Origin of the sequence: Nesterenkonia rhizosphaerae (assembly GCF_039544555.1) — a bacterium.
Classification (GTDB): Bacteria; Actinomycetota; Actinomycetes; order Actinomycetales; family Micrococcaceae; genus Nesterenkonia; species Nesterenkonia rhizosphaerae.
The window spans coordinates 285,097-342,030 of sequence record NZ_BAABLW010000001.1 but is presented as its reverse complement, the minus strand read 5'-3'; the positions used below and the strand labels follow the sequence as shown (position 1 = coordinate 342,030).

At 64.2% G+C, this 56,934-nt stretch carries 53 protein-coding genes (1 of these 53 only partly in view); 41 read left to right on the top strand and 12 right to left on the bottom strand.

Features of this window, described 5'->3' with window-relative positions; all coding sequences use genetic code 11:
- Together ABEA23_RS01495 and ABEA23_RS01490 are read left to right on the top strand one after the other, a co-directional pair.
- Positions 1-128, top strand: the 3' end of a protein-coding gene (locus tag ABEA23_RS01495; protein WP_345476354.1) for a holo-ACP synthase. The gene continues 223 nt to the left of window position 1, outside the view; only the last 128 of its 351 coding nucleotides appear in the window; its start codon lies off the left edge, out of view; its stop codon occupies positions 126-128.
- Positions 129-131: 3 nt separating this feature from the next.
- On the top strand, positions 132-1,691 hold the full coding sequence (locus tag ABEA23_RS01490) for an NAD(P)H-hydrate dehydratase (RefSeq protein WP_345476353.1): 1,560 nt from the start codon (positions 132-134) through the stop codon (positions 1,689-1,691).
- Between the two features lie 20 nt (positions 1,692-1,711).
- Here ABEA23_RS01490 and ABEA23_RS01485 read toward each other — a convergent pair whose 3' ends face one another.
- Positions 1,712-2,398, bottom strand: coding sequence for a DUF4166 domain-containing protein (locus tag ABEA23_RS01485; RefSeq protein WP_345476352.1), 687 nt, complete (start codon positions 2,396-2,398; stop codon positions 1,712-1,714).
- On the bottom strand, positions 2,395-3,294 hold the full coding sequence (locus ABEA23_RS01480) for a hypothetical protein (RefSeq protein ID WP_345476351.1): 900 nt from the start codon (positions 3,292-3,294) through the stop codon (positions 2,395-2,397). The genes ABEA23_RS01485 and ABEA23_RS01480 overlap by 4 nt, the downstream gene beginning before the upstream one ends.
- Between ABEA23_RS01480 and alr the strand changes: the two genes are divergently transcribed.
- The 18 genes from alr (at position 3,295) to tsaD (ending at position 19,603) form a co-directional block, all read left to right on the top strand.
- Positions 3,295-4,440, top strand: coding sequence for an alanine racemase (gene alr / locus ABEA23_RS01475; RefSeq protein WP_345476350.1), 1,146 nt, complete (start codon positions 3,295-3,297; stop codon positions 4,438-4,440).
- A 44-nt stretch (positions 4,441-4,484) separates the two neighbouring features.
- On the top strand, positions 4,485-5,156 hold the full coding sequence (tsaE, locus tag ABEA23_RS01470; RefSeq protein ID WP_345476349.1) for a tRNA (adenosine(37)-N6)-threonylcarbamoyltransferase complex ATPase subunit type 1 TsaE: 672 nt from the start codon (positions 4,485-4,487) through the stop codon (positions 5,154-5,156).
- Positions 5,153-5,845, top strand: a complete 693-nt coding sequence (locus tag ABEA23_RS01465) for a GntR family transcriptional regulator (RefSeq protein WP_049897433.1) — start codon at positions 5,153-5,155, stop codon at positions 5,843-5,845. Before tsaE ends, ABEA23_RS01465 begins: the two co-directional genes overlap by 4 nt.
- A gap of 161 nt (positions 5,846-6,006) precedes the next feature.
- Complete coding sequence (gene phnG / locus ABEA23_RS01460) at positions 6,007-6,606, top strand: phosphonate C-P lyase system protein PhnG (RefSeq protein WP_345476348.1); 600 nt, start codon at positions 6,007-6,009, stop codon at positions 6,604-6,606.
- Entirely contained in the window at positions 6,603-7,262 is a 660-nt protein-coding gene (phnH, locus tag ABEA23_RS01455; RefSeq protein ID WP_345476347.1) for a phosphonate C-P lyase system protein PhnH, read from the top strand. The genes phnG and phnH overlap by 4 nt, the downstream gene beginning before the upstream one ends.
- Positions 7,262-8,401 carry a carbon-phosphorus lyase complex subunit gene (locus ABEA23_RS01450; RefSeq protein WP_345476346.1) on the top strand — a complete coding sequence of 380 codons (1,140 nt, stop codon included), beginning with the start codon at positions 7,262-7,264 and terminating at the stop codon, positions 8,399-8,401. The genes phnH and ABEA23_RS01450 overlap by 1 nt, the downstream gene beginning before the upstream one ends.
- Positions 8,394-9,263 (top strand): alpha-D-ribose 1-methylphosphonate 5-phosphate C-P-lyase PhnJ, encoded by an 870-nt coding sequence (locus ABEA23_RS01445; RefSeq protein WP_345476345.1) that lies wholly within the window; start codon positions 8,394-8,396, stop codon positions 9,261-9,263. Before ABEA23_RS01450 ends, ABEA23_RS01445 begins: the two co-directional genes overlap by 8 nt.
- Positions 9,260-10,090, top strand: a complete 831-nt coding sequence (gene phnK, locus ABEA23_RS01440; protein WP_081652590.1) for a phosphonate C-P lyase system protein PhnK — start codon at positions 9,260-9,262, stop codon at positions 10,088-10,090. Before ABEA23_RS01445 ends, phnK begins: the two co-directional genes overlap by 4 nt.
- A 5-nt stretch (positions 10,091-10,095) precedes the next feature.
- Positions 10,096-10,830, top strand: a complete 735-nt coding sequence (phnL, locus tag ABEA23_RS01435; protein WP_345476344.1) for a phosphonate C-P lyase system protein PhnL — start codon at positions 10,096-10,098, stop codon at positions 10,828-10,830.
- Entirely contained in the window at positions 10,830-11,561 is a 732-nt protein-coding gene (locus tag ABEA23_RS01430) for a DUF1045 domain-containing protein (RefSeq protein ID WP_345476343.1), read from the top strand. Before phnL ends, ABEA23_RS01430 begins: the two co-directional genes overlap by 1 nt.
- 14 nt (positions 11,562-11,575) lie before the next feature.
- Entirely contained in the window at positions 11,576-12,751 is a 1,176-nt protein-coding gene (locus ABEA23_RS01425; protein WP_345476342.1) for an alpha-D-ribose 1-methylphosphonate 5-triphosphate diphosphatase, read from the top strand.
- Complete coding sequence (gene phnN, locus ABEA23_RS01420; RefSeq protein ID WP_345476341.1) at positions 12,748-13,290, top strand: phosphonate metabolism protein/1,5-bisphosphokinase (PRPP-forming) PhnN; 543 nt, start codon at positions 12,748-12,750, stop codon at positions 13,288-13,290. The genes ABEA23_RS01425 and phnN overlap by 4 nt, the downstream gene beginning before the upstream one ends.
- A gap of 241 nt (positions 13,291-13,531) precedes the next feature.
- Positions 13,532-14,539, top strand: coding sequence for a phosphate/phosphite/phosphonate ABC transporter substrate-binding protein (locus ABEA23_RS01415; RefSeq protein ID WP_345476340.1), 1,008 nt, complete (start codon positions 13,532-13,534; stop codon positions 14,537-14,539).
- A 116-nt stretch (positions 14,540-14,655) separates the two neighbouring features.
- On the top strand, positions 14,656-15,504 hold the full coding sequence (gene phnC, locus ABEA23_RS01410; protein WP_345476339.1) for a phosphonate ABC transporter ATP-binding protein: 849 nt from the start codon (positions 14,656-14,658) through the stop codon (positions 15,502-15,504).
- Positions 15,505-15,519: 15 nt separating this feature from the next.
- Positions 15,520-17,241, top strand: a complete 1,722-nt coding sequence (phnE, locus tag ABEA23_RS01405) for a phosphonate ABC transporter, permease protein PhnE (RefSeq protein WP_345476338.1) — start codon at positions 15,520-15,522, stop codon at positions 17,239-17,241.
- A gap of 48 nt (positions 17,242-17,289) precedes the next feature.
- Positions 17,290-17,952, top strand: a complete 663-nt coding sequence (gene tsaB / locus ABEA23_RS01400; protein WP_345476337.1) for a tRNA (adenosine(37)-N6)-threonylcarbamoyltransferase complex dimerization subunit type 1 TsaB — start codon at positions 17,290-17,292, stop codon at positions 17,950-17,952.
- 2 nt (positions 17,953-17,954) lie between these two features.
- Complete coding sequence (gene rimI, locus ABEA23_RS01395) at positions 17,955-18,506, top strand: ribosomal protein S18-alanine N-acetyltransferase (protein WP_345476336.1); 552 nt, start codon at positions 17,955-17,957, stop codon at positions 18,504-18,506.
- Positions 18,503-19,603, top strand: coding sequence for a tRNA (adenosine(37)-N6)-threonylcarbamoyltransferase complex transferase subunit TsaD (gene tsaD, locus ABEA23_RS01390; RefSeq protein ID WP_345476335.1), 1,101 nt, complete (start codon positions 18,503-18,505; stop codon positions 19,601-19,603). The genes rimI and tsaD overlap by 4 nt, the downstream gene beginning before the upstream one ends.
- Positions 19,604-19,698: 95 nt before the next feature.
- Here the strand turns inward: tsaD and ABEA23_RS01385 are convergent, their stop codons facing one another.
- The gene (locus ABEA23_RS01385) at positions 19,699-20,586 is read right to left on the bottom strand and encodes a hypothetical protein (protein WP_345476334.1); all 888 of its coding nucleotides are present in this window, start codon (positions 20,584-20,586) and stop codon (positions 19,699-19,701) included.
- Between the two features lie 308 nt (positions 20,587-20,894).
- A complete protein-coding gene (locus tag ABEA23_RS01380) occupies positions 20,895-22,043 on the bottom strand; it encodes a glutamate--cysteine ligase (protein ID WP_345476333.1) in 1,149 nt (382 codons plus the stop codon).
- 166 nt (positions 22,044-22,209) lie between these two features.
- Between ABEA23_RS01380 and ABEA23_RS01375 the strand changes: the two genes are divergently transcribed.
- The 3 genes from ABEA23_RS01375 (at position 22,210) to ABEA23_RS01365 (ending at position 25,528) form a co-directional block, all read left to right on the top strand.
- A complete protein-coding gene (locus tag ABEA23_RS01375; protein WP_345476332.1) occupies positions 22,210-23,985 on the top strand; it encodes a glycoside hydrolase family 3 N-terminal domain-containing protein in 1,776 nt (591 codons plus the stop codon).
- A 112-nt stretch (positions 23,986-24,097) separates the two neighbouring features.
- A complete protein-coding gene (locus ABEA23_RS01370; RefSeq protein ID WP_345476331.1) occupies positions 24,098-24,736 on the top strand; it encodes a hypothetical protein in 639 nt (212 codons plus the stop codon).
- 84 nt (positions 24,737-24,820) lie between these two features.
- On the top strand, positions 24,821-25,528 hold the full coding sequence (locus ABEA23_RS01365) for a copper resistance CopC family protein (protein ID WP_345476330.1): 708 nt from the start codon (positions 24,821-24,823) through the stop codon (positions 25,526-25,528).
- 88 nt (positions 25,529-25,616) lie between these two features.
- On the opposite strand, the gene ykgO is transcribed toward ABEA23_RS01365, so the two are convergent.
- Positions 25,617-25,739 carry a type B 50S ribosomal protein L36 gene (ykgO, locus tag ABEA23_RS01360; RefSeq protein WP_310536279.1) on the bottom strand — a complete coding sequence of 41 codons (123 nt, stop codon included), beginning with the start codon at positions 25,737-25,739 and terminating at the stop codon, positions 25,617-25,619.
- Positions 25,740-25,808: 69 nt separating this feature from the next.
- On the opposite strand from ykgO, the gene ABEA23_RS01355 reads away from it, so the two are divergent.
- Both ABEA23_RS01355 and ABEA23_RS01350 read left to right on the top strand, forming a co-directional pair.
- Positions 25,809-26,867: a GTP-binding protein gene (locus ABEA23_RS01355; protein WP_345476329.1), complete on the top strand. Its 1,059-nt coding sequence runs from the start codon at positions 25,809-25,811 to the stop codon at positions 26,865-26,867.
- 190 nt (positions 26,868-27,057) lie between these two features.
- Entirely contained in the window at positions 27,058-28,644 is a 1,587-nt protein-coding gene (locus ABEA23_RS01350) for an MFS transporter (protein ID WP_345476328.1), read from the top strand.
- On the opposite strand, the gene ABEA23_RS01345 is transcribed toward ABEA23_RS01350, so the two are convergent.
- Positions 28,641-29,117 carry a hypothetical protein gene (locus tag ABEA23_RS01345; protein ID WP_345476327.1) on the bottom strand — a complete coding sequence of 159 codons (477 nt, stop codon included), beginning with the start codon at positions 29,115-29,117 and terminating at the stop codon, positions 28,641-28,643. The genes ABEA23_RS01350 and ABEA23_RS01345 overlap by 4 nt on opposite strands.
- Before the next feature lie 143 nt (positions 29,118-29,260).
- Positions 29,261-30,613 carry a class I SAM-dependent methyltransferase gene (locus tag ABEA23_RS01340; RefSeq protein WP_345476326.1) on the bottom strand — a complete coding sequence of 451 codons (1,353 nt, stop codon included), beginning with the start codon at positions 30,611-30,613 and terminating at the stop codon, positions 29,261-29,263.
- Between the two features lie 119 nt (positions 30,614-30,732).
- Between ABEA23_RS01340 and ABEA23_RS01335 the strand changes: the two genes are divergently transcribed.
- From ABEA23_RS01335 to ABEA23_RS01310, 6 genes are all read left to right on the top strand, one after another.
- Complete coding sequence (locus ABEA23_RS01335; RefSeq protein ID WP_345476325.1) at positions 30,733-31,791, top strand: siderophore ABC transporter substrate-binding protein; 1,059 nt, start codon at positions 30,733-30,735, stop codon at positions 31,789-31,791.
- A 181-nt stretch (positions 31,792-31,972) separates the two neighbouring features.
- Positions 31,973-33,007: an ABC transporter permease gene (locus ABEA23_RS01330; protein WP_081652557.1), complete on the top strand. Its 1,035-nt coding sequence runs from the start codon at positions 31,973-31,975 to the stop codon at positions 33,005-33,007.
- Positions 33,004-34,122: an iron chelate uptake ABC transporter family permease subunit gene (locus tag ABEA23_RS01325; protein ID WP_345476324.1), complete on the top strand. Its 1,119-nt coding sequence runs from the start codon at positions 33,004-33,006 to the stop codon at positions 34,120-34,122. Before ABEA23_RS01330 ends, ABEA23_RS01325 begins: the two co-directional genes overlap by 4 nt.
- The gene (locus ABEA23_RS01320) at positions 34,119-34,874 is read left to right on the top strand and encodes an iron ABC transporter ATP-binding protein (RefSeq protein WP_345476323.1); all 756 of its coding nucleotides are present in this window, start codon (positions 34,119-34,121) and stop codon (positions 34,872-34,874) included. The genes ABEA23_RS01325 and ABEA23_RS01320 overlap by 4 nt, the downstream gene beginning before the upstream one ends.
- A gap of 136 nt (positions 34,875-35,010) precedes the next feature.
- The gene (locus ABEA23_RS01315; RefSeq protein ID WP_425577075.1) at positions 35,011-36,444 is read left to right on the top strand and encodes an MFS transporter; all 1,434 of its coding nucleotides are present in this window, start codon (positions 35,011-35,013) and stop codon (positions 36,442-36,444) included.
- Between the two features lie 103 nt (positions 36,445-36,547).
- Positions 36,548-36,850: an MTH1187 family thiamine-binding protein gene (locus ABEA23_RS01310; RefSeq protein ID WP_345476322.1), complete on the top strand. Its 303-nt coding sequence runs from the start codon at positions 36,548-36,550 to the stop codon at positions 36,848-36,850.
- Here the strand turns inward: ABEA23_RS01310 and ABEA23_RS01305 are convergent.
- From ABEA23_RS01305 to ABEA23_RS01290, 4 genes are all read right to left on the bottom strand, one after another.
- Complete coding sequence (locus tag ABEA23_RS01305; protein ID WP_345476321.1) at positions 36,847-37,302, bottom strand: hypothetical protein; 456 nt, start codon at positions 37,300-37,302, stop codon at positions 36,847-36,849. The genes ABEA23_RS01310 and ABEA23_RS01305 overlap by 4 nt on opposite strands.
- The gene (locus tag ABEA23_RS01300; protein ID WP_345476320.1) at positions 37,302-38,594 is read right to left on the bottom strand and encodes an aspartate aminotransferase family protein; all 1,293 of its coding nucleotides are present in this window, start codon (positions 38,592-38,594) and stop codon (positions 37,302-37,304) included. The genes ABEA23_RS01305 and ABEA23_RS01300 overlap by 1 nt, the downstream gene beginning before the upstream one ends.
- Positions 38,591-39,625: a phosphotransferase enzyme family protein gene (locus ABEA23_RS01295; protein WP_345476319.1), complete on the bottom strand. Its 1,035-nt coding sequence runs from the start codon at positions 39,623-39,625 to the stop codon at positions 38,591-38,593. The genes ABEA23_RS01300 and ABEA23_RS01295 overlap by 4 nt, the downstream gene beginning before the upstream one ends.
- A 121-nt stretch (positions 39,626-39,746) precedes the next feature.
- A complete protein-coding gene (locus ABEA23_RS01290; RefSeq protein ID WP_345476318.1) occupies positions 39,747-40,730 on the bottom strand; it encodes an AraC-like ligand-binding domain-containing protein in 984 nt (327 codons plus the stop codon).
- 291 nt (positions 40,731-41,021) lie between these two features.
- Between ABEA23_RS01290 and ABEA23_RS01285 the strand changes: the two genes are divergently transcribed.
- From ABEA23_RS01285 to ABEA23_RS01275, 3 genes are all read left to right on the top strand, one after another.
- The gene (locus tag ABEA23_RS01285; protein ID WP_345476317.1) at positions 41,022-42,890 is read left to right on the top strand and encodes an amidohydrolase; all 1,869 of its coding nucleotides are present in this window, start codon (positions 41,022-41,024) and stop codon (positions 42,888-42,890) included.
- Positions 42,887-44,368 (top strand): APC family permease, encoded by a 1,482-nt coding sequence (locus tag ABEA23_RS01280; RefSeq protein WP_345476316.1) that lies wholly within the window; start codon positions 42,887-42,889, stop codon positions 44,366-44,368. Before ABEA23_RS01285 ends, ABEA23_RS01280 begins: the two co-directional genes overlap by 4 nt.
- Positions 44,369-44,438: 70 nt before the next feature.
- A complete protein-coding gene (locus ABEA23_RS01275; RefSeq protein WP_345476315.1) occupies positions 44,439-46,403 on the top strand; it encodes a primary-amine oxidase in 1,965 nt (654 codons plus the stop codon).
- A gap of 29 nt (positions 46,404-46,432) precedes the next feature.
- Here ABEA23_RS01275 and ABEA23_RS01270 read toward each other — a convergent pair whose 3' ends face one another.
- Complete coding sequence (locus ABEA23_RS01270) at positions 46,433-47,425, bottom strand: AraC-like ligand-binding domain-containing protein (RefSeq protein WP_345476314.1); 993 nt, start codon at positions 47,423-47,425, stop codon at positions 46,433-46,435.
- 241 nt (positions 47,426-47,666) lie between these two features.
- On the opposite strand from ABEA23_RS01270, the gene ABEA23_RS01265 reads away from it, so the two are divergent.
- From ABEA23_RS01265 to ABEA23_RS01235, 7 genes are read left to right on the top strand one after another with little or no spacing between them, the layout of a single operon-like run.
- Positions 47,667-49,181 (top strand): fumarylacetoacetate hydrolase family protein, encoded by a 1,515-nt coding sequence (locus tag ABEA23_RS01265; RefSeq protein ID WP_345476313.1) that lies wholly within the window; start codon positions 47,667-47,669, stop codon positions 49,179-49,181.
- 33 nt (positions 49,182-49,214) lie between these two features.
- On the top strand, positions 49,215-50,756 hold the full coding sequence (hpaE, locus tag ABEA23_RS01260) for a 5-carboxymethyl-2-hydroxymuconate semialdehyde dehydrogenase (protein WP_345476312.1): 1,542 nt from the start codon (positions 49,215-49,217) through the stop codon (positions 50,754-50,756).
- Between the two features lie 55 nt (positions 50,757-50,811).
- A complete protein-coding gene (hpaD, locus tag ABEA23_RS01255; RefSeq protein ID WP_345476311.1) occupies positions 50,812-51,924 on the top strand; it encodes a 3,4-dihydroxyphenylacetate 2,3-dioxygenase in 1,113 nt (370 codons plus the stop codon).
- 14 nt (positions 51,925-51,938) lie between these two features.
- Positions 51,939-52,724, top strand: a complete 786-nt coding sequence (gene hpaH, locus ABEA23_RS01250; protein ID WP_345476310.1) for a 2-oxo-hept-4-ene-1,7-dioate hydratase — start codon at positions 51,939-51,941, stop codon at positions 52,722-52,724.
- Complete coding sequence (locus ABEA23_RS01245; RefSeq protein ID WP_345476309.1) at positions 52,709-53,503, top strand: HpcH/HpaI aldolase family protein; 795 nt, start codon at positions 52,709-52,711, stop codon at positions 53,501-53,503. Before hpaH ends, ABEA23_RS01245 begins: the two co-directional genes overlap by 16 nt.
- 39 nt (positions 53,504-53,542) lie before the next feature.
- Positions 53,543-55,522 carry an FAD-binding monooxygenase gene (locus tag ABEA23_RS01240; RefSeq protein WP_345476308.1) on the top strand — a complete coding sequence of 660 codons (1,980 nt, stop codon included), beginning with the start codon at positions 53,543-53,545 and terminating at the stop codon, positions 55,520-55,522.
- Positions 55,519-56,907, top strand: coding sequence for an NAD-dependent succinate-semialdehyde dehydrogenase (locus ABEA23_RS01235; protein WP_345476307.1), 1,389 nt, complete (start codon positions 55,519-55,521; stop codon positions 56,905-56,907). The genes ABEA23_RS01240 and ABEA23_RS01235 overlap by 4 nt, the downstream gene beginning before the upstream one ends.
- Positions 56,908-56,934: the final 27 nt, after the last annotated feature.

Genomic DNA, 56,934 nt, shown 5'->3' with positions numbered 1-56,934 from the left:
GGGCCCCACACGTGAAAGTGCAGGGCACAGTAGCGGCAGTGGCCGAAGCCAAAGGCGTGAAGCACTGGCACCTTTCCCTCTCCCACGACGGCGACGTCGCCACCGCCATGGTGATTGCCGAAGGTTGAGCCGTGCTGACACAGCGAGACTCGCCGAACCAGGATGAGCCCGGGTATCCGCTCATTCCGGTCTGGACTGGAGAGCAGATCCGCGCCGCGGAGCAGCCTCTTCTGAATGCCGGCGAAGGGGAAGCCCTGATGCGGCGGGCCTCCTGGGGGCTGGCGGCACATATTCTGCAGATTCTCCAAGCTCAACGCGGCTCGGTGTACGGCGCCACCGTGGTAGGCCTCATCGGCTCCGGCAACAACGGCGGGGACGGGCTCTACGCGTTGGCTTTTCTGCGCCGCCGCGGCGTAGATGCTCGCGCTGTGCTGCTGCGACCCACTTGCCACACTCAGGCACTGGCCGCGTTCCGGCAGGCCGGTGGGCAGTTGCAAACCACCGACGACGGCGCCGACCTCATCCTGGATGCCGTGGTGGGCACCGGCTTCAGTGGCAGCTTCGATGCGCCATCGTTACCGCAGGGAAGCGTGGTCGTCGCCTGTGATCTGCCCTCCGGGGTGGACGCAGAGACCGGGGCCGTGCGCGGAACTGCGATCCGCGCCGATCACACGGTGACCTTTGGCGGCCTGAAGACCGGGCTGCTGGTGGGCCAGGGTCGGGCCCACGCGGGTGTGCTGCACACTGTAGACATCGGCCTCGGTGCGCACCTGCCCGAGCCCGCCGGCTATGTCATGAGCGAACTAGTTGACACCCCTGGCACCATGGGAGGTGCTGGGTCCGGTGGGGCGGAGAGGATTCTTGCCGGGGAGGCGGTGCCGGTGCTGCGCCGTCGGGCCCCGGACGCCGATGCCCATAAATACTCCCGCGGGGTGCTCCACCTGCTGGTGGGCTCTGCACGGTATCCCGGTGCCGCCCAGTTGAGCGTCGGCGCAGCATTGGCCACCGGCGTTGGAATGGCGCAGGTGCAGGCACCGGATGCGGTGGCGCAGGCGGTGGTCAGCAGTTGGCCGGAGACAGTGGCCTCGGACCAGGCCGAACGTGCTGCTGCGATGGTCATCGGACCCGGATTAGGAAATGACTCACAGCGTCTGGCAGAGGCGGAAGCGCTGCTCCAGCAGTCCCGGCGAAACGCAGTGCCCTGCGTGCTGGATGCCTCCGCACTGGCGCTAATCACCCGCGAGCTGCTGGCCGATCCCGGCTATGCCGGTTCCCTGGGGAAGCACACGGTACTGACCCCGCATACCGGGGAGGCCCAGAAACTGGCCGAGCGGCTAGGAGACCCTCAGCTGCAGGCTGCCTTAGCAGAGCAGAAAGTCCTTGCCGCGGCACCCCGGCTGGCGCAGCTGACCGGCGCCGTCGTCGTGCTCAAAGGCCCGGTCACGGTGATCGCCGCCCCCGGGGACGAGCCGCCGCTGCTGCATACCGAACCCGCCCCGGGTCTGGCCACCGCAGGCACCGGAGATGTGCTGGCGGGAATCATCGGCGCCCTGCTGGCCACCCAGGAGGAATCAGCGCGGTACTGTGCCGCGCTGGGTGTGGCCCTGCATGCCGCGGCCGCCCGGCGGCTCGACCCACGGGGACACGGCCGATTCGGTGCCTCCGCGCTGCTGCGCGTACTGGCCGAATAAGCCGCGAAAGCAGATCCGGATTACCTCCGCGCCGTCTCGCGTCGGGGTCGCAGTTGCTCGATGCGTGCAGTGAGTTCCTCCAGGGGACGGAACTCGCCCGTGAACCATCCGCGGTAGCCGAACAATGGTCCCAACTGCCGGTTAATGACCTGCACATCTATGCGGAAGCACTCGGCGGCGTCGTCGTAGCTATCGGTGATGACGGCATCAGCAGCCATTAGTGACGGGAAGGTGAATTTAACCGGTCCCTCCAGAAACCGCAGGGCGCCGGAGCGAATGGTCAGAGATCCGTCCGGGGCGGCGTGGAAATCCAAGGGAGTCACCAGATGCTGATGAGTGCCCAGGTAATCGACCACCTGGCGTGTTCCCGGCACCTGGACCATTTGCGCATCAAAACGCGCGGGTTTGGCGCCGGGGTACTCGAAGGTCCGCACAAAGGAGACGGTGGAGCGCCCTAAGGAGTCGGTGTACGGGATGTTCTCGATCCTGAAGGGCACATTGGTGCCGCGCTTCGGGGCCAGGATGTGCCGGGTGGAGCCCAACGCCAGAAACGGCTTGACCCAGCCGGAACGGTGCCAGATCTGCTCCATGACTCCAGTGCCGATGAAGGCCTGCCCGGATTCCTCGCTCACGGCGAATCGGCGCCGGATCTGCGGGTGCAGTCGCTGGAACTGCTCACCCATAGCGGCTTCGAAGATGGCGGTCACGGCTGCTCCTGCTCAGTGGGTCGGGATGGTTGGCGCAATCGCGGCAGACGCTGCAGCAGTTCGGGGTCTCGCACCGGTTGCCGGGGACGACGGCGCGTCCGCCGCGCTGAGGGTGTGCCCGCACCGGGCGGGATTATCAGCGCGGCCGCGGTCGCCGCAATACCCGCCAGCGGGTTGATGCGCCAGGCGAGGACGACGACGCCGCCGCGCAGCAGCGCCTCCCGGACCGCCCGCCGCCGGGTGCTTTCCGGGGAAAGCCCTTGTTCCGCCCACAGCCGCAGACGGTCGAAGGACCACGCGGTCGCCCACCCGAAGAGCGGCCGGAACACTGCGGCGTCCAGTAGCCGACCCGGTGTTCCGCCCCTGGGCTCGTAGTCATAACCGGTGAGGAAGATCACCGCACCGTCGGAGCGCAGCTGGTACTTCCAGTAGCCGGACCCGCTGCGTATGGGGCACCACCACTGCTGGGAACTGAATCGTAGGGCGCTGAGCGCACCGCCCTCGCTTCTCAGCCGCTGACCGGCGTTGATGCCCTGGCCGGAGACCGCCAGTCTGGGAAACCAACGGCTCAGTCGCGGGAGGACGGTAGTGGAGTAGGTGAACTCCGCCGCCTGGGCAGCAGCTTCATCGGCGGCAGCTGAGCGCCGGTGAAGGCAGGCCGCGGCGGCCGGGGAATGGCGCTTGGGCGTGATGCGGCTAAAGCGCAGATCCCAGCGTGCATGGTCCACCGGGTTCTGGGTCAATGCCCATACCCGGCCCATCGCATCTGGACCCGCTGGGTCCTCCGCCGGCACACGGATGAGCGTCTCCACGTAGATGCGGCGCCCCCGTTGGTTCATGACCTTAGCTTTCCACATCAGCCGGGCGGATCCGTGGCGCCCGATAAGCTTGGCCACATGGTTTCACCGGCAGGGGCAGAACGAACAGCACTTATTGACACCGCTGCCATCAGGCACAACGTGCGGACCATCGCTGAATTTGTGCGCCCGGCCAAGATGATGGTGGCCGTCAAAGCTGATGGTTACGGACACGGTGCCCTTACCGTAGCTCGTGCCGCCCTGGACGCCGGAGCCGACTGGTTGGGCACTGCCCATGTCACCGAGGCCCTAGCTCTGCGCGAAGCCGGCATCGAGGCACCCGTGTTGGCCTGGCTGCATACCCGTGGCACTGATTTCGCTCAGGCCATTGAGCACCACATCGATCTCGGCGTCTCCGGATGGGAACTGGAAGAGGTCGCCGCGGCTGCTGCGAGCCTGCAGACACCGGCGCGCATCCATCTGAAGATCGACACCGGACTGGGGCGCAACGGTTCCACCATGGCCGCCTGGCCGGATCTTCTCCAGCGCGTGCGGCAGCACCAGGAGCAGGGATTGATCAGCGTGGAAGGCATCTTCACGCATCTTGCAGTGGCCGATGAGCCAGACCGGCGGGAAACCGACGAGCAGCTGAGCGCCTACCGACAGGCCCTGGAAATTGCTGCTGAACATGGCATCGTTGCCGATCTCCGGCATGTGGCTAATACTCCGGCCGCGCTCTCCCGTCCCGATGCCCATTTCGATATGGTGCGAGTCGGCGTCGGGGTCTACGGGCAGAGCCCATTTGCTGATCGCAGCGCCGAATCGCTGGGCCTGAAGCCCGCTATGGAACTGCGCACCACAGTCGCCAATGTCAAAGTGGTCCCGGCGGGACAGGGCATCAGCTATGGGCTCACCCACCGCGTGGACCGCCCCAGTGCATTGGCGCTGATTCCGCTGGGCTATGCCGATGGTATTCCGCGCTCAGCGGTTCACGCTCCGGTGAGCATCAATGGAACCCTCTACCGCTCAGCCGGTCGGGTGGCCATGGACCAGTTCGTGGTCGACCTGGGTCCTGCGGATACCGATGTGCAGGTCGGCGATGAAGTCACGATCTTCGGTGGTGCCTCCGGCATCTCCGCCGCCGAATGGGGGACAGCCTCAGGGACGATCAATTACGAGATCATCACCCGCATCGGTGCCCGGGTCCCGCGCGAAGTGACCGACACCAGCGCTGCTGCGGCCTGAGACCAGATACCCTCCCGCCAGCGGGCGGAACTACCATAGGAAGCGTGTCAGATACCCAGCCTCCTGCCGCCGCCGATAACCCCCAGTGGACTCTGGAGATCCCGCTGGAGGATCTCGAGGACACTGAGCAGCTGGCGCGCAGTCTGGCCGCATATGTGCGGGCCGGGGATTTGTTGGTGCTCACCGGCGGGCTCGGGGCCGGAAAGACCACCTTCACCCAGTCTCTGGCTGCGGCACTGGAGGTAGAGGGGCTGGTCAGCTCGCCGACTTTTGTGCTCTCCAGGATCCACCGCAGCCGCAGCAGTGGTCCGGATCTGGTACATGTGGATGCCTACCGCACCGACGTTGATGGCCTCGAATCACTTGATCTGGCGGCCACTCTGGCTGACTCGGTGACGGTGGTGGAGTGGGGCCGCGGCGTCGTTGAAGTTCCCCTGATGGGAGCCCAGGGGTCCTGGCTTGACCTGGAGCTGACCCGCACTGACACTGAATCCGAAGCAGCACCCCCAGGTGACGACGACGCCCGCGCAGCTGTGCCTGAGAGTGCCCCGGTGTTCCAGACTGATTTCTCCGAGACAGAGGCCGACGCTCTCGGCAGCCAGCGCCTGGCTGTGCTGCGCGGCTACGGACGGCGTTGGGAACACGCCCCAGACGTCACCGCCGAATACCCCGGCGCCCGTTTGAGCGCGGCAAAGCCCGGGCCTTCTCAGCAGTGAAGCCGGAGCAGATCGCCCAGCAGCTGAGCCAGGAGCAGGCGCAGCTGCCCGATGGGGTGCAGCTGCCAGGGGAGCATCAGCTGGCAGCACGCTTCGGCGTCACCCGCGCTGCGGTGCGATCAGCGTTGAGCATCTTGGAGTCCAGACACCTGATTCGCCGGGTTCGCGGGGCCGGAACCTTCACCAACCGGCCGGTGGACCACTTGATCTCCGCGGCGTTGCCGCCCTCGCTGAGCGCCGGGATCACCGCCGCAGGCGGCACCGTGAAGAGCATCCTCAAAGATGTCACCGTGGTCACCGCAGGGCCCGAGCTGGCCGAGGCCCTCGAATGCGACCCGGGCGCGTCACTGACCCGGGTGCGGCGGCGCAGCTGGATCAATGACCGCATCGGTGCCTGTGCGCATATCTGGATCGCTCCAGAGGTGCTGGCCGAGGCTGAACTGGCGCTGCGGACCGTGGAGTCACTCTATGAGTCTCTGCGTATGGCAGGGCACCAGCCGGTACGCGCGCGCAGCCGGGTCTCCCACGTTTTCCCTCCTGACGAGGTGGAACAGATGCTGGAACTGCCCCAGCCCGAGCTGGTGCCGATGATCGAGACCCTCAGCCGTGATGCGCAGACCCAGCGTCCGCTGCTGTTCTCCCGGGGCTGGCACCGCCCAGATGTCATCCGGCTGACCGTTGAATGGTGAGCGGCCAGCCAGGCTCATGAGTTCGCCCTCTGGCGGGCCACGAGCGGAGAAACTGGACTTGTTGCCGATCCGCAACAGGTGACGGGAAGTTTACGAGTCCGTTCACCTCTGATTCACCCAAGAGTCCCGGGGCAGCTACATGCGCTGAGCACACTGGACTCATGCCCGCCGAAGCTGTTTCACCTGACACCGCGCCACCTGACACCGTGCTACCAGACACCGCTCCACCTGCCGCTGACGCGCCCTCGGCCCCGCCGACCTCCGCCAGTGTCGGTGAGCCCAGCATTGCTGAGCGTCAGCGCACCGCCCGAGTATTGGCCAATGCTTCTCTGGAGGAGCTCACCGAACTGTGGGAGAACTGGCCTGACCCTCCTGAGGTTCAGTATCTGCGCGGACCCGAAGCCGGGCTCGTGATGGTGCAGGGCCGGACCGGCGGAACCGGGGACCGATTCAATCTCGGCGAGGCGACTGTCACCCGCGCGACAGTTCTCATCCGCGACGCCGAACTGGGCACAGACCACACCGGCACAGCCTATGTACTGGGCAGCCATCCAGATCACGCCGGTGTGGCCGCAATTTTTGATGCCCTGCTGCTCTCGGCTCAGCGCCCCCGTGTCCTGAGCGACGTGATTGAGCCTTTGGAGCAGGCACAGGCGCAGCAAGAAGCACGACGCCGAGCCCAGGCGCGCAGCACGCTCGTGGACTTCTTCACCGTAGCGCGCGAAAACGCCGGACCTGACGATGAAGAGGATGCGGAATGAGAGCAGCCGAGAATTACCTGCCCGGATTCGCCGATCCAGTCCACGACGCCCAACAGACTTTTCGGGCGGTACTGGAGGCCATGTCCCGCCCAGGCACAACCTATGAGGTGGCACCGGCGGTCCAAGAAACCCTGCGCACCCCGGGACCGCTAGGCGCAGCAGCCGGGGCCGTGATCCTCACCCTCTGCGATGAGCAGACTCCGGTCTGGCTGGATGATCAGCTGCGAGAAACCGGCACTGTGGAGTCATGGCTTCGATTCCACGCCGGCGCTCGGATCGTTGAGGACCCCGCCGAGGCGATGTTCGTCGTCGTCGCTGACCCTGCCCACGCCCCGGACCTGAACGCTCTGGCCTGCGGCACCGACGAGGAACCGCATATCTCAGCCACCGTGGTGATCGACACCCCGGCACTCGACATGCCGGCACTCGATATGCCGCCAGCCGATCCCGCAGCTACTTTCAGGATCGCAGGTCCAGGCATCAAGGGGCAGGCCACGCTCACCATCGCAGGCCTCGGGGCAGGATTCCTCGACCAGTGGCAGGTCAACCACTCCCGGTTCCCGCGCGGCGTCGATCTTATTCTCACTGACCACACCAGCGTGCGCGCCCTGCCACGCACCACTGTGCTCACGGCACTGGAAGGGAGGGCCCACTGATGTATGTGGCAGTCAAAGGCGGTGAAAAGGCCATCGCCAACGCCCATGCCCTGCTGGCACAGCGCGGCAGCGGTAAGGATGCTCGGATCGGCTGGCGTCAGGTGCGTGACCAGATGGGCGTGCTGATCTCCCGGGTGATGGCCGAAGGGTCCCTCTATGACCCGGACCTGGCAGCCAAAGCGCTGCTGCAGGCCCAGGGCGATGTGCTGGAGGCGGTGACACTGCTGCGCTCCTACCGCACCACGCTGCCGCGCTTCGGTACGACGACGCCGCTGGACACCTCTGCGCTGCCAGCCGAGCGCAGAATCTCCGCCACGTTCAAGGATCTTCCCGGTGGCCAGCAGTTAGGGGCCACCTTCGATTACACCCACCGGCTGCTCGCCGATGATCTGCCGACACCACAACCACCGGCGGTCGAGGCTACCGAGGAGGAAGTGGCGATGCCTCGGATCACAGATCTGCTCGGCGTCGACGCTCTGATCGAGCCCGACCGTCCCGAGGGGTGGAGCGATCCCGAACCTGCGGATCTCACCCGGGAACCCACGGTGTATCCGATGTCGCGGGCTGAACGGCTCCAAGCACTGGCCCGCGGAGACGAAGGGTTCCTGCTCTCTTTGGGGTACTCCACCCAGCGCGGCTTCGGCCGGACGCATCCCTTCGCCGGAGAAGTGCGCGTGGGTGAGGTGGAAGTCAGCTTCGAGGCTTCTGAGCTGGGATTCGAGGTGCCCATCGGTCGTATGGAGATCACCGAATGCCAGATGATCAACCAGTTCGTCGGCAGCGCGGAACAGCCTCCGCAGTTCACCCGCGGCTACGGCCTGGTCTTCGGACGGGGTGAGCGCAAAGCGATGTCGATGTCGTTGGTGGACAGGGCGCTGCGCGCCGAGGAGTTCGGAGAACGGCAGGTATCACCTGCCCAGGACGAAGAGTTTGTGCTCAGCCACGCGGACAATGTCCAAGCCACCGGTTTCGTGGAACACCTGAAGCTGCCGCACTACGTGGACTTCCAGGGCGAACTGGTGCTGCTGCGACAGCTGCGCCGGGAGTTTGAAGAGCGCAGAGAGTTTGAAGAGCGGCAGGCATCCGAGCAGCGCCGTCAGGCTGAGCAGCAGGACAAGAAGGAGGCCGCACATGGCTGAGCCGCGCATCGTTTACAACGAGGGCTACCTGGACGAGCAGACCAAGCGCGTAGTGCGCCGCGCACTGCTCAAAGGCGTAGCCGTACCGGGTTTCCAGGTTCCTTTCGCGTCTCGGGAGGTCCCCATGCCGCGCGGTTGGGGCACCGGCGGGGTGCAGGTCACTGCAGCTGTCATTGGGCCCGAGGACACTTTGAAGGTCATTGATCAAGGTGCCGATGACACCACGAACGCGGTGTCCATCCGACAGTTCTTCGAGAAAGTCGTGAACGTCCACACCACCACGCACACCGAAGCGGCCACTATCATCCAGACCCGCCACCGCATCCCCGAGACACCGCTGGCCGAGGGCCAGATCATGGTCTACCAGGTGCCGATCCCCGAGCCCCTACGGTTCCTAGAACCCCGTGAAACTGAGACCCGGCGGCTGCATGCCCTTCAGGAGTACGGGCTGATGTACGTCAAGCTCTATGAGGACATCGCCCGCTACGGGCATTTCGTCACCACCTATGACTACCCGGTGATGGTCAATGGGCGGTATGTCACCGCGCCGTCGCCGATTCCCAGTTTTGATAACCCCAAGATGCATCAGAGCCCGGCACTGCAGCTCTTCGGCGCCGGACGGGAGAAGCGCATCTACGCGATCCCGCCCTATACCGACGTTGAAAGCCTGGGGTTTGAGGACTACCCCTTTGAACCGCAGCGCTTTGAACAGCCCTGCCAGATCTGCGGTGCCGAAGACGTCTACCTCGATGAAGTCGTGATGGATGACGCCGGAGCCGTGATGTACGTCTGCTCGGATACCGACTACTGCCATAAGAGCGCGGAGGCAGCAGCTGCTGCCGGACAGGAGATCCCGGTATGAGCCTGCACAGTATGAGCCTCCACAGTGATGCCGATGAGTCCGCGCTGCTGACCGTTGAGGGCGCCGGTCACCGGTATGGACAGCAGTTCGGCTGTCAGGACGTCAGCTTCGATCTGTGGCCCGGTGAGGTGCTGGCCATCGTGGGGGAGTCCGGATCCGGTAAATCCACACTGCTGGGCATGCTCTCGCAGCGGCTGACCACCGATGAGGGAACCATCCGGTACCGTCCGGCTGATTCGAGCGGCATCACCGCCACGGCCGGGGCTGTTGACCTAGCCTCGCTGAGCGAGCGCGACATCAGAAGGCTCTGGCGCACCGAATGGGGTTTCGTCCACCAGAACGCCGCTGACGGACTCCGCATGCACATCAGCGCCGGGGGCAATATCTGCGAGCCCCTCATGGCCAACGGTGCACGCCACTACGGCCAGCTCCGGGCCCAGGCCGAGCACTGGCTCGAACGGGTGGAGATCCCCTCCCACCGGATCGATGACACCCCGGCCACCTTCTCTGGAGGGATGCGCCAGCGGCTGCAGATCGCACGGAATCTGGTGTTCGCACCGCGGCTGGTCTTCATGGATGAGCCCACCAGCGGACTGGACGTCTCCGTGCAGGCCCGGCTGCTTGATCTGATCCGCTCCCTGGTTGCTGATCTGGGGCTCTCGGTCATCATCGTCACCCATGATCTCGCAGTGGCTCGGCTGATCTCACACCGCACTCTGGTGATGAAGGACGGCGTCGTCATCGAATCCGGGCTCACCGACCGGGTGCTCGATGACCCGCAGGCCGCCTATACCCAGCTCCTCGTCTCCTCGATCCTGCAAGGATGAACCCCATGGCGCACCAGATGGCCGCTGAGCCGGTCCTGTCCGTTCGTGACATCAGCAAGACCTTCACCCTGCACCTGCAGGGCGCACAGGTCATGCCCGTGCTGCACCGGCTCAGCTTCGACGTCCCGCGCGGGTCCTGCGTGGTCTTAGGCGGTGAGTCCGGGGCCGGCAAGAGCACCGTGATGAAGATGGTCTACGGCAGCTACGGCACTGACTCCGGGAAAATCCTGCTCTCCCACGCCGATGGTGTGCTGGACCTGGCGGCTGCCCAGCCCCGCCAGGTCCTGGCCGCCCGACGCGGCACTATGGGGTATGTGAGCCAGTTTCTGCGCGCAGTGCCGAGGGTGCCCGCTCTTGAGGTGGTCGCTGAGCCGCTGCGCGAGCGCGGGGTGTCCGCTTCCCAGGCGCAGCAGCAGGCTGTGGACATGCTGGCGCGGCTGAGTATCCCGCAGCGGCTTTGGAGCCTTCCCCCGGCCACCTTCTCCGGCGGCGAGCAGCAGCGGGTCAATATCGCGCGAGGATTCATTGCGCCCTATCCGCTGCTGCTTCTGGATGAACCCACTGCGTCGTTGGATGCCCGCAACCGCGAGGTAGTCATCGAGCTGATGCGCGAACGTCTTGCCCAGGGCGTGGGCATGCTGGCGATCTTCCATGATGCCCAGGTGCGCCACGCCGTCGCCGATGCCGTGGTGGATGTACAGGCCGCAGCCAGCGTAGCCGCCGGATCGGTCAGCGCCTGATGACCCGGTACGCGATCTACGCGGTCCCGGGTGCCCTGGGAGCCCACGACGACGCCGCGGCGGTGTCACTGCGAGCAGCAGCCGAGACCTGGTACGCCCGCCAGGACTTCAGCGAGCTCACCGTCAGCGCCCGGCGCTATGGCTTCCACGCCACGCTGAAGGCACCGTTCAGGCTGGCTGCCGGGCACACCGAAGCTGAGCTGCAGGATGCGTTGAGTCGCTTCGCCGCAGCCCGTACGGAACTGGTCATACCAGCACTGTCCCCGCGTCCGCTCGGCGCGTTCCGGGCGATGCTGCCAACCGGTGACCTCAGCGGTATCAACGCTCTGGCAGAAGAGACCGTGCGCGAGTTCGATCACTTCCGCGCACCGCTGAGCCGCGAGGACATTGCCCGACGCAGACCAGCGGAGCTCTCATTGCGCCAGCGCGAACTGTTCTGGCAATGGGGGTACCCCTACGTATACGACGAGTTCCGCTTCCACCTGACCCTGACGGATGCGCTGCCACCCCACCAGGCCCACGAGGTCGACGCCGCGCTGGCGGATCATTTCGCTGATGTCACCGGTCAGGACGTGGCCCTGCGGTCTGTAGTGATCGCCGTCGAACCGGACTCGGCTGAATCCACCCCCGTTGAATCCACCCCCGGTGAATCAGCCCCCGCTGAATCCACCCCCGCCGCGCCCTTCGAGATCCTCTCTGTCCATCCCTTCGCGCCCACCATCACCACCTGAGGAATGTGCCTGCTATGTCTTTGGTCTTAAACAACGCCCGGATCCTGCTTGCCGATCAGATCATCCATGGATCACTGCGCATGGAGGATGGCCTGATCGCTGAGATCTCCGAAGATCCCCAGCTGCCTGGTGACCGCCGTGAGGATCTGGCTGAGGAGCTGCTGATGCCGGGCCTGGTCGAGGTGCACACCGACCAGGTCGAGACCCACTATCAGCCTCGGCCCAAGCGGTTCTGGGATCCCATCCCAGCCGTCATTGCCCATGATGCCCAAATGGCCGCCTCCGGAATGACCACGGTGCTCGACGCCGTTCGCATCGGCACCGGCCCGCTGGACGGGAACAATATGGCACGCAGCGCCCAGACGCTGGTGGACGCCGTCGTTCATGCCGCAGATTCCGGTCTGCTGCGGGCAGATCACTTCATCCACCTGCGCTGTGAGGTCTCCACCCCCGACGTCGTCGAGGTGTTCGACGAGGTTGGCACCCACGAGAGGGTCCGGATGGTCTCTCTGATGGACCACACCCCGGGCCAGCGGCAGTACGCCGATGTGGAGGCCTTCCGCACCTATATGATCGGCAAGGGCCGGCTGAACAACGCGACATTCGACGATCATGTGCAGGAACTCCACCGACTCTCCGCCGAATTCGCCGACACTCATCGCCAGCAGATGGCCCACCGTGCGGTCACTCGCGGGATCACCATGGCAGCCCACGACGACGCCACCGAAGCTCATGTTGATGAGTCTGCAGCCTTAGGCGTGCGGATCTCAGAGTTCCCCACCACCGTGGAGGCTGCTCGGGCAGCGCGCGAAGCCGGCCAGCTCGTAGTGATGGGCGCTCCCAATATTGTCCGCGGCGGCTCCCACTCCGGGAATGTGGCGGCCACCGAGTTACTCAGCCACGGTCTGCTGGACATCATCTCCAGCGACTACGTGCCCGCCAGTCCGCTGCAGGCGGCCTTCCTCCTGGTGGCTCGGGGCGAGCTGAGCCTGCCGGAGGCCTCCCGGCTGATCAGCGCCAATCCGGCCCGTTCCATCGGGTTGGAGGACCGCGGCGTGATCGCACCGGGCATGCGGGCTGATCTGATCCGTGTGCATGCCTACGACGGCGCTCCTGGTGACCAGCACCCGCTCGGCTCTCCGGTGCCCATTGTGCGCGGTGTGTGGCGTGAGGGACTGCGGGTGGCATGAGCGGGGTCTTCGTAGGGGTAGTCGGTCCTTCCGGTGCCGGTAAGGACGCAGTGCTGCGGTATGCCCAGCGCCGGCTTGAACCCGAGGGGTTCCTCTTCCCACGTCGGGTGATCACCCGGATGGCCGGCGATGCTGAGGACAGCGAGTATGTCAGCGTGCCACGGTTCGCAGAACTCGAAGCTGCAGGTGCCTTCGCTCTGTCCTGGAAGGCGCACCACCTGCAGTACGGAATCCCGGCCGAAACTCTAGAACAGGTCAGCGCCGGGGCGGTGGTGGTCGGAAATCTCTCCCGAACCGTGCTGGGGCAGCTCAGCACGCGCTTCGCTCGGGCTCGGGTTGTGCGCATCACCGTGGCTGAGAATGTGCGCCGGGCACGGATCATTGCCCGCGGCCGGGAGGACTACGCCGCGCTGGCGGCGCGTTTGAACCGGCCCGATCCTGCGCCTAACTTTCCGGTGGATCTGGAGATCATCAATAGCGGCACGCTGAATGAAGCAGGAGAGCAGCTGGTGGGCTACCTCCGGGAGGCAGCGAACTAGAGCGTTCCAGTATTTAGTGCGCTCTATTTTTCGTGATGTCCGTCACGTTTTAGTGGGTATTTTATGGAACGTCTAGGGCTGTTTCTGCAGTGTTCACTTTCTGGTTGCCTGAGATTCCCTCATCCTCAACGTTGCGAGCCCAGAGTGTTCTAGGCGCCGTCGTGCCCTGTGCAGTCCTGCCCAGCCCGGCGCTGAATTACTCCCACATTACGCAATACCGACACTCTGGAAGAGGAAACGGATGTCACGCACCTCCCGACTTGGACTTGCTGCGGCAGTCACCTCCCTTGCACTGATGATCTCTGCCTGCGGCGGCGACGACAGCGCCACCGCTGATGCAGCTGAGGGAAACCAGAACGAAAACTCCACCGTTGAGCGCGGTGAGGATTGGCCCGAGACCCTGGAGTTCATCTCCATCCCGTCTGAGGAGCAGACCGAGCTGGTCCAGCAGTACGAAGTCCTGCTCGAGCTCTTCGAAGAGGACCTGGGCGTGACCATCAACTCCACCTCGGCGACCTCCTACGCGGCAGTGATCGAAGCGATGAACGCCGGCAACGCTGATATCGCCAACTTCGGCCCCTTCTCCTACGTGGTGGCAGCTGACACCGCCGGTGCCCAGCCGGTGGCCGTGGCCATCAACGCAGAAGGTGAGGATCCCTCCTACGTCTCCTACCTGGTCACCCAGGCCGATAACGACGAGATCAACAGCATCGAGGACCTCGAAGGAAAGACCGTCTGCTTCGTGGACCAGGTCTCTACCTCCGGTTTCCTCTACCCGACTGCAGGCCTGATGGAAGCTGGCCTGGAGGAAGGCGACTATGAGTCGGTCTTCGCCGGCGGCCACGACGCCTCCTTCATCTCCACGATGAACGGTGACTGCGACGCCGGCTTCGCCTACGACACCATGGTCGATGTCAACATGACCGGCCCCGAGGGCAACTACTCCCCGGATGACATGAAGGTCGTCTGGGAGTCTGAGGACATCCCGTCGGCACCGTTTGCCGCACATGAGTCCCTGCCCGAGGACATGGTCGAGGCCATGCGGGACATCCTGCTGACCAAGCTCAACACTGAGTGGCTGGCCGAGAACGGCTACTGCGAGAACCCCGAGCCCGGCAGCGAGCCTGAGAACGACTGCTCCGCAGTGGTGCCGACCGCTGACTTCGGCTACATCGAGGTCGACGACTCCGTCTTCGACGGTATCCGCGCAGTGTGTGAGATCACCGAGGCTGACGCCTGCACCGTGTGATTCACCCTTTCGGCACAGTCCGCACCTCACCCGGCCCGATGGGTCGGGACTTGAGGTGCGGACTGTGCCACTCCTATGAGTAAGACCGCGGAAGAAGAAGAAAGCGACAGTTGACCATGGCACAGACCACTTTCGACTACCAGGCCCCGGCGTCCGGCGGCGAGCAGAGCATCAGCCTGCGCCAGGTGACCAAACGCTTCGGCGACGTCACCGCTCTCAAAGACATCAACATCGACTTCGTGCCCCGCAAGATTAATGTGCTGCTGGGGCTTTCGGGCTCGGGAAAGTCCACTCTGCTGCGCCATATCAACGGGCTGCAGCTGCCCACCGAGGGTGAAGTCATCACCCTCGGCACCGAAGTGCATAGGGCCGGACAGAAGAAGCTGCGCCACCTGCGCCGCGACGTCGGCATGATCTTCCAGCACTTCCACCTGGTGGAGTCGATGTCTGTGCTGGAGAACGTCTGCACCGGAAAACTTGGCTCACTGCGCGGCCCGCGGCTCGGGCTCTTCAGCTACCCGAGGGCAGTGCGCGAACAGGCCATGGAACAGCTGGCCCGGGTTGGCCTGGCAGATAAGGCCTTCAACCGGGCAGATGCACTCTCCGGAGGCCAGATGCAGCGGGTGGCCATCGCCCGTGCGCTGATTCAGGAGCCTCAGGTGCTGCTGGCCGATGAGCCCGTAGCCGCTCTGGACCCGGTGTCCTCGGCCACCGTGATGGATCTCATCAGCCGGATCGCCAAGGAGGACAACCTCACCGTGGTCTGCTCGCTGCACCAGGTGGAGCTGGCACTAGAGTTCTCCGATCGGATCATCGGTCTGCGCGGCGGCGAAGTGGTGCTCGACCGCGACTCCCGCACCCTCAGCCTCGATGAGGCCCATACCATCTACAGTGCAGTGGCGAAGGTCGACGAGAACGAGCTGGAGCAGGAAGCTTCCGCTCTGGCCGCGGCCCCGCAGGCCTGAGAGGTTCGGCCCGTTATGACACTCACTGCACCCGCGCCTGCCCCACGCTCCACGGCAGGCCGTACCGAACTGCCCCCGCGCCCGGCCCCGAACCCGCACACCATCGTGGTGTGGGTGATTATGCTCGGGCTGCTTGCTGGAGGCATCTGGTCGATGATCGATCTCGGGGTCACCCCCGAGAAGGTCTTTGGACAGTTCGCCAATGCCGGAGACTTCCTCTCCCGTACCCTGCCGCTGGACTTCCCCGAGTTCGGGGAACTGATGTCGATGACAGTGGAGACTCTGGCCATCGTGCTGCTGGCCACGGCCTTCTCGGTCTTCGTCTCCCTACCGGTGGCTGTGCTGGCAGCAGCCAACACCACCACCGGCCCTTTCGCCCGCTTCAGCTCACGCGTGATCATCATGTTCTGCCGGGCTGTTCCGGACATTGTTTTTGCCGTCATCCTGTTCCGGCTCTTCGGTCTCGGCGCCTTGGTCGGCATCCTCGCCATGGGCCTGAGCTCCATCGGTATGGTGGGCAAACTCTATGCCGACGCGATTGAGGAGATCGACAAAGGGCCCTCGGAAGCGATTCAGGCAGCCGGTGGAGGGCGGTGGCAGTGGATCCTGTCTACTGTGATCCCGCAGATCATGCCGCAGATCATCGCCACTGGCCTGCACCGTTTCGACATCAATCTGCGAGCTTCGGTGATCCTGGGGTATGTGGGCGTCGGAGGCATCGGCTATTACCTCGCCGGTGCGCTGAACACTATGCAGTGGCAGCGCGGTATGGCGCTGGCACTGGTAGTACTGGTGCTGTGCATCGTGGTGGAGCTGATTGCCGGCGTCATCCGCATGGCGATTATGGGCCGCGGTAAGGGCGGCTTCATCGGGTTGCTGAACAGCATCTCCGACGGATGGGTCACTCGGCCGGTGGGCACCCACAGTCCACAGCGACTTGGCAGTGGCAGGGTCAGGGTCAGCCCACCCTGGGATGGGGCGCGCATCGCACGAACGCTGAGCATCGGTACTCTCTTGGTGCTCATCGCCTTGGCTGTGCTGGTCACGGATCTGACCCAGGCGAACTTCGGCCGCGCCGTCGAGAACTTCTTCCCGACTATGGGGCAGTTCTTCCCGCCCAGTGGGGGCGGCAACTACTGGGACTTCTTCTGGCCTTCAGTGGTGGAAACCGTGCAGATGGGCCTGGCCGCCACGCTGCTCGGCGTGGTGCTGGCCATCCCGGTGGGGTCGTTGGCTGCCCGGAACGTGGCGCCCAGCGCCGGAGTGGCCACCGGGTTCCGGGTGTTCATCGTGGTGGTGCGCGGTATTCCGGAGCTGATCCTGGCCATCATCCTGCTGGTGATCGTCGGCTTCGGTCCGGTGCCGGGTGTGCTCGCGCTTGGTTTCGGCGCGATCGGCCTGTTGTCGAAACTGGTGGCGGACTCCATTGAGGAGACTGATGTGCGGGTTCAGGATGCCGTCCGGGCTGGCGGCGCCAACCGCGCGCAGGTCTACTTTGCTGCCACTCTGCGACAGACTGCCCCGGCGATGATCGCCCACGTGATGTACCAGCTGGACGTCAATATTCGCGCCTCCACGCTGCTGGGAATCGTCGGTGCTGGCGGCGTGGGGTACTGGCTGTTGCAGGCGCACCGGTTGCAGCAGTTCGACGTGCTCGCGCTGCTGATCATCAACATTCTGGTTGTGGTGCTGATTGTGGAGGGTCTGGCGCTGTATATGCGCAAAGTCATCCGCTAAAGAGCCTGCGCTTCAAGGGAAGCACCCCTTCGTCGTTACGATGGAGGGGTGCTTCTCTCTATCGATTCCTCCGCCGGTGCCTCTGTGGCGCTGCTCGGCCCCGAGGGCGTCATTGCCAGCCAGCGGACCTCGGCCACCAACACCCACGCGGAGTGGCTCGCGCCGGCGGTGCAGGAGGTGCTGAGGCAGGCCGGGGTCACGGTGAAGGAGCTGACGGGCGTCGTCGTCGGTGTGGGTCCGGGGCCGTTTACCGGCCTGCGCGTGGGGCTGGCCCTGGCGCATAGCCTTGCTGAAGCATGGGGGCTGCCGCTGCACGGGGTCTGCAGCCTCGATGCCCTGGCGCACCGGTTGGTTCGCACCGCCGGGGATAACGCGCCGAAGGAGTTCCTGGTGGCCACCGATGCCCGCCGCCGCGAAATCTACTGGGCACGCTACCGGTCCGCGCAGGAGTCTGCGGTCATGCTGGACGGGCCCCATGTCAGCGCCGCTGACCAGGCGCCCGCCCTGCCGGTAGTCGGTGCCGGAGCCGGCCTCTATCCTGAACAGCTCCATCCCGTGGCCCTCGACGCCGACGTCGCCACTTGGCTCCCGGACGCTGCGGATTTGGCGATGGTGGCCGCAGCCGCGGGAGAAGGCACGCTGCGCGATCCCTATCCGCTGTACCTGCGCGAATCCGAGGCTCAGGTGCCGCAGCAGATGCGAGGCCGCTGAGCATGGCTGCTGTAGCGCCCACCCCGGGCTCCATCACATTGCGCCCGATGACCGCCGCCGACGTCGCCGCCGTCATCGAGCTCGAGCGCGAACTCTTCCCCCACGACGCCTGGCCGGAGAGTTTCTTCTACGATGAGCTCGCTCAGGCTGAACCTGCGCTGTCGGCCGAGCGGGCCACTCGTCGCTACTGGGTGGCGGAGGCCGCGAGCCCGGAGGGGAGCCGCGTCGTCGTCGGCTATGCCGGAATGATGTGCGTGCTGCCGCTGGCTGATGTGCAGACCATTGCGGTGGCTCCCGCCGCCCAAGGCCGGGGTTTGGGTACCCGGCTGCTGGCCGAGATAGAAGCCGAGGCAGTCCGCCGGGGTGCCGAAGACCTGCTGCTGGAGGTCCGCGAGGACAACCCCGGGGCCCAGCGGCTCTACCTGCGCGTGGGCTTTGAACAGATCCACAAGAGGCGGGCGTATTATCCCGACGGCGGGGACGCGCTGATCATGCGCAAACACCTCGCCGACCCCAAGCCCTCCACTGCCGCCAACCTGATGGGAGCCCCATGAGCACAACTGCTGCAGCACCCAAGGCTGAGCCGCTGGTGCTCGGCATCGAATCCTCCTGCGATGAAACCGGCGTAGGCATTGTGCGGGGCACCCGGCTGCTGGCCAATGAAGTGGCCTCCTCCATGGAGGAGCATGTCCGCTTCGGTGGCGTGATCCCGGAGATTGCTGCCCGGGCCCACCTGGAGGCGTTCACCCCCACGTTGCGCCGCGCACTGGATACCGCCGGGGTGAGTCTGGATGAGGTTGATGCGATTGCGGTGACCTCCGGTCCAGGACTGGCCGGTGCCCTGATGGTCGGACTGAGCGCAGCCAAGGGCCTGGCGATGGCAGCTGATAAGCCGCTCTACGGCATCAACCACCTGGTGGCTCATGTGGCGGTGGGGCTCTTGGACACTGCCGAGGGGCAGGTCCAGTCACTGCCGCCGAATACCGGTGCGCTATTAGTCTCCGGCGGCCATACTGAAATCCTCCGCGTAGGCTCGCTGACCGATGACGTGCAGCTGCTGGGCTCCACCATCGATGACGCAGCCGGGGAAGCTTATGACAAGACCGCCCGGCTGCTGGGCCTGGGCTATCCCGGGGGACCGGCCATTGACGCTGCCGCCGCCGATGGCGACCCTAAAGCCTTCCGGTTCCCCCGTGGGTTGACTATGCCGAAGTTCGAAGGCAGCGCTGAGAATCCAGGGAAGCACCGCCATAACTGGAGCTTCTCCGGGCTGAAGACTGCAGTCGCCCGTGCCGTGGAGCAGTTTGAGAAGGCCGGGCAGCCGGTGCCAGTGGCCGACATCGCTGCCAGCTTCCAGGAAGCGGTAGTTGATGTGCTGACCTCTAAGGCAGTGCGCGCTTGCCAAGAGCATGGCATCACCACGTTGCTGCTGGGCGGAGGCGTGGCTGCCAATCGCCGGCTGCGCCAGCTGCTGGGGGACCGTTGCGCCTCAGCGGGCATCGAGCTGATCATCCCACCGGTGAAACTGTGCACTGACAACGGTGCGATGGTGGCAGCCCTGGGTGCCCAGCTGGTGGCAGCCGGCGCGTCCCCATCCTCGCTGGGCATCCCGGCTGATTCCTCTCTGCCGGTGGAGCGCGTCAGCGTCTAATCCGCCGCAGGCAGCTGCGATCTCGCCGATCGCACCCCACATCCGCAAACGCGCGCTTGCCTAGGTGGGGTGCGAATGCGTGAAGTGGGGTGTCCTCACCGCAGTGAGCCCGTCCGGTCTGTCTGCGGCAAGCCTGCGCGAAGCAGGCGGTTCGCCAGCTGCTGAGGGGACTTCAGATCATCCCAGACCCAGCGCACCACGCGAAGCCCCAGCTCGGAGAGAGCCTCCTCGCGCAGTTTCTCCTGGAAGACGACCTCTCCGGGATCGAGGCCTGAGAGTACCCGGGACCGGGAATACTTCATCCGCCCATCGAATTCGCCGACAAGCCCGAAATCCGGCCAGTAAAAATCGGTTCGCGCCGTGTCCCCGCGCGGCAGTTGGAAGTTCGCTTGCAAAATCGGTGCTGGAAATCCCAGAGTGTGCATCACCGCCCTCGACCAGGACTCGCCGACTGACTCTGCCGCGCCGTCGGCGAAGGCTATGAGTTGATCCCACCGGTCCTTCATTCGTTGGGGGCCCAGGAAATCGAGCCAGGGTGCGAAGTCCTGGGCCGCCAGGGCACGGTGCCCCGGAACGCGTCCCCCGAGTACAGCATCAAGAACGACGACGGCGTCGGCCAGCTCCATCCTGGCGACCGTATCAATCACGCTGAAGGTCAGGGATTCTGCCTGAGTCAGCTGCCCTGGCGGTAGCAGATCCCTGAAGAACTGTGCCGGTGGGCTTAGTGGCAGCTGGAGTTCACGATTGCGATATGCCGCAGTCGCTTGAGCCCGGTGATAACCGGTGGGGATAGGAGCGACGACGCGTCGTTCCGCCAACGCCTGAAACCGCCGCCGGATGAGCTCAGAAGAGAACCGGGCCTGCTTGAGAAGGTGCTGAAGTTCGCGATGCTGGGTTGGCAGTTGCGGCAAGGATGCGCCGGATGCTCCCGCGCGCGAGGCGCGAAACGTGCGCAGATGCACAGCGTTGGGGACCTGAAGCATCGGCACACCGTGGACGGCTAAAGATGTTTCCCGGCAAAAGACGGGCCGGCGCTTGACCGCGGCAGTTGCGGCGGCCGCCAGCAGATGCTGCTGACTGGGATAGGCGCTGATGAATGCGGCCGTGTCGACGTAGACGCCGCGTCGGAGCCTTAGCTGTGGAAAACGGCAGCGCAGATAATCGCCCATCGCATGGCGTGGCGGTCAGGTCAGCCAGGCTCAGGCGGTGCGGGACGACACCCCACTTAGCGCAATCGCACCCTAGCTGCGCAAGTGCCTATTTGCGTAAGTGGGGTGCGCCTTCAGCGAGATTAGCCGTTGATGGACGTGCGGGTGCGCGCGGCGGAATCCAGCACCACCTGGCGCAGGTCGCCGTCGTGGGTCTCGGCAACCTTGCGCTGCCGCTGGTAACCGGCCTGCTTCATCATGGTCTCCACGTACCGCAGCTCCTCGGCACAGCCCAGCTCCTTGGCCACCGGCTCCAGCCGGTCCAGTTCCTTGGCCAGGTGGTCGGAGACCAGCTCCTCATCACCGTTTTCATTGAGGATGATGATCGCATCCAGCCCGTAGCGGGCTGCCCGCCACTTATTCTCCTTCACGTACCACGGCGGCATGGAGGTCACCGAGCCGCCATTGTCCAAATGCTGCACAGTGTCACGGACAAGGCACTGGGTCAGCGCAGCCAGTGCACCGATCTCCTCCAAGGTCGCCACGCCATCGCATACCCGCAGCTCGACAGTGCCAAGCCGCGGTACGGCCCGGACATCCCAACGAACCTCGGTCACATCACGGATCACTCCGGTGTGCTCCAGATCGGAGACGGCCTTCTCATACCCGGACCACTCTTCGAACTGGAAGCTGGTCCCGGCGGTGGGCAGCTGCTGGAACATCAGCGCACGGTTGGAGGCATACCCGGTGTCCTCACCCGACCAGTACGGGGAAGAAGCCGAAAGCGCCTGGAAATGCGCGTTGTAGTTGCACAGTGAGTTAACTACCGGCATCGCATATTTCACATCATCGAGCCCCACGTGAACGTGGACGCCGTAGATCACCATCTGCCGACCCCACCACTGAGTACGGGAGATCAGCTCGTTATAGCGCTCCTTATCGGTCACCGGCTGCTTGCTCGGCGGAGCGAAGGGGTGGCTGCCCTGGCAGTAGAGATCCACATCCAGCGGTTCGGCATGCTTCATCACCGTCTGCGCTGTCTTGCGCAGCTGCTCCACACCCTCGTCCACGCTATGGCACACATCAGTGACCAGTTCGATGGTGTTCAGCAGCAGCTCCTGCTTCACATAGGGGTGTTCGTCTTCTCCGGAGAGCTCGGGGATCTCCTTGCGCGCAGACTCGAGGATGCGTTCGGCCACGCTGCGCAGATCGCCGGTCTGACGGTCCACCAGGGCTAGTTCCCATTCCAGGCCGAGGGTGAAGCGTTCAGACTTCGCAAAGGGCAATTCCACTTGGCTCTCCTTCACACAGATATCGCTGCACCGATTGCAGTGCGGCTGTGTTCACTCTATCGACGGAGCTGGAGACTTCCTGGCTGAATTCTGGGCGCTTACTGCCATACGCCCCTGGTCAGGACGCGCTCCGTATCTGAGGCGGCGGTGACTTACTCTGGAACCCATGAATTCTTCCCCTCGCCGCGTGGTGATCCTGGCCTTGGCTGTGAGTCTTTTTGCCAGCTCCTGTGCAACCGACGACGCCGGCCCCGACGGTTCTGGCAACGGCGGCGCGGGTTCTGAGAGCAGTGCAGGGCAGCAGAGGTCCTCGGCGGAGGAAGACGCTCAGGCAGAACACGATGCGGCCGTGGACGAGGCGCGTCAGGCACGCGAAGCTGCACTTGCCGGCCCCGGTGAAGAACATTATGAGCAGGCCGCCGGGATTGTGGCGGAGATGAGTCTTCAGCAGCAGGCCGGTCAGGTCCTGATCGGGGAGTACCAGGGCAATGATGTGGAGTCTGCGGCCGCGCAGATCCAGCAGCTTCATCTGGGCGGGGTGATTCTTATGGGCCACAACATCCCCGGCGGAACCAGCTCTGTGGATACTGAGGCCCTTACTGGCCAGCTTCAGGTGCTTGCGGCCGCGGATCCGCAGCGTGAAGTTCCGCCGATTCTCTCGGTGGACCAAGAAGGAGGGCTGGTCACCCGGGTAGGTGCGCCGGTGACGGAGTGGCCGACGCCGATGGCCTACGGGGCCGCCTACGCCGCTGACCCAGAGCGGGGCCTGAGGCTGACCCGGGCCGGGCACCAGCACATGGGCCGGGATCTCCTTGACCTAGGGTTCACCGTGAGTTTTGCCCCCAATGCTGATGTGACTATTGGTGCGGCAGACCCCACCATCGGCTCCCGGTCCTTGGGCGGGGATCCTGAGGCGGTCGGCAACCTCGCCGTGGCGGGAATCCGCGGGCTGGCCGAGGGCGGCCTGGCGGGTTCGGTCAAGCACTTCCCGGGCCACGGCTCGGTGACTGATGACTCGCACTACACCCTGCCGGTCCAGCAGGCGGATCTGGAGCAGCTGCGCAGTCGAGACTGGGTGCCCTTCGCCCAGGCGGTGGAGGCTGGTGTGCCCATGGTGATGATGGGCCATATTGAGGTTCCGGCTCTTGACCCCGGCGTACCGTCCTCGCTTTCCGCTGCGGCCTATGAAGAGATCCGCTCCATGGGGCACGAGGGAGTAATTGTCACTGACGCGATGAATATGGCCGCCACCTATGGCGGAGGTGATCAGGCCGCCGTGAGCGCACTGGCAGCGGGGGCTGATCTCTTGCTGATGCCTACCTCGGTCCCTGGCGCCCACGCCGCCCTGGTCGAGGCGGTTGAATCCGGGGAGCTGCCCGCTGAGCGATTGAGCGAAGCGGCCGAGCGAGTCATCGCCCTGGTGCTCTGGCAGCAGGATCTGGCGGCAGGTGAACTGGCGGCCGGTCCGGATGTGCCGATGCCGGACATCCTGCATGAGGAAGACCGGGGGAACGACGACGGCGCGGCCGATCTTGAAGCGCTCAGGTCATCGGAAGCCGCGGATGTTCTGCTCGGTGAGGCCGTCACCGTGGTGGAGGGCCAGTGTGAGGCGCCGCTGGTCACCGACTCGATTCAGATCTACGGCGGCACCGAACAGGACCGCGCCCGGCTGGCGGCAGCGGCTGAACGGGCCGGAATCAGCACCGGGGCCGGACCGGTGGTCACCCTTCTGGGCGGTATGACCCCGGGAACCGGGGACGTCGTCGTGGCCCTGGATCGTCCCGAGGGCCTGGCCTCCTCCACTGCGGGGACCAAGATTGCACTCTATGGTCGTACCCCCGAGTCCTTTGACGCCCTGCTGCGGGTGCTCACTGGGGAAGCTGCCCCCGGCGGACTGCCAGTGAGTGTGGGGGAGTACGGGCAAGGACACTCCGGCTGCTGAGCGCCTCCAGGGCCGGAACGAGTGTTTTCTACACAGTGTAGAAATTCGCACGATTGAGCGTAGACTGCAGGCGTAACCGGCAGGTCCAGAGAATCGGTGCAGGAGAGTGAGCATGGGCGCATATGATCACTCCCCGGCGTCGAACACTCCTGCCGTACGCACCATCCGCGGAGTTCTCGCCGCCTCAGCAGCAGTCAGTGCTGCCGCATTAGCCCACTCGGTGGCTGGTCATCACCCGCCGCATGCGCTGGTGATCCTGCTGGCCCTGGCTGTGAGTATTCCGCTCAGCGTGGCGCTGTCTAATGTCGCACTCAGCCGCAGTCGATTGGCGGCGGCAGTGCTGGGAAGCCAGGCGGTGCTGCATGGGCTCTTCGAGCTGCTCTCCGCCTCAGCGGCCGTGCCACTGAGTGTTATCGACGGCGCCCACGCTCATCACCAGCAGATCGGGCTCGGGGTCGCTCCGGGCACTGCTCACACGCATCTTTCCGCGGCAGAACCCGGGATGGCGGCAGCGCACGTCGTTGCTGCTGCTGGGACATATCTGCTGCTTCGCCGCGGTGAAGTGATCCTGCACGCCCTCATCGGGTTGCTGAGCCTGCAGCCTGTGCGGCTGCTCCTAGAGATTCCAGCGGCGGTGCCTGTGGCGCCGCCGACTGCTTCAGCCGGGTGGCAGCTGTGGCAACCGCTGAGCCTCTGGCTCGGCCAAGGACCCCGCACCCTCCGTGGTCCGCCACTCCTGGTCATTTCATAACCACACTGCGACAGCCTTTCCTCGGGTGCCTGCAAGGTGCCCAGCTGCCGCTGATTGACGATGACCAGTGAATAAAGGACCTACATGATGAACACTCTTATGAGCGTGCCCGCCGTACTTGCAGAATCCAACTCGGCACGGGCTGTGCGTATCAGCGCTGCAGCCGGTATCGCCGCTTTGGCCCTCAGTGCTGCCTGGGCCGCGCCCGCCTGGGCGCACGACAGCCTGATCAGCTCTAATCCCGAGGCTTCAGAGGTGCTTGATGCCAGCCCTGAAGAGGTAGTGCTGGAGTTCTCCGGGGCCGGGCTGACCACCGGTGAAGGGATCACCAATGACATCTGGGTGCTGGATGACGACGGCGAGAACTGGGCCACCGAGGACCCCGCCGTGGTGGAGGGCAGTGTCATGAGTACCGAGCTTCGCGAAGAGCTGCCCAACGGCGAGTATGAGATTCGCTATCGGGCGGTGTACTCGGATGGCCATGACGAGGAGCTCACCTTCACCTTCGAGGTGGATGCACCCGAGGAGGAACCGGCCCCCAAATCCCCAGCCGAGGCATCAGGGGCGGCAGCGACCCCCGACGCCGATGAAGTCACCGGCCCACAGGCGGGACCGGCTGAGTCGGGGGAGCCGTCGCCGGCGGAGCCAGTAGAGGATAACCCGGCGGCCGAAGAAGGGGGTTTCCCTGTGTGGACTGCTGCAGCGATCGGAGGCGGCGTACTGTTGGTGATCATCATCGCGCTCGTGCTGGTGCGCCGTAAGCTGGCCACCGGGGATCGCGAGAACTCCTAGAAGGTAGAACGCAGAAGGCGCGACCGGACCTCAGCGGACCCGGTCGCGCCTTCTGCGTCATCGGGAGTGCAGGGGCTCCGGTGCCTGATCAGCCCTGACGCCCCTTGAACCGAGGGTTCTGTTTATTGATGACATAGGTCTTTCCGCGGCGCCGGACCACCTGGGAACCGGGCTTGTTCTTCAGAGAACGCAGGGATTTGCGAACCTTCATTGCAGCCTCCTAATGATAATGAGTAGCATTAGCAGTCAAAGCTAGCATACGACTATGAAGAGAGTGCATATGACTGATCGCCCGGAGCTTGTTGATGTCATGGTGGTAGTGGGTGCTTGTGGTCCCGAGCGGCACAGCTATGCCCAGACTGTTGCCCTGCGGGCTGGGCGCCAAATGCTCGATGCACATCGTGTAGCGGCCGACCCGGACGCGACTCTGCGCGCAGTGGAGGCAGCTGCTTTGCAGGCCGGGGATCCGGGGCTCGTCCTGGAGATGCCCTTACATGCAGCCATGATGGATGTCATCGGCGAATTCGCAGACCCTACAGGCGATACTCAGCTCAGCGAGATCATCTGCGTGGTCGACGCCGTGCATCTGCTCGATGACCTTCACGGTGAGGACTATGTGGTCACCGCCCAACAGAACCGCTGGGATGGCCGCACTGGCATTGAGCGCAGTACGTTTATGGCTCGCGCCCAGTTGATTGTGGCCCAGATTGAATATGCCTCACGAGTTGTGTTGGTGAACTGGGGAAGTGTTTCTCGGGAAAGGCTGCAGGTTCTTGCTGCGCTGATCGGTCACCTTGCCCCGACCGCTGCCATAGTCCTTCACGAAGGCCCGGAGCTCACGTCCGCGACTGTGGAGGGCCCCTATGCCCAGGAGCAGACCCGACCCGGCTGGGTGGCGCTGCTCAACGGAGATTTCCTCCCCTCGCTTGACCATCCGGCTGTGTCTGCCCTGCGATATGAGCAGCCGCGAGCCTTTCATCCGGCGCGGTTGAAACGCCTGTTGGATGAGCGGGTGGAGAAGGGAGTCTTCGGTCGGCTGGTGCGCTCCAATGGCTTCTGCCGACTTTCAACACGTCCCCATGTCACCGCACATTGGGAGCAAGTGGGGGAGTTCATCTCCCTGATGCCGCTGAGCTTCGACCACCAGATCAGCGACCCAGACGAGGTGCTCGCCTTCGGGCAGGATCTCGTCTTCATCGGCCTCGATCTTGATCATGAGGCGTTTCTTCGGGCCCTGGATGACGCGGTGCTCAGTGATCACGAGCTTGCGGCCGGCCCTTCATTGTGGTCGACGTTTACCGACCCATTTCCCGGCTGGACGTTGAGTCATGACCAGTAGTGAAAGGGTTCCTGATGGGCTGCCGGAATGCGCGTAACCATACGTTTGTAAGGTTTCGTGCTACGCTCGTCTCCAGCGGGTGATCTCCCCGTCAGGACGGCACCCGGCGATTCGCCCCAGCCGGCACAACCCATATCCGGCCTGAGCTGCATCCGGCCGTCCCATGCAGCTCAGCGCCACATGGAACATCATGTCTTCGCAGTCGCCTGTGAACCCTCAACCTGCCCTGCCCTCCGAGCGTGCAGGATTCAAAGCATGGCTCGGACTGGCTGTGCTGGTCCTCCCTGTCATCCTCATCTCCGTGGATATGACCGTGCTCGGATTTGCCGTTCCGCATCTCTCCGCAGCGCTGAACCCCACCAGTGAGCAGCTGTTGTGGATTGTGGATATCTACGGTTTTCTCATTGCGGGATTCCTTATCACCATGGGAGCCATCGGCGACCGTGTGGGTCGTCGTCGCCTCCTGCTGATCGGCTCTGCGGCCTTTGGGGTCGCATCTGTCCTGGCCGCCTTCAGCGCCACCGCTGAGATGCTCATTGCCGCGCGTGCGCTGCTGGGTGTTGCCGGTGCCACCCTGATGCCGTCCACCCTTTCGCTGATCCGCAGCCTGTTCCCCAACCCCCAGCAGCGGGTGGTGGCCATTGCGGTCTGGGCTTCTGCCTTCTCCGCCGGTGCCGCCTTCGGTCCGGTGCTTGGCGGAGTGCTGCTGGAGCACTTCTTCTGGGGTTCGGTGTTTCTGATCAACCTCCCGGTCATTGCTGTGATTCTGGTGGCGCTTCCGCTGCTGGTCGCCGAATCCCGCGATCCTCATCCTGGTCGGATCGATGTGCTCTCGGTGGCGCTCTCCCTACTGGGCATGCTCAGTGCGGTCTATGGAATCAAACGGCTTGTGGGCGGGGATCTCTCGCTGTTTGCTGGGGCAGCTCTGGTGGTGGGTGCTGCTGCGCTGGTGGTTTTTGTACGACGTCAGCGTCGGCTGACCGACCCGTTGCTGGATGTCAGCCTGTTCTCCATCCGGCGTTTCCGTGCCGGCGTGGTCACCAACTTCATGCTGGTATTCACCATGGTGGGATCCCTGTTCTTCCTCACCCAGCTGCTGCAGACTGCCTACGAGATGCGCCCGCTCCACGCCAGCCTGGTGCTGGTCCCCGGGTTGGTGATCTCAGTGCTGGCCAGTTTCATGGTCATTCCCATCGCCCGGCGCTTCCCGCTGCGCACGGTCATTGCCAGCGGGCTGTTGATCGCTGCGCTGGGTATTGCTGTGCTCACCCAGTTGCCAGTCACAGAAGGGATGCTCATGGTGCTGATTTCCTTCGCTCTGCTTGGCCTGGGCACTGGACTCACCGAGACCCTGACCAATGACGCGATCCTCACCGCCGCGCCGGCCAATCGTGCCGGAGCTGCATCGGCCATTTCCGAAACCGCCTATGAATTCGGCGGTGCACTGGGCGTGGCTCTGCTGGGCAGTGTGCTGAGTTTCTCCTACCGAAGCCAGCTCGCCGACGCAGCGCTGCCTGAAGAAATCCCGGCTGGAACCCTCGACGGCGCGGCGGAGACCATCAGTGCAGCAGCAGGCGCCGCGGCCAGTCTCGGCGCTGCCGATGGCGCTGCACTCTGGTCAGCAGCGCGTGAGTCCTTCGTGAGTGCTGTCCAGCTGACCAGCGGTATTGGTACAGCCATCATTAGCGCCACCATCCTGCTGGTGTGGATCCTATTGCGCAAGGATCAGCTCGGACACAGCCCAGATCAGCGACACACCGCAGGGCGGCCGGGTTAGGGGCGGGCGGTCCGTTCGGCTTGGTGGCTCGACCACCAGCAGGCAGCGCACAGCACTGCACACCACAGTACGGCTAGCCCTTGGGTGACCAGCGCTTCAGTGCTGGTGCCGACCGCGTAGGCGATGGCCCCTGTCGCTGCCGCCAGCAGGCCATGGGTCAGTGGTGCGCCTGCGGCAGTGAGCGGTCCCCACAGTCGCAGCGCTTCAACCGCGGCGGTGCTCACGGCCCAGACGAGCAATGTAGCGGGCAGTAAAATCACGCCGACGAAAATGGCGCCGAACCCCCACCACGCGGAAGGGTCTGGTCGGCCCACCAGCAGTGCCGTTAGCCATAGGCCGCCGGTGAACAGTGCCGTCGAGATGAATGGAGTCGCCACGGACGCGCCAAGCCCGATAAGCGCGCGACGCCAGATTCTGCGGGTGAGCGCGGAACTGCGGTCAGCGGGTGCAGCAGCTGGGATGTCTTGGACCATATGTCACCGCCTTGATGGAACCCGCGCGCAGTCCGGGTAAATGAACCCGTGGTTGCTACGTGTGAGTATCATCACATTACCGCTGGTTGCTACCAGTGACCAGCATTCGAGGCGGCGCGCTGTGATCCAGACGCCCATATGACTCAGTCCAGTGGTTCAACCACTGCGCACAGTCGCTGCTGGGCGAGTCTGGTGATCACCAGCACGGCATGCCGCTTAGGCCCCTTGTTCTTTTTGGGCAGCAGCTGTTTGCGCAGGGCCTCGGGGACGACGTCGACCCCGCGCTTTTTGATCTCCAGACTGCTGATCTGGCTCTCCTGGGCCCAGCGCTTCAAAGTCTTGACCTGGAAGTCCATCACCTCGAGCACCCGGTACCTGCGGGCTAGGGGCGTCATAGGAGCACCAGTCGGAACGGTGAAATACGCGATGTGCTCATCCAGCATGGTGCCGCCCAGGGATTCGCACAGCTCAGCCACCAGACCGGCGCGGATGACGGCAGGATCGGGCTCATAGAGAGTCCCGCTCAGGCCGAGCGGCCCTGCCGGATCTACCTGTGCCCCGGCGCCGAAGTCTGTGCTGCTGCTCAGTTCCGACACGGTGACCCTGAGCGGATCCGTGGTGCCCTCATGGCCTGATGAGTCAGTTTCCCCAGGGGCCGGCTCTTCACTGTGCAGCACTGTGGCGGTACGGCGAATCAGGTTCTGGTGCTCATCCCTGCGCGCCAGGGCGTTGAACCACAGCACCACCTCCACCAGATCGCCATCAATGCTGACCCATTCGGCTTCGCAGCCCGGTGGGATCATGCTGTGTGGGATTCCTGGCCCGAGCTTCACTCCCATCGGTACGCCGGACTCGGCAAGGGCAGTGACAAAGCTCAAGGGGGGAGAGAACTGCTCTGGATCCCAGATCCTGGAGCGTTCATCACGCCGGGCGGGATCCAGCCACAGCCCCCATTCGGGATGCGGCTCGGCTGTACCGTCGGAGCTGAGGGCAGGGCCATCACCGCCGAACCCCTGTTCTGCGGCAAAGTCTTCCGCTGTGCCATGGACAACCTGGGCCTCGGGGAAGGGTCGCAGGTTGATAGTGGCCGCAGCGGCAGTGGTTTCATCCGCTTCCACCGCCACCACCTGAAGTCCCGCCGAGGCCATAGCCATGGCATCCCCACCCAGTCCGCAGCCCAGGTCGGCCACCTTAGTGATCCCGGCGCGGCGGAAGCGCTGGGCGTGCCGAGCTGCCACGGGCAGCCGGGTGGATTGCTGCAGGCCCTCCGCGGTGAAGAGCATGCGCGCGGCAAAATCCCCGAACTTTCGCTGTGCAGCACGCCGCAGTCGAGACTGGGTCAGGACTGCCGCTACGGTCTCTGGGGCCCAGCCATCCTTGCGCAGCGCGTTGTTCAGCTGAGCTGAGGTGGCGTCGTCGTACTCCGGTAGGGAACTCAGCAGTTCCCAGGCTGGCGGGGTCAGCAGTGGTTTGAGCGGGTTGGGGGTCTCAGGCACCCTGTCACGCTACCGCGAGATAGGCGTCGTAACAGTTGCGATGATATTAGGTCAGGATGTAGCTTCTATTCAGCTTAGGACAGGCTAAGTCGAATAGCGACCAGGAAGGTTACTCCTCAATGACATTGTTGGATACTGCATCTGCCACGCAGAAGCCACGCCTCTACCAGCTGCTCTCCGTTGCTGCTATCGGCGCGCTGGCGCTGAGCGCCTGCGCGGACAACGGCGACGCCGCCGAGGGGCCCGCTGCCGAGGCCGGTACCTCTGAGACCGAGGGTGAGGAGACCACCGGTGTCATCACGATCGAAGACGACCATGGAACCCATGAGATCGACCCGGCCTCCATCGAGACCATCGGGGCCTTCGACAACCGCTCCTTCCGTGTGCTTGAAGAGTTCGGTGTGGAACTCACTGTGGCCGCACGCGGTCTGATGCAGCCGCACTCGCACGGATACGCAGACAATGAGGACATCCTGGATACCGGCAATCATCGCGAGCCCAACCTCGAGCTCATTGTCGCCGCTGAGCCTGACCTGGTGATCAACGGCCAGCGCTACGCCCAGTACTACGACCAAATCGCGGAGCTGCTGCCCGAGGACTCAGTCATCCTGGAATTCGACGAGGCCCACAATGATCCCACCACCTTCTTCGACGGACTCAAGGACAGCACCGCAAAGCTCGGCCAGATCTTCAGCGCAGAAGAGAACGCCCAGCGGCTCATTGACGAGCTCGACGAGGCAATGGCCCGCGTGGAAGCCGCATACGACGGCGAATCCACTGTCATGGGTCTGCTGACTTCCGGCGGTGACATCAACTACGCCGGTCCTACCGAGGGTCGCAGCGTGGCTCCGGTCTTCCAGGAGTTCGGCCTGGTACCGGCACTGGAGGTCAATGATCAGTCCAGCGATCACGAAGGTGATGACATCTCGGTGGAAGCCATCGCCGACTCCAACCCGGACTGGATCATCGTGCTGGACCGCGATGGCATGAACCCCGAGGATCCCGAGTACACCCCGGCCCAGGAGCTCATCGCCGACTCGCCGGCGCTGCAGCAGGTGACCGCAGTGCAGGAGGATCGGATCGTCTACATGCCGCAGAACATGTACATCACCGAGGACATTCAGGCCTACACCGAGTTCCTCAACACCTTCGCAGACGCCCTCGAGGCAGCCCAGTAATTCAGCCGAAGCAAGGTGCTTCTTTCAGGGCGCCCGTCCCTCATCCCCCTGACTGACGGGCGCCTGCATGGGAGCATCAGCACCGGCGGAGTCCATTCGACGCCGCTTGGCAACCTTCCGTAGGATTACCTCACTGACTTTTGATCACTGACACTTTTCGCTAATACGCCCGAAAGACTCTATGACCAGCACTCTGCGGCAGGACATTGCCTACACCAGCCGCGATGTCCTCGTGGAGGACGGCCGCCGCCTCCGACGACGGCGCCTGTGGACTCCCGCTTTCATCATCGCCATTGTGATCACTCTCGGGCTGCTCGGGACCTCACTGCTGATCGGGCAGTTCGACGTCTTCGGCGAAGGTAATTTCTGGATGTTCGGCATCACCCGCGTCCCGCGCACCGTCGCACTGGTGCTGGCTGGTGCCTCCATGGCCATGTGCGGGGTCATCATGCAGCTGCTGACCCAGAACCGCTTCGTCGAACCTTCCACTACCGGTACCACCGAGTGGGCCGGTCTCGGCCTGATCCTGGTGATGTGGCTGGTGCCGACAGCCACATTGTTCGAACGCATGATCGGCGCGGTCATCATGTCCTTCATCGGGACCATGGTCTTCTTCCTCTTCCTACGCCGGGTGTCGCTGAAATCCAGCCTGATCGTGCCGATTATCGGCATTATGCTCGGGGCTGTCGTCAGCTCCTTCACCACCTACCTGGCGCTGATGACCGACCATCTGCAGACCTTGGGCATCTGGTTCCAGGGTTCCTTCACCGGTGTTATCCAGGGCCGTTATGAGCTGATGTGGATCGTGTTGGCGGTGACTGTCGCCGTCTTCATCGCCGCAGACCAGTTCACGGTGGCCGGACTGGGTAAGGATATGGCCACCAATGTGGGCCTGAACTACGCCTTCGTGCTGTTCATCGGCACCGCGATGGTGGCCGTGGCCACCGGCGTGACCGCCACAGTGGTGGGCACACTGCCGTTCCTGGGCCTGGTGGTACCCAATATGGTCGCCCTGTTCCGCGGCGATGACCTGCGCAGCAATCTGCCCTGGGTATGCGTGGTGGGCATCGCTACCGTGACGGTCTGCGACCTGATCGGACGCACCATCATCGCTCCCTTCGAAATCCCGGTCTCCATGGTGTTGGGACTGGTAGGCGGCATCGTCTTTGTCGGACTGCTACTGCGCCAGCGCAAAAAGGGAGGCCTGGTCACATGAGCGTCCGCACCGATACTCCTCTGCCGCCTGAGGCAGCCGAGGGCCGTGCTGCCCGAGAGCTGAGCAGTCCCACCAGGGAAGTCACTGACCAGACCCAGCCGCCGTCGCCGGCTGGCCGGCGCTCCGGGGCCCTTACTGATCGCAAGCACCTGCGCAATTATGTGCTGATCATGACCCTGCTGGGTGTGCTGGCGATCGGCTTCACCCTGGCCATCATGACCTACAACAACCCAGCCGAATTCGGCACCCGCGGTTGGTGGCTCATCGTGGGCATGCGACGAGACTCGCTGCTGACCATCGCCGTGGTGGCACTGTGCCATGCGATGGCCACCATCGCCTTCCAGACAGCAGTCAATAATCGGATCATCACGCCGGGGATCATGGGCTTCGGCTCGCTCTATACCGCTATCCAAACCGGTTTCGTCTATGTCTTCGGCATGGCTGGGGTGACCATGCTGGTGGGAGTCTCGCAGTTCTTCCTGCAGATGGCGGTGATGATGCTGCTGGCCACCATGCTCTATACGTGGTTGCTCAGCGGAAGGTTCTCCAATATTCACATCATGCTGCTGGTGGGTGTGGTGATCGGAGGCACCCTGGGTTCACTGTCGACTTTCATGCAGCGCACCCTGACGCCCAGTGAGTTCGATGTGCTCACTGCCCGCCTCTTCGGCAATATTTCCAATGCCCGGACTGAATACTTGCCCTATGCCATCCCGATCGCGCTAGCGGTGACGGCCCTGCTGTGGTTCCGGGCCTCCACCCTCAACGTGCTCGCCCTGGGCAAGACCGCGGCGCTGAATCTGGGACTGAACTATAAGCGCGAGTTGATTGTTATTTTGGCGCTGGTATCCATGCTGATCTCCATGGCTACCGCCCTGGTGGGGCCCATGATGTTCCTAGGCTTCCTCACCGCGATCCTGGCCTATCAGTTCGCTGATACCTACTCCCACCGCCTGCTCTTCCCTATGGGTTTCCTCTTCGGCTACACGATTCTGGCGGGCAGTTATTTTGTGCTGCGCCACCTCTGGGACGCCGGGGGAGCGGTCACGGTGATCGTGGAACTCATCGGCGGCGTCGTCTTCCTCATCTTTATCCTCCGAAAGGGCCGACTGTGATCACACTGACCGACGTCAAGAAGGACTACTCGGACAAGGTCAAGATCGGCCCGGTCAGCGTCGAGATCACCAAGGGCGGCGTCACCGCCTTGGTCGGACCCAACGGCGCGGGGAAATCCACCATCCTGACCATGGTGGGGCGTCTGCTGGACATCGATTCCGGAACCATTGAAGTGGCTGGGCACGATGTCGTGAACACCCCGTCGAAGGTGATCGCCAAGATCCTCTCGGTGCTGCGGCAGGAAAACCACTTTGTCACCCGGCTGACCGTGCGGCAGCTAGTGGGCTTCGGTCGGTTCCCGCACTCCAAAGGGCGGTTGACCTTAGGGGATGAGAAGTACATCTCCGAGGCCATCGATTTTCTGGATCTGACTGACTTGGAGAATCGGTATTTGGACCAGCTCTCCGGTGGGCAGCGGCAGCGGGCCTACGTGGCGATGGTGTTGGCGCAGAACACCGACTATGTGCTGCTGGACGAGCCACTGAACAATCTGGACATGCAGCATGCGGTGGCGATGATGAAGCAGCTGCGTCGGGCCGCGGATGAGTTGGGTCGCACGGTGGTGATCGTGCTGCATGACATCAACTTCGCCGCCCACTACTCGGACAAGATCCTGGCAATGAAGGACGGTCAGGTGGTGGAGCACGGCACCCCTGAGCAGATCATGCAGGATGAGGTGCTCACGCGGATTTTCAACACTGATGTGCAGGTCATCCAGGGCCCCAACGGTCCGCTGGCGGTCTATTACTGAGTCTGTTATCCACTATGTGAGATCACCGCAATTTTTGTGAAGCGCCGAGGGCCGCAGGCATAGCATCTTGGAGTCCGCGCGGCAAGGTCCGCGCAAGAATTGCCCAGTCATCTTCTAATTGGAGAAGTGAGACGCTATGTCCACCACCGTCGATCCGGTCCTCGGCCCGAACCCTAACCAGGGCGACGCCATCGCCGATGAGAACCTGAAGACTCCGCGCCGTCGGATCATCATGGCCTCGCTCATCGGGACCACCATTGAGTTCTACGACTTCTACATCTACGCCACCGCAGCGGTCTCGGTCTTCCCGATCCTGTTCTTCATCAGCGACTCCGAGGGTGCAGCGCTGCTAGCCTCCATGGCCACCTTCGGTGCAGCCTTCGTAGCCCGCCCACTGGGCGCGGTGATCTTCGGCCACTTCGGTGACATCATTGGACGCAAGGCCACGCTGGTCGGTGCGCTGCTGACCATGGGCGTCGCCACATTCCTGATCGGCCTGCTGCCCACCGTGTATCAGATCGGCCTGTGGGCACCGGCCATGCTGACACTCTTCCGCTTCTGCCAGGGGCTGGGCCTAGGCGGTGAATGGTCCGGTGCTGCGCTGCTGGCCTCCGAGACTGCTCGTCCAGGCAAGCGCGCGCAGGCTGCCATGTGGCCGCAGCTGGGTGCTCCTTTCGGCTTCATCCTGGCCAACGGTCTGTTCCTGATCCTGGCCTGGGTCTACAGCTATGACTCCACTTCTATCCGTGCCCTGGCCGCTGAGGATATCGACGCCGCCTTGGCTGATCCCTTCCTGGTCTGGGGTTGGCGCATTCCGTTCCTGCTGTCCGTGGTGATGGTCGCCGTCGGGCTCTATGTTCGTCTGCGCATCGAGGAGACCCCGGTCTTCGCCAAAGCGCTGGAGAAGAAGGAGCAGGCCAAGGTCCCGGTGGGCGAGGTCTTCAAGAAGAACTGGCGCGAGATTATTCTGGGCACCTTCATCATGCTCGCCACCTACGGTCTCTTTTATCTGATGACCACCTGGATTCTCTCTTATGCCATCGGTAGCGCAGAGACCGGCGGCCTGGGCTATAACTACATGAGCTTCTTGGTGCTGCAGATTATTGCCATCGTGTTCTTCGCGATCTTCGTGCCTATTGCGGGCCGACTGGCTGATGCCTTCGGGCGCCGTCGGATGCTGATGACGACTACCGCAGGCATCATCGTCTTCGGTCTGACCTTCGGGGTGTGGCTCAGCGCTGAAAGCATCGGTTCTGGTGAAGACATGAACGTGGTGCAGATGCTGGTCTTCCTGTGTGTGGGCATGGCACTGATGGGTTTGACCTTCGGCCCGATGTCGGCCTACCTGCCCGAGCTCTTTCCTACCAATACCCGCTATACCGGTTCGGGTGTGGCGTATAACTTCTCCTCCATCCTGGGGGCGGCGCTGACCCCGTTTGTGGCGGTCTGGTTAGTGCAGGAGTACGGGGTGTGGGCCGTGGGTGCATACCTGGCAGTGCTGGGTGTGCTGACCTTCATCAGCCTCATCCTCTCCCCGGAGACATCCAAGAAGTCCCTCTACTCGGAGTAGTACCCGCGGAGTCCATCCGACGACGAAACCCCTTGCAGCCTGCTTGTTCCGCGCATGCCGCAAGGGGTTTCGTGTATCCGATCCCCGGCGTAGCCTGGGGTCTATGCTTGCTGCTTTCTCCGTTGCCCCCACCACCGCCCAGAGCGAGGATGGATCCGTCAGTAAAGCCGTGGCGGAGGCCGTTCGCATTGTCCGTGATTCCGGGCTTCCCTATGAAACCAACTCCATGTTCACCACGGTTGAGGGTGAATGGGACGAGGTGTTCGCTGTGATCAAACAGGCCACCGATGCGGTGACTGCTGTGGCTCCCAGAGTCAGTCTGGTGGTCAAGGCCGATATTCGCCCCGGCTATACCAACCAGCTGGAGGAGAAAGTGCAGCGTGTGGAGGAACAGCTGCGCGCCTAGATGTGCTGCTGGCTGAGGCGGTCTTTGTACCGCCGATGCAGGTCGATTCCCGCCGCTAACGTGCTCAACAGCACCACTGCGGCAGCTGCCATGGTGGCGGCGCCGAAGAGCACCTGGTGTGCCGCGCTGAAGGACCATGCGGATTCGTGGTGATGGGTGAGGACTATGCCGCTGCGGCCCGCACTGAGGTCTTCTACATCAGCGCCACGGTGCGCCCCGGCAGAGAGCATCGCCAGGTGCAGCAGAAGCATCGAGAGGTTCATCGATCCCACGGTGATCCAGGTGCGCAGACGTGCGGATCTCCACAGGTGCCCGGCACAGGGCATGCAGACCAAAGCCATGAGTGCCATGACCAGGCTCAGCAGAACCGGGCCGTGTCCCATCATCGCCAGGTGCAGCAACCCTGACCCTGCGCTCAGAACAGCAGCGCTGCGCCGAAGAGTCACTGTCATCAGGGGGCCTGCAGGACGTTTCCAACCGCCTGCTCCACAGCCTCCAACAGCACGGGGAGCTCCTGCTGGCTCAGAGCCAGTGGTGGACGGATTTTCAGCACTGAGCCGCTAGGACCGATGCGGCTCAACAGTACCCCGGCTTCTTTGACGGACTCCACGAGAGCCTTCGCGGAGGCGCCGTCGGGCTGACGGTGGTCTTCGTCAGCGAACACGGAGAGCCCGAAGAACAGGCCCGAGCCTTTCGCTGCCCCCAGCCGGGGGTGAGCCTGCACCAGCTGCTGCATCCGCTGCGCGACCAGGTCGCCGAGCTGCGCGCAGCGCTGGGTCAGCTGCTCCTCATCGATGACCCGAAGCACCTCATGCGCGACGGCGGCCGAGACCGGGTTGCCTCCGAAGGTGTTGAAGTACTCGTTCCGGGAGCCGAACTCCTCCAGAAGGTCCCCGGTGGTCACGACGCCGGCCACGGGGTGCCCGTTGCCCAGCGGCTTGCCCAGGGTGACCAAGTCAGGGATCAGCCCGTGCTTCTGGTATCCCCAGAAGTGGCTTCCCAGCCGCCCCAGCCCGGACTGGACCTCATCGGCGATGACGAGGCCCCCCGCGCTCCGCACAGTCTCGGCCACGCCGGTCACGAATCCCTCCGGGACCCGGGGGAGCCCCTCTGTGGAGAACAGAGTCTCCATGATGACGGCGGAGACTCCGTGCCCTGCGGCCACAAGCTCCTCAGCAGCACGCTGCACCTGTTCAAGGGCCTCCTGCAGAATCTCCTGCTCGTCGCGGTCCCTGTTCTCGGCGGCGTCCAGGTCCGGCACCGGAAATGCTCGTACGTGCGCGGCCAGGGGTTCGTGAGTCCTCAGCCCGGTGGTGATCCCGGCCAGCAGGGTGGTGTTGCCGTGGTAGCTGTGGTCGGTGACGAGGATCCCTCGGGCGCCGGTGTGCTGGGCGGCCATGCGGAAGGCGAGGTCGTTGGCCTCTGAGCCGCTGTTGGTGAGCAGCACTCGGTTCAGGGAGGGTTCGAATCTGCTCAGGAGCTCCTCGGAGTAGTCGACGACGTGCTCATTGAGGTAGCGGGTATGGATGTTGAGGGTGGAAGCCTGGGAGCGCAGGGCTTCGACGATCCGCGGGTGGCAGTGCCCCACATGGGGCACATTGTTGTAGGCGTCCAGGTAGCGTCTGCCGCTGATGTCGGTGAGCCACACCCCGTGCGCTGAGACCAGGTGCAGGGGCTCGTTGTAGAACAGCGGCTCGTGCCTGCCCATGGTGGCGAAGCGGCGGCTCAGAAGACTCTCGGTCATGCGATCTCCTTCATCGGGACGGCGGTGCCGCTGGGCGCGGACTCTCCGCGAGTGTAGGCGTCGGCCAGTGTCAGCACCCAGGGGGCGATGTGGGCACAGATGAATACTGAGGCCTCGTCCCCGGGACGCTCCGCGGCCCAGCCGAGGTAGCTCAGGCCGCGGGCGAGCATGAGCGCGTCCCAGGCCTCATGCTCAGCGTCGCTGAGCGGGCGGACCTGCTCGTAGGCGTTAAGGAGTGCATCCCGCAGCGCTGGGTACCGGGCCTGCCGGGTGTGGTGGAAGAGAGCGGTGGTGAGGTCGAAGAGATACCACCCGGTGCCGAAGTCGTCGAAGTCGATGAGCATCAAGCCGTTCGGGGTACGCAGGATGTTCTCTGGCGTGGTGTCGGCGTGGATCATGCCGAAGGTCCGCGGGTCGGCCTCCAGCGAGCTCAGGTTCCTGTGCACCTTGTGAAGGGCTGCGGTGATCAGCTTCTGCTCCGCGGTGCTCAGACTAGGGAGCATCCGGGGGTCTCCCCACTGCGGTGCGGGTCCGGCGAGGCCGTCGGCGTCCCAGGCCCCGCGGGAGAAATCAGACAGGGTGCCCAGGCTCTCCGCGGTGCGGTGCAGCCGTGCCAGCAGGGCGCCGACTGCGGCGAAGTCCTCCTGGGATGCCTGGTCTGTGCCCGTGAAGGCTTCTGCGGCGTCGCTAAATGGCTCGGCGTCCTTCAGCCAGCTCATCACAGAGACTCGACGCGTGTGCCCGCCGCGGCTGACCACGGCGCAGAGTGCGCCGTCGGCGGCAGGAAGGACCTGGGGCACCGGGTGCCCGTTCTCCGCCAGCGCCTTCAGATACGTCAGTTCGGTGTGGACCTCCGCATCGGTGCGGTATCCGGGGCGGTGCAGCTTCATGGCGTAGGAGTCACCGGCGGGGGTGTCTGCGCGAAACACGTGGTTCTCGCGGTGCTTCACAAACCGAACCTCAGAGTTCTCTGGAAGCCCGTAGGCGGTCAGTGCGGTGCGGGCCAGCAGGCTCGCGTCCTGAAGTCTCATTCTCGTCTCACTGTCCGTGCGTGGTGGGTGCTCTGTCTTATCTCTTGAGTCTTTCGAGCACCGCTGGTGCGCGTCTTGGGTGTCGGTGCACGGGTGTTTGCAGTCTGTGAGGCGTGCGGCGCTACCCGGCGGCGAGCTGATGGCCCAGATGGCGACGCCGGCACTGCCCCGGCGACTCCCCGTAGTGGGCTTTGAAGAGGCGGGAGAAGTGCGCGGCGTCCAACAGGCCCCATTGGGCGGCGATCCAGGAGACGGGGCGGTGTTGAAGTAGCGGGTCGGTGAGGTCTCGACGTATGCGCTCCAGCCGGCGGGAGCGGATCCAGGCGGAGACGGTGTCTCCATCCTCGGCGAAGAGCGTGTAGAGGTAGCGAAGCGAGATGAAGTGGGTGGCGGCGATGCTCGCTGGCGTCATCTGGCTGTCGTGGAGGTTCTCCAGAATGTGTTCGCGGATCTCTTGACTGAGGCTGCTTGTGCTTGAGCCTCTCACCTGCGGGCTCTCTTGGACGGCTTGGGAGAGCATCGTCTCTGTGAGGTCCAGAGCGGCGTGGACCAGCCGTGCCGCATAGGCGCCGCAGAGCTGGTCGATGTTGCGGCCCAGCTCCACCAGGAAAGGATTGACCATGCGGGCGAGTCCGTGGCCGGCGCAGAACGTGAATGCGGTCACCAGACTGACCTGCTGAGGAGTGAGGCCGATCCGGCTCTGCGGGATCACCATGACCAGCGTCTGGCTGGGCTCGGGGAAGGTGAGGGTGTAGGGGCGGTGGGTGTCGTAGACGGCGAGGTCTCCGGCGTGCAACCGTGCACTGCGGCCGTCCTGGGTGAGCAGCGCGTGTCCTGAGAGCTGCAGGCTCAGCTTGTAGAGCTTGGGGTCGGTCTCCCTGATGCTGCCCTCCTGCCGGGTGACGGTGTGGGCGGTGGCGGAGAGGTGGAGCAGCCGGACGCCGTCGACGTCGGCGTGCTGCATGTGTCCCCGGAAGGGGATGCCCTCGTGGGCTGCTATCTGTAAAGGCGCCACGATCTGGGCCATCTGGGTTCGCCACTGGGCGAGAGGGACTCCGGTCTGCGGCAAGTCGACGATGACGTCGCTGCGGTCTTCGCTGTGCATAGTTGTGCCTCCTGCGAGTGTGACCTCCACGATATTGAGCAACCGCTCAAAAATGGTTACAGGTTTGTTTCCTCCATGTAAAGACGTCTTGTGGGGATCCCTTCGGACTTTTGTATGCGCCCTTATTCTTTGCGCCAAAAATTTGTCTGGTTCCCAGTTCAAGAATTTCCTCCACAGACAATCCCTGTGCACCCGAGGGCAAGACTTCACGGCAGCGCGTTCGGAAGACTGCAGAACACTGACCGCACTCTTAGGCCACAGGGCCTCACGCACCGACAGGATGAAGCAGCTATGGGTGAGAAGGACACAGGCGGAATTCCGCGGCGAAGGTTCCTCCAGGGGGCTGGAGCAGGGCTGGCGCTGGGTGCCATCGGCGGTTTCGCGGGATCCGCAGCGGTGGCTCGGCGCAGCTCGCACGCAGACCTAGTGCTTTACAACGGTGCCGTGCTCACACTCTCCGGGGAGTTCCGGCCCTACCAGGCTATTGCTGTGAAGGACGGCGTGGTGCGCACCGTGGGCGAGTCATCGGATGTGCGCAGGCTCATCGGTACCCACACCGATGTGGTGAACCTGCGTGGGCGCACCGTGATCCCCGGGATCAATGACAGCCATTTCCATCCCATGAGCTACGGCACCAGTCAACCGCCGCTCACCCTCGCCGTGGGTAGGGACGATGTCGAGTCCATCGCCGATATTCGGGAGGTCATCGCTCAGGCTGTCAAGGATAAGGAGCCCGGCGAATGGATCCGTGGCTTCGGCTGGGATCAGGGCTACCTGGCTGAGGGGAGATACCCCACCAAGGAGGACTTGGACGACATCGCACCCGAGAACCCCGTCCTGCTGCAGGAATGGTCTGCCCATGCGGTCTGGGTGAACTCGAAGGCGCTGGAGATCGCCGGAATCGACGGCGACACGGAGCCTCCTCCGGGTGGTGAGATCGTCAAAGATGGTGCAGGGGAGCCTACCGGGATCCTCCTGGAGGGTGCGGCCTATCTGATCAATGAGCACGTGCCGCCCTTCACTGACGCGGAGCGCCGCCAGGGGATGATCCTCGCTGCCGACGCCATGCATGCCCACGGGATCACCTCGGTGACCGATGCCAGCGGCAGTCCTGAGTCTGTGAAGCTCTACCAGGAGCTGCTCGCTTCAGGGGACATGCGCCAGCGCATGACCGTCATGATGGGCTCCTCTACTGCGGACCCTCTGAGGGAGGCCCTGGAAGCTGTCCGTGCCATCGAGACGGACCGACAGTGGCTGAACCCCAGTCAGGTGAAGATCTTCGCCGACGGCGTCCCCACACAGGCCAAGACCGCGTGGGTCTCCGAGGAGTACGAGGGCGGGGGCCATGGTGGACTCACCCTGGCCGGAGACACCGAGGAGGAGCAGCTGCAGCTGCTTCACGAGCTGGTGATGATCTCACATGAGAACGGATTCCAGATCGGCACGCACGCCTGCGGAGACCGCACCATAGACGCCGCCGTTGAGGCATACGCGCAGGCGGTGAGTCAGCACGGGGCCAAAGACCTGCGGCACTACATCATCCACGCAGACCTGGCGAGCCGACAGGCCCTCGCCGAGCTCGGCCGGCTCGGGATGGGCGTCAACTTCAACCCCGGCATCAAACGGTCCCTCTCCCACCAGCTCCTTGAGGTCCTCGGCAGGGACAGGACCGACCACCAGTTCCCCTACCGCAGCGCTCTGGAGAACGGGGTCACGGCAGCCAGCTCCTCCGATGCCCCGATCACCCCACCGGACTTCCTTGAGGGAATCACGGCAATGATGACCCGCCGCAGCCTCGCCACCGGGGAGGTCTTCGGGGAGGACCAGATCATCGACTTCGAAGAGGCGTTGAGGTCCTACACCGTGGCGGGCGCCTGGCAGGACGCCGCCGAGGACTTCAAGGGCGACCTCGGCGAGGGCAAGGCGGCCGATCTGGTGGTGCTCGACGGCGACCTGGTGAACACGCCCGCCGAAGAGATCGTGGACATGAAGGTCGGCATGACAGTCGTCGGCGGAGAGGTCGTCTTCGATGCCTCCTCGGCATCCATCCCTCAGGCCTTCGCCTCCGCAGCGTCGCTGCGGGCAGCAGGCCACAGCAAGTACATGACCCATGGCTGCTGTGATCACAGCACCGCACAAGGACACGGAGCGCATTCATGAGCAACATGACAGTTCACACCAGCACCTCAGATTCGGGGGAGACCACCCTGGCCAGACGCACCCTGGGGGTGCCGGCGCTCGTCTTCCTCATCATCGCGGCCTCGGCTCCGCTGACCGTGCTGGCCGGCGGCGCCACCACCAGCTTCGCCGTCACCGGTGAGATCGGGGTGCCCGTCGGCTACCTGATCCTCGGCATCGTCCTGGTCTTCTTCGCCGTGGGCTACGGACGGATGAGTACTGTCATCCAGAACGCCGGCGCCTTCTACGCCTACGTCACCGCCGGACTGGGAACCACCGCCGGGGTGGGCACCTCCATGCTGGCCCTGGTCACCTACAACGCCATGCAGATCGGCCTGTACGGGGTCTTCGGCTTCACCGCCTCCTCGATCCTGCAGGAGATCACCGGTGCCGAAGTGACATGGTGGGTGTGCGGCCTCGCCGCCTGGGCACTCGTCGCAGTCCTGGGCATCAACAAGATTGACCTCTCCGCCAAGGTGCTGGCCGCCATCGTCATTCTGGAGTTCGTGGTGGTGATAGGGGTCAGCCTGATGTCCTTCAGCGTCGCCCCCGAAGGAGTCACCGCAGAGCCGTTCCTTCCCGAGCACTGGTTGACCGGAAGCCTGGGGGCGCTGCTGGCCTTCGGCATCGCGGCCTTCATGGGATTCGAATCAGGCGCCATCTACTCCGAAGAGGCCAAGGACCCCGAGCGCTCCGTGGCACGCGCCACATACATCGCAGTGGGCATCATCGCACTGTTCTACGCCTTCTCCTCCTGGGCGTTCGCCGTCGGCGTCGGAATCTCCGACATCGTCCCGCAGTCACAGGAGTGGGGCCCCGACCTGATGTTCGTGTTCCTCGACCAGCACGTGCCCACCCTGCTGGCCAACCTGGGTGCAGTGCTGTTCCTCACCAGCATCCTGGCGGCCATGATCGCCTTCCACAACGCCTCAGCCCGCTACTTCTTCTCTATGGGACGCGTCAGGGTGCTGCCCAAGTACCTCGGCATCACCGGGGCTCGCAACGGAGCCCCCACGGCCGGATCACTCACCCAGAGCGGGCTTGGCCTGGTCTTCATCATCATCTTCGCGCTCGCTGGAGCCGACTCCGAGTTCGGTCCCCTCTACCCGGTGATGACCATGTTCCCCTGGCTGACCAACGCGGCCGGATTCGGCATGGTCCTGCTGCTCTCAGTGACCTCGGTGGCGATCATGCGCTACTTCAACTCCCAGCCGCAGCGCCCCTCGCTCTTCGTCCGGACGGTCGCCCCGCTCATCGCCGCGATCGGACTGTGCGTGGTAGCGGTCCTCATCATGTTCAACTTCGACGTGATGATCGACGCCGACGGCTTCTCCCCGCTGGTCATCCTGATTCCGGGCATCATCGTGGCCTCCGGCCTGCTCGGACTGGCCTGGGGCGCCTACCTGAAGAGCAGTAGGCCAGACATCTACCGGGAGATCTCCCGTGCTGACATCGGATGAGTGCATCGAGGCCGCGGCCCGTCCCACTAACCTTTGCGCGAGAAGCGCTGAGCATCGAGGAGAACCACCTGTGACTGAGAACACCGCTGAGCACCGGCATCCGCTGGCTCCGCTGACGCCGGAGGAGATCGACGGCCTCCGCGCCGTCGTGGACGCCGAAGGGCTCTTGCGTGAGGGCACCCGCTTCTCCTACGTGGCACTGAGGGAGCCCCATAAGAGCCAGGTGATCGGCTGGACGCCCCAGCAGAGGCTACCGAGAGAAATCAGCCTGGTACTGACCGATCTCAACGACCTGCGACTCTATGACCTGGTCATCGATCTCACCGCGGAGAAGATCGTGGAGCGCCGGGAGGTCGACGCCGTCGAAGAGGGCTCCGCGCCGAGTTTCGACGAAGACCTGGTGGCCGCCGATCCGATCGTCAAAGCGGACCCGCGGTGGGTCGAGGCGGTGCGGCGACGGGGCGTCACGGATCTGGACAAGGTGGTGGTCATCGGGCTCTCCGCCGGTGTCTTCGGATACGAGGACGAGGTGGGCCGAAGGGTGGTCCGCGCGCTGGCGTTCCGTCAGGACCACCCCAAAGACTCCGTCTGGGCGCACCCCATCGGCGGAGTGGTGGCCCACGTGGACCTCACCGGAGGATCGGTGCTGCGAGTCGTGGAGACAGATGTCACCCACGTGCCGGAGCAGTCAGGCGACTACCTCGACCCTGCAGTGCGCGGCGAGTACCGCACCACGCAGAAGCCCATCTCGATCACCCAACCCGAAGGCGTGAGCTTCACCCTGCAGGACGGGGTGCTCTCCTGGGAGAAGTGGAGCGTGCGGCTGGGATTCAATGGCAGGGAGGGGCTCACCCTTCACCAGCTCAGCTTCGCCGACGGCGGCAGGCAGCGCCCCATCATGTACCGCGGATCCATAGCCGAGATGGTGGTCAACTACGGAGACCCCTCTCCGACCAACGCGTGGCAGAACTACTTCGATGTCGGCGAGTTCCAGTTCGGAAGGCTCGCCAACGCCCTGGAGTTGGGATGCGACTGCAAGGGAGAGATCACCTACGTCGACGCCGTCGTCGCCGACGACTTCGGCAGGCCCAAGACCCTGCCCAACGCGATCTGCATCCACGAGGAGGACTACGGCATCCTGTGGAAGCACACCGATGACTTCTCCGGCACCAGTGAAGTCCGCCGGCAGCGGCGCCTGGTGATCTCCTTCTTCGTGACAGTCGGCAACTACGACTACGGGTTCTACTGGTACCTCTACCTCGACGGCAAGATCGAGCTGGAGTCCAAGGCCACCGGCATCGTCTTCACTAACGCCCATCCCGGCGGCGACTACCCCTACTCCACAGAGGTGGCGCCCGGGCTCGGGGCTCCGGTGCACCAACACCTGTTCTGCGCGCGGCTGGACATGACGGTGGACGGCACGGCAAATGCCGTGGACGAGATCGACGCCGTGCGTGTCCCCACCGGTGAGAACAACCCTTGGGGCAACGTCTTCACACGTGACATCACCCGGCTGCGCAGTGAGCAGCAGGCGGTGCGTGACGCCCACGGAACCGCCGGGCGAGTCTGGCGCATCAGCAGCACCGAGTCCACCAACTACTTGGGTCAGCCGGTCTCCTATGTGCTGCACCCTGAGGACAGCCCCACGCTGCTCTCAGCGGAGGACTCGCCCATACGCAGGCGCGCGGCCTTCGCCGGCCACCACCTGTGGGTAACTCAGTACGAGCGCGACGAGCTCTACCCCGCGGGGCGGCTGGTCAATCTCAACCCCGGATTCGGGGGACTGTCGGAGTACGTGCGCCAGGACCGGCCTCTGGAGGGTGAGGACATCGTGCTCTGGCACACCTTCGGGCTGACCCACTTCCCGCGCACTGAGGACTGGCCGATCATGCCGGTTGACTACGCCGGGTTCACGCTCACTCCCAGCGGGTTCTTCGACCGCAACCCCACGCTCGATGTGCCGCCGGAGAAGAGCCCCGGCCACTGCGGTGCGAAGACATCTGCGGAGGAACCGGGCAGCTGCAGCTGCGCCTGACGGGACGTCCCAGTGGTGGTCTTCGGCTCTCAGTAGGTCGAGGCCAACATTCGTGCACCCTCCAGATGGCGGCGACGATAGGCCGTGGGAGACTCACCATGCTCAGCCTTGAACAGTCTGGAGAAGTGTGCGGCGTCGTGGAGACCCCAACGTCCGGCGATCCATGAGACGGGTTTGTCGGCATACAAAGGGTCCGCCAAATCCCTTCGAATGTGCGCCAGACGCTGGGCTCGGATCCACGCTGAGACGGTTTGCCCGTCGTCGGAGAAGAGCGTGTACAGATAGCGCAACGAGATGAAATGCGCCTCGGCAATCGACGAGGGGGTCAGCGAGTCATCTCCGAGCCTGTTCAGAATGTACTGCCGAATGCTGCGAGCAAGGCTTCGTCCCGAACCACTCTGTGCCTCGTCCTGGCGGCGCAGCTCCTGGGCCAGCATGGTGACCATCAGGTCCAGTGCGGAGTGCACCAGCCTGGAGGCATACTCTCCGCAGAGCTGATCCAGGTTGCGGCTGAGTTCGGAGAGGAACGGGCTGATCATGCGGGCGAACCCTTCGCGCCCGCAGAAGCGCACGGCTGTTACCGAGCTCATCTCCTGCGCGGTGAGCTCCACCATCTCCTGGGGGAAGATCATCACCATCGCGCGGCTGACGTCGGGGAAGGTCAGCGTGTAGGGGCGGTGCGTGTCATAGACGGCGAGGTCGCCCGGCTCCAGGATCGCAGTGCGGCCGTCCTGCTCGAGAACAGCGCGACCTGAGAGAAGCAGGCTCATCTTATAGAAGCGGGGCTGTGCATCGCTGATCAGATGTGGCCAGCGGTGGACACTGTGGGGGGTGGTCCTCATGTCGAAGAGGCCCACCCGATCCACAGCTGCGCGGCGAAGGCGGCCTTTGAAAGGCTTTCCGCCCTCCTCGCGGATCTCCAGAGGCACGACGGTTTCCGAGATGGTGGTCCGCCACGCCAGGAGTCCCACCGCGGTGGTGGTGCGGGACAGGACAGCGCTGTCCTGATGGGGCTTGTTCATGATTCCTCCTGCGAGTGAGGGCGATCAAAATTGAGCACACGCTCAAGAAATGCGCCGTGCCGAAAGTGTGACATGGGACACAGGGGGTGTAAAGGTTTTGGTGCTGGGTTGAGCGACCCAATGGGCCCTCTCTCTATCCTCGGAAAAATCGGGGAAATTGGTCGATAAAAAGCGCTTTACCGGAGGATGTGATCTGGATCATCCTGGGATTCAGTCCGCGGTTACATCGTCAGGAGGCATCTTGTCCGCATCGCACGAGACCAGCACACCCCGTCCGGACAATGGGGAGCAGCAGACCATGCGACCCGGCAAGATCCTCGCCGTGCACATCAGCTACGAGTCCCGTGCTGCGGAACGCGGACGCCGGCCCTCGGTTCCGTCCTACTTTTTCAAGCCGACAAGCTCGCTCGCGGTCTCCGGTGAGGCAGTCGAGCGACCCGCGGGGACGGAGCTCCTCGCCTTCGAAGGCGAAATAGCGCTGATCATCGGCACGCCTGCCCGCCGTATCCATGTCGAGGAAGCGTGGGCTCACGTGCGCTGGGTGACCGCCGCCAACGACTGGGGCCTCTACGACCTGCGCACTGCAGATAAAGGCTCCAACGTGCGAAATAAGGGTCGCGATGGCTACACCCCGGTGGGGCCGGGACTGATCGACGCACGCCAGGCGGATCCCTCGGGTCTGCGCCTGCGGACATGGAAGAACGGCCAGCTGGTGCAGGAAGACACCACCGGCAGCCTCATCTTCCCACTCACACAGATCATCGCCGACATCTCCCAGCATCTGACTCTGGAGGAGGGCGACATCATCCTCACTGGCACCCCCGCCGGGGCGTCGGTGGCAGAGCCGGGAGACGTCGTGGAGGTGGAGGTCGACATCTCGGAGAGCGGGCTGACCAGCGGACGGCTGATCTCCCGCGTGCAGGAGGGCGAGGACACCTTCGATGAGAGTCTCGGCGCAATTCCCTCAGCGGATGATAAGCAGCGGGAGGAAGCATGGGGCTCCCGCAGCGCTGCCGGGCTGCCCGAGCAGAAGCAGACCCTCACCCCACAGCTGAGAAAGAAGCTGCAGGAAGTTCCCGTCGCGGGACTCTCCCAGGAGCTGCGCAGGCGCGGCCTCAACAGCGTCTCCATCGATGGCGTGCGGGCCACCAGGTCCGGCACCAAGCTCGTCGGAACCGCCAAGACACTCAGGTTCGTCCCATACCGCGAGGACCTCTTCGCTTCCCACGGCGGTGGGTTCAACGCCCAGAAACGTGCTTTCGACACTGTGGCCGAGGGCGAGGTGATCGTCATCGAGGCACGCGGTGAGCGCGGCTCCGGCACCCTCGGCGACATCTTGGCGCTGCGTGCCGCAGCCCGCGGCTGTGCAGGCGTGATCACCGACGGCGGCGTCCGCGACTACTCGACCGTCGCCGAGATCGACCTCCCCGTCTTCAGCCAGGGGCCCCATCCGGCGGTGCTCGGACGCCTCCACGTGCCGTGGGACACCGACCTGACCATCTCCTGCGGGGGCGCGACCGTGCAGCCCGGAGACATCATCGTTGGCGACGACGACGGCGTCGTCATCATTCCTCCTGGCATCGCCGAGGAGGTTGCCGATGCTGCCCTGGCAAAAGAAGCGGAGGATGCCTGGGTGGCCCAGCAGATCCGTGAAGGACACCCCGTGGAGGGGCTCTTTCCGATGAACAGCGAATGGCGGGCGCGCTATGAGGCCGGCACCTCAGTTCGCGCCGATCCGCCCTCCTCGACCACCTGACATTTTCGACACCAAGCAAGAGAGGCTGCCGTGATGACACAGTCAGCAGACCAGACACCCTCTGCCGAGATCCGTGACGCTGCGGCACCAGCACCCGCGGGGCTCCCGGCACCCATCCAGCACTACATCGACGCAGAGTTCGTCGACTCCGCAGACGGAGAGACCTTCGACGTCATCAACCCGGTCACCAACGAGACCTACATCCAGGCCTCGGCAGGGAAGAAAGAGGACGTCGACCGCGCTGTGGCGGCAGCCAAGCGCGCCTTCCACGAAGGCCCATGGTCCTCGATGCTTCCGCGGGAACGGTCCCGGGTGCTGCATAAGATCGCCGACCTCGTCGAAGAGCGGGGTGCCCGCCTGGCTGAGCTGGAGTCCTTCGACACCGGCCTGCCCATCACCCAGGCGTTAGGACAGGGCCGCCGGGCCGCGGAGAACTTCCGATTCTTCGCCGACCTGATTGTGGCCCAAGCCGATGACACCTATAAAGTCCCGGGGCGGCAGATCAACTACGTCAACCGCAAGCCCATCGGTGTGGCCGGGCTGATCACCCCCTGGAACACTCCCTTCATGCTGGAGAGCTGGAAGCTCGCCCCGGCGCTTGCCACAGGCAACTCCGTCGTCCTCAAACCAGCTGAGTTCACGCCGCTGTCGGCAGGGTTGTGGGCCGGCATCTTCGAAGAGGCAGGACTGCCTCGAGGCGTATTCAACCTGGTCAACGGCATAGGCGAGCAGGCAGGCGATGCTCTGGTGAAGCACCCTGAGGTACCGCTGATCTCCTTCACCGGAGAATCGAGCACCGGCCAGCTCATCTTCGCCAACGCCGCACCGCATCTGAAGGGGCTCTCCATGGAGCTCGGCGGAAAGTCCCCCGCCATCGTCTTCGCCGATGCCGATCTCGAAGCAGCCATCAACGCCACCATCTTCGGGGTCTTCTCCCTCAACGGTGAACGCTGCACCGCAGGCTCGCGGATCCTGGTGGAACGCAGCATCTATGACGAGTTCGTCGAACGCTACGCCGCCCAGGCAGAGCGCGTGAGGATCGGCTACCCGCACCAGCCCGAGACAGAGGTTGGCGCTCTAGTGCACCCCGAGCACTTCGAGAAGGTCATGAGCTACGTGGAGCTGGGCAAGACGGAGGGCCGGCTGGTGGCAGGCGGCGGACGCCCAGAGGGCTTCGAAGCAGGAAACTTCATCCAACCCACAGTCTTCGCCGATGTCCCGCACACCGCGCGTATCTTCCAAGAGGAGATCTTCGGCCCCGTCGTCGCGATCACCCCCTTCGACACCGAAGAGGAAGCGCTGCAACTTGCCAACGACACCAAATACGGACTCGCCGCCTATATCTGGACCAATGACCTGAAGCGCTCGCACAACTTCGCCCAGGCGGTGGAGGCCGGCATGGTCTGGTTGAACTCCAACAATGTCCGTGACCTTCGGACCCCCTTCGGCGGGGTCAAGGCCTCAGGCCTGGGACATGAGGGCGGCTACCGCTCCATTGACTTCTACACCGACCAGCAAGCAGTGCACATCAACCTCGGGGAAGTCCATAACCCTGTCTTCGGCAAGGCCGACTGATCAGCACGCAGCCGACCGAACATCACCGCACACATCTTGAGCAAGGACGCTTGACATGACACAGACCCAGAACGCCTCAGGCACGATCCCCACCCCAGCCGCGGCGCCGCCGGATATTCTGCGCTGCGCCTATATGGAACTGGTGGTCACTGACCTGGTGCGCTCACGCGACTTCTACGTGGACGTGCTGAACCTGGTGGTCACCGCAGAGGATGAGGACGCCATCTACCTGCGCTCCATGGAGGAGTTCATCCATCACAACCTGGTGCTGCGCAGAGGGGAGCAGGCCGCCGTCGCCGCCTTCTCCTACCGGGTGCGCTCCCCGGAGGAGCTGGACAAGGCAGAGAGCTTCTACCGAGAACTCGGCTGCCCGGTGATCCGGAAGAAGGAGGGTTTCGTCAAAGGCATCGGTGACTCCGTCCGAGTCCAGGACCCACTCGGGTTCCCCTATGAGTTCTTCTACGAGGTGGAACATGTTGAGCGACTGGCCTGGCGCTATGACCTCTACACTCCCGGTTCCCTGGTGCGCCTGGACCACTTCAACCAGGTGACCCCGGATGTCCCCAAAGCCGTGAAGTTCATGGAAGACCTCGGCTTCAGGGTCACCGAGGACATCCGCGATGACGAAGGCACCACCTACGCGGCGTGGATGCGCCGCAAGCCCACCGTCCACGACACCGCCATGACCGGCGGCGCAGGTCCTCGGATGCATCACGTAGCCTTCGCCACCCACGAGAAGCACAACATTCTGGCCATCTGCGACAAACTCGGAGCACTGCGGCTCTCTGACCACATTGAGCGCGGTCCCGGCCGCCACGGAGTCTCCAACGCCTTCTACCTCTACCTGCGCGACCCGGATGGTCATCGCATAGAGATCTACACCCAGGACTACTACACCGGAGACCCGGACAACCCGGTAGTCACCTGGGATGTGCACGACAACCAGCGTCGCGACTGGTGGGGAAACCCGGTGGTTCCCTCCTGGTATACCGAGGCCTCCACCGTGTTGGACCTGGAAGGACGCCCCGTGCCCACTACTGAGCGCACCGACGCTGACGAGATGGAGGTCACCATCGGCGCTGACGGCTTCTCCTACACCCGCAAGGGCGACGACGACTCCATGCCGGAATGGAAACAGGGCGAGTACAAGCTCGGCAACCAGCTCTAAAGGCGGAGGACACCATGCTGACTGACGAACAGATCACCCAGATCGCCGATGAGCTCGCCCGTGCAGAACAGGAACGGGCGACTGTCCCGCTGCTGACGGCGCGCTACCCGCAGATGACGGTGGAGGACTCTTACCGGGTGCAGAACGAATGGCGACGCCGCGGCATCGCCGCCGGGCGCCGCCCAGTGGGGCGCAAGATCGGCTTGACCTCCAAAGTGATGCAGGCAGCAACCGGCATCAGTGAGCCAGATTACGGCGCCATTTTCCACGACATGGTCTACGAGAACGGCGCTGTGATCGAGCACAGCCGATTCTCCAATGTACGCATCGAGGTGGAGCTGGCCTTCAAGCTGGGCAAACCGCTTCAAGGTCCCCACGTCACCGTCTTCGACGTCCTAGACGCCACCGACTATGTCATCCCCGCACTGGAGATCCTCTCCAGCCGCATTGAGATGAGCGGACGCACCATTGTGGACACCATCAGCGACAACGCCGCGATGGGCGCCATGGTCTACGGAGGCAACCCGGTCCGGCCACAGGATGTGGACCTGCGCTGGATCTCCGCGCTGCTCTACCGCAATGAGGCCATCGAAGAATCCGGGGTGGCAGCAGCAGTGCTGAATCACCCGGCCATGGGGGTGGCGTGGCTGGCCAATAAGCTCAGCGCTCACGACGACGGCCTGGATGCCGGTGAGCTCATCCTCGCCGGTTCCTTCACCCGCCCCATGTGGGTGCACCCCGGAGACACCGTGCTCTGCGACTACTCAGAGATGGGAACTGTGACATGCCGCTTCAACTGAACCCGCCCTTCCGCCACCAGCTGGCCCAGGCCGACCGCACGCTCTTCGGCGGGTGGATCTGTTCCGGTTCCCCGGTGGCTGCAGAAATCATGGCCGGTGCCGGTCTGGACTGGCTGCTGATCGACATGGAGCACGCCCCCAACGGGCTGGAATCAGTGCTCGCTCAGCTCCACGCCGTCTCCGGCTACCCATCCACCCCGGTGGTGCGCGTGCCCATCGGTGACACTGTGGTCATCAAGCAGGTGCTGGACTTGGGAGCGCAGAACATCCTGGTGCCCATGGTCTCCACCGCAGAGCAGGCACGCGATATCGCAGCTATGGCCCAGTACCCGCCCGCCGGGCGCCGCGGCGTGGGAAGCGCCTTGGCCCGCTCCGCCCGCTGGAACCGGGTGCCCGGCTACCTTCCCGACGGCGCGGACCACGTCTCGGTCTTCGTGCAGGTGGAAACACCAGAGGGGGTGGAGAACGCCGAGGCCATCGCCGCGGTGGAGGGCATCGACGGCATCTTTGTCGGTCCCAGTGACTTGGCTGCCTCCATGGGGCTCATCGGACAGCAGACCCATCCCGACGTCGTCGCCGCTGTGAAACGAGCCTTCGCCGCGGCTGCGGCGGCAAACAAGCCTGCAGGGGTCAACGCCTTCGACCCCCAGGCCGCCCGAGACTACGCAGTCTCCGGTGCTTCCTGGATCCTGGTGGGCGCCGACGTCGCGCTGCTGGCCCGCGGGTCCGAGAAGCTCGCCGCAGACTTCATCCCCACTGCCACTGGGACCGGCGCATGAGGCGCTGACGCCTCATCGCCGCCTAAGAAAGGTACAGCCATGCATTTTCACCACCATGGTTATGTCTCCGGAAACCCGCGCGTTCAGGAGCCTACAGGCATCGGCCTCGACCGTCCTGAGGAACTGCCCGATGAGATGGACGTGCTGATCGTGGGCACCGGGCCGGCCGGCATGATCGCCGCAGCGCAGCTCTCCCAGTTCCCGCAGGTGCACACCCGCATCATCGAGCGGCGTCCCGGCCGTCTGCAGGTGGGCCAGGCCGATGGCATCCAGGCCCGCAGCGTGGAGACCTTCCAAGCCTTCGGTTTCGCCGATGAGATCAGCAACGAGGCTTATCACATCACCGAGATGGCGTTCTGGAAACCGGATCCGCAGAACCCCGATCACATCATCCGCACCGCGCGCCCGGAGGACGATCCGCACGGGATCAGTGAATTCCCTCATCTGATCGTGAACCAGGCACGAGTGCTGGACTATTTCGCGGAGTTCATGGCCAACTCCGCCTCCCGAATGGCCCCCGACTACGGTGTGGAATTCCTGGACCTGCAGATCACCGAGGACGGTGAGTACCCGGTGCACGTGAGGGTCCGTCATGTGGCCGGTCCCAGAGAAGGTCAGGAACGTACCGTGCGGGCCAAATACGTTCTGGGCGCTGATGGGGCGCGCAGCCGTGTCCGTGCCTCGATCGGACGTCGGCTCGAGGGCGATCAGGCCAACCACGCGTGGGGCGTCATGGATGTTCTAGCCACCACTGATTTCCCCGATATCCGGCTCAAATGTGCCATCCAATCGCGCTCGGGCGGCAATATTCTGCTTATCCCGCGCGAGGGCGGACATCTTTTCCGTATGTACGTGGATCTCGGTGAGGTAGCGCCAGGGGAGAGCAGCAAGGTACGGCAGACCACCGTGGAGCAGATCACCGCGAAGGCCAACGCCATCCTGCACCCCTACACCCTGACGGTGCAGCACGTGGCGTGGCACAGCGTTTATGAAGTGGGCCACCGAGTCACCGACAAATTCGACGACGTCCCCGATGAACTAACCGTCGAGCGTACCCCGCGGGTCTTCATCGCCGGGGACGCATGCCATACGCATAGCGCCAAGGCAGGGCAAGGGATGAACGTTTCTATGCAGGACGGATTCAATCTGGCCTGGAAGCTCGGCCAGGTACTCACCGGGCGGAGCCCGGAATCTCTGCTGAGCACCTACTCCGCAGAACGCCAGGTCATTGCCCAGAATCTCATCGACTTCGATAAGGAATGGTCCACCCTCATGGCCAAGAAGCCCGAAGAGATGGAGGACCCCTCGATCCTGGAGCAGTTCTACGTCAAGACCATCGAGTTCCCCGCTGGCTTCATGACCCAGTACACGCCGTCGATGATCACCGGAACGGATGACCACCAGACCCTGGCTGAGGGTTTTCCTGTGGGTAAGAGATTCAAATCTGCCAACGTCGCACGAGTCTGCGACGGCAACCCCTTGCACCTGGGACACCTCGCGGTGGCCGACGGGCGCTGGCGAGTCTACGTCTTCGCCGATTCTCCCAATGCCGCTGAGGAGTCGGCCCTGAAGCGCTGGGCGGAATGGATGCGCCAGAATCCGGGGTCTCCGCTGGTCCGGTTCACCCCGGGCGACGCTGATGAGGACGGGCTCTTCGACCTCAGAGTCATCTATCAGCAGCCTCACACCGAGGTGGACATCACCCAGGTGCCCCGGGTCTTCCGCCCGCTAGTCGGGCCCTTCGGGCTGACCCAGTTGGAGAAGGCCTTCGGCATTCTTCCCGGGCAGGACATCTTTGAGGCCCGGCAGATCAGCCGCGAGGGCGCCGTCGTCGTCGTCCGACCCGACCAGTACGTGGCACATGTGCTGCCGTTGAGCGACCCAGAGGCTCTGGCGCAGTTCTTCGATGGCATCTTTTGTGAGCCTCAGGAGGCTCAAGTCCGCACGGACCCGGAAACGAATCCTGAGCTGACAAGCCCTGAACCGATGAGCCCGCCGATGGAGAGGACGACGGCATGAGCGCCCGCCAATTCGAGGTCACCAACCCCGCCACCGGAAGCGTCATCGACACTGTGCCGGACCTCAGCCAGGACGAGATCCTCGCGGAGGTTGGCCGCGCACACAGCGCCTTCAGCCGATGGCGCCATGTTCCGCCCCGGCAGCGGGCAGAGATCCTGCAGGACGCGCACCGGCGAATGATCGATGACGCACAGCGCCTGACCGATCTCATCGTGGCGGAGAACGGCAAATCCCAGAAGGACGCCGAGGCCGAGGTCCGCTACGCGGCCGAGTTCTTCCGCTGGTACGCGGAGGAGGCGGTCAGGCTCAGCGGCGAATACACCATGGCGCCGGCAGGGGGAGTGCGCAACGTGGTCACACGCCATCCCGTCGGCGTCGCACTGCTGATCACACCCTGGAACTTTCCGGCAGCCATGGCCACCCGGAAGCTCGGACCGGCTCTGGCCGCAGGCTGCACCGTGGTGCTCAAACCGGCCGGAGAGACTCCGCTGACCGCCCTGGCGATCGCCGAGATCCTCTACGCAGCGGGCGTGCCCGAAGACGCTGTCCGGGTGGTCACCACCACCGGCACCAGAACCGTGGTGCCCGCGGTCCTAGCAGATGACAGGGTCCGCAAGCTCTCCTTCACCGGGTCCACCGGGGTGGGGCGAGGACTGCTGGCCGAATGCGCCAAGCGCGTGGTCAATGCCTCCCTGGAGCTTGGCGGAAACGCCCCCTTCATCGTCACCGCAGACGCGGACGTGGATGCAGCCGTGGAGGGGGCGATGATCGCCAAGTTCCGCAACAGTGGGCAAGCGTGCACAGCCGCCAACCGGTTCTACGTGCACCAGGATGTGCTCGCCGAGTTCCAGGAGAAGTTCGCCCGGGGCATCCGCGGGCTCACCGTGGGAGACCCTGCTGGAGATGCTCAGATCGGGCCGATGATCCACGAGAGTGCCGCCGAGGACATCCGCGGTCTCATCGCGCTGGCACAGGAGCAGGGAGCTGAAATCGCTGCACAGGCACAGGTGCCCGAGGGCCTTAGCAGCGCCTTCGTGGCTCCCACTTTGCTGACCGGCGTGGCTGAAGATGCAGACATCCTCAAGCAGGAGATCTTCGGTCCGGTGGCTCCGGTGGTCTCCTGGGCGGAGACAGAAGAGGTGATCGCTTGGGCTAACGATGCGGAGGTCGGACTCTCCTCCTACGTTTATTCGGGCAACCTGCAGCGGGCCATGCGCATCGCAGAGCGGCTGGAGGCTGGCATGGTGGGCATCAACCGCGGCATCGTCTCCGACCCCAGCGCTCCCTTCGGGGGAGTGAAGCAGGCCGGACTGGGGCGTGAGGGCGGAAGCTTTGGCATCGAAGAGTTCACCGAGGTGCAGTACCTGAGCGTCGACTGGTCCTGAGCCCCGCAGATCGGCCATCACCACGCC

Excerpts from the sequence above, each read along its gene's own strand:
- alr (WP_345476350.1), top strand. The coding sequence starts at position 3,295 with ATGGTTTCACCGGCAGGGGCAGAACGAACAGCACTTATTGACACCGCT.
- phnG (WP_345476348.1), top strand. The coding sequence starts at position 6,007 with ATGCCCGCCGAAGCTGTTTCACCTGACACCGCGCCACCTGACACCGTG.
- phnH (WP_345476347.1), top strand. The coding sequence starts at position 6,603 with ATGAGAGCAGCCGAGAATTACCTGCCCGGATTCGCCGATCCAGTCCAC.
- ABEA23_RS01450 (WP_345476346.1), top strand. The coding sequence starts at position 7,262 with ATGTATGTGGCAGTCAAAGGCGGTGAAAAGGCCATCGCCAACGCCCAT.
- ABEA23_RS01445 (WP_345476345.1), top strand. The coding sequence starts at position 8,394 with ATGGCTGAGCCGCGCATCGTTTACAACGAGGGCTACCTGGACGAGCAG.
- phnK (WP_081652590.1), top strand. The coding sequence starts at position 9,260 with ATGAGCCTGCACAGTATGAGCCTCCACAGTGATGCCGATGAGTCCGCG.
- phnL (WP_345476344.1), top strand. The coding sequence starts at position 10,096 with ATGGCGCACCAGATGGCCGCTGAGCCGGTCCTGTCCGTTCGTGACATC.
- ABEA23_RS01430 (WP_345476343.1), top strand. The coding sequence starts at position 10,830 with ATGACCCGGTACGCGATCTACGCGGTCCCGGGTGCCCTGGGAGCCCAC.
- ABEA23_RS01425 (WP_345476342.1), top strand. The coding sequence starts at position 11,576 with ATGTCTTTGGTCTTAAACAACGCCCGGATCCTGCTTGCCGATCAGATC.
- phnN (WP_345476341.1), top strand. The coding sequence starts at position 12,748 with ATGAGCGGGGTCTTCGTAGGGGTAGTCGGTCCTTCCGGTGCCGGTAAG.
- ABEA23_RS01415 (WP_345476340.1), top strand. The coding sequence starts at position 13,532 with ATGTCACGCACCTCCCGACTTGGACTTGCTGCGGCAGTCACCTCCCTT.
- phnC (WP_345476339.1), top strand. The coding sequence starts at position 14,656 with ATGGCACAGACCACTTTCGACTACCAGGCCCCGGCGTCCGGCGGCGAG.
- phnE (WP_345476338.1), top strand. The coding sequence starts at position 15,520 with ATGACACTCACTGCACCCGCGCCTGCCCCACGCTCCACGGCAGGCCGT.
- rimI (WP_345476336.1), top strand. The coding sequence starts at position 17,955 with ATGGCTGCTGTAGCGCCCACCCCGGGCTCCATCACATTGCGCCCGATG.
- tsaD (WP_345476335.1), top strand. The coding sequence starts at position 18,503 with ATGAGCACAACTGCTGCAGCACCCAAGGCTGAGCCGCTGGTGCTCGGC.
- ABEA23_RS01385 (WP_345476334.1), bottom strand. The coding sequence starts at position 20,586 with ATGCTTCAGGTCCCCAACGCTGTGCATCTGCGCACGTTTCGCGCCTCG.
- ABEA23_RS01375 (WP_345476332.1), top strand. The coding sequence starts at position 22,210 with ATGAATTCTTCCCCTCGCCGCGTGGTGATCCTGGCCTTGGCTGTGAGT.
- ABEA23_RS01370 (WP_345476331.1), top strand. The coding sequence starts at position 24,098 with ATGGGCGCATATGATCACTCCCCGGCGTCGAACACTCCTGCCGTACGC.
- ABEA23_RS01365 (WP_345476330.1), top strand. The coding sequence starts at position 24,821 with ATGATGAACACTCTTATGAGCGTGCCCGCCGTACTTGCAGAATCCAAC.
- ykgO (WP_310536279.1), bottom strand. The coding sequence starts at position 25,739 with ATGAAGGTTCGCAAATCCCTGCGTTCTCTGAAGAACAAGCCCGGTTCC.
- ABEA23_RS01355 (WP_345476329.1), top strand. The coding sequence starts at position 25,809 with ATGACTGATCGCCCGGAGCTTGTTGATGTCATGGTGGTAGTGGGTGCT.
- ABEA23_RS01350 (WP_345476328.1), top strand. The coding sequence starts at position 27,058 with ATGTCTTCGCAGTCGCCTGTGAACCCTCAACCTGCCCTGCCCTCCGAG.
- ABEA23_RS01345 (WP_345476327.1), bottom strand. The coding sequence starts at position 29,117 with ATGGTCCAAGACATCCCAGCTGCTGCACCCGCTGACCGCAGTTCCGCG.
- ABEA23_RS01335 (WP_345476325.1), top strand. The coding sequence starts at position 30,733 with ATGACATTGTTGGATACTGCATCTGCCACGCAGAAGCCACGCCTCTAC.
- ABEA23_RS01330 (WP_081652557.1), top strand. The coding sequence starts at position 31,973 with ATGACCAGCACTCTGCGGCAGGACATTGCCTACACCAGCCGCGATGTC.
- ABEA23_RS01325 (WP_345476324.1), top strand. The coding sequence starts at position 33,004 with ATGAGCGTCCGCACCGATACTCCTCTGCCGCCTGAGGCAGCCGAGGGC.
- ABEA23_RS01315 (WP_425577075.1), top strand. The coding sequence starts at position 35,011 with ATGTCCACCACCGTCGATCCGGTCCTCGGCCCGAACCCTAACCAGGGC.
- ABEA23_RS01310 (WP_345476322.1), top strand. The coding sequence starts at position 36,548 with ATGCTTGCTGCTTTCTCCGTTGCCCCCACCACCGCCCAGAGCGAGGAT.
- ABEA23_RS01305 (WP_345476321.1), bottom strand. The coding sequence starts at position 37,302 with ATGACAGTGACTCTTCGGCGCAGCGCTGCTGTTCTGAGCGCAGGGTCA.
- ABEA23_RS01300 (WP_345476320.1), bottom strand. The coding sequence starts at position 38,594 with ATGACCGAGAGTCTTCTGAGCCGCCGCTTCGCCACCATGGGCAGGCAC.
- ABEA23_RS01295 (WP_345476319.1), bottom strand. The coding sequence starts at position 39,625 with ATGAGACTTCAGGACGCGAGCCTGCTGGCCCGCACCGCACTGACCGCC.
- ABEA23_RS01290 (WP_345476318.1), bottom strand. The coding sequence starts at position 40,730 with ATGCACAGCGAAGACCGCAGCGACGTCATCGTCGACTTGCCGCAGACC.
- ABEA23_RS01285 (WP_345476317.1), top strand. The coding sequence starts at position 41,022 with ATGGGTGAGAAGGACACAGGCGGAATTCCGCGGCGAAGGTTCCTCCAG.
- ABEA23_RS01280 (WP_345476316.1), top strand. The coding sequence starts at position 42,887 with ATGAGCAACATGACAGTTCACACCAGCACCTCAGATTCGGGGGAGACC.
- ABEA23_RS01270 (WP_345476314.1), bottom strand. The coding sequence starts at position 47,425 with ATGAACAAGCCCCATCAGGACAGCGCTGTCCTGTCCCGCACCACCACC.
- hpaE (WP_345476312.1), top strand. The coding sequence starts at position 49,215 with ATGACACAGTCAGCAGACCAGACACCCTCTGCCGAGATCCGTGACGCT.
- hpaD (WP_345476311.1), top strand. The coding sequence starts at position 50,812 with ATGACACAGACCCAGAACGCCTCAGGCACGATCCCCACCCCAGCCGCG.
- hpaH (WP_345476310.1), top strand. The coding sequence starts at position 51,939 with ATGCTGACTGACGAACAGATCACCCAGATCGCCGATGAGCTCGCCCGT.
- ABEA23_RS01245 (WP_345476309.1), top strand. The coding sequence starts at position 52,709 with ATGCCGCTTCAACTGAACCCGCCCTTCCGCCACCAGCTGGCCCAGGCC.
- ABEA23_RS01240 (WP_345476308.1), top strand. The coding sequence starts at position 53,543 with ATGCATTTTCACCACCATGGTTATGTCTCCGGAAACCCGCGCGTTCAG.
- ABEA23_RS01235 (WP_345476307.1), top strand. The coding sequence starts at position 55,519 with ATGAGCGCCCGCCAATTCGAGGTCACCAACCCCGCCACCGGAAGCGTC.